Raw genomic sequence first — 53,204 nt, forward strand, 5'->3', positions numbered from 1 at the left:
AAGAACACAGCGGGGTAGCATGACGGCATGCCTGACCGGGACGAAACCGAAGAGCCGCTTCAATCGCTGCCTCCTGGGATGGCTCGGAGATACTGCCGAGTACAAGCCTGCCTCTGATACGCCCTCGCCTGCACCAACCAATGTTGGTGGCTATGACGGGCTCCTCAACTACTGCCAGGGGAAAGCGATGGCCCTTCCCCGCTCGCGCGAGGGCCTTGTCGTAATTGATGCCCTGATTGAGGGCCCGGAGGCCAAGAGCGACCTAACAGGACTCGCCAGGGCCATTGGCATGTTCTACGGAGACGTGCTTACTCACATCATCCCGGGAGCCCACTGGGAAGTTGTCGAAGAGGGCTTCCCAGCGGTCCGGATAAGCAGGAACACAAGCGTTTCGGTTATCTATGTGGCTCAACGACGGCTTGATATAGGAATGCCGACCCTGGCAATGAATTACGACCACGCAATCGACCTAATTGACGAAGACAGGCTCCAAGGCAGCTGAGGACTGAGGCGCTTTGATGTCTGGGAACACCCGCTGGGCAGCGCGGGCGCACGGCCAGTGGGGCCGGCTATGCGCGTGCGGTGAAGGATCCGCTTGCGGTCTCAGCCCGCCACGGCGTTCTCTTGGTGTGGTCAGGAGTGAGGCGCCGGACCCTAGGTAGACTCAGCTTGAATGACATCGGTTTGGGGGACAAATGATTTTCGGCAAGAAGCGGAATTGCGGGATGTGTGGGGAACCTTTGGCGGCGCATGACCGGGATGTCCGATTCCGTCTCCCGGACCCTGTACTGAACAGCCCTGAGCAGCATCGTGCTGAAGGCAGCTGGTTGAGCGACCCGGATCCGACCACGGCGACGCTCATGCAAATCCCGAACATCAGCCCGTTCGTCCGCGCCCTGCTGCCGGTCAAACTGCAGGGCGGGCACGAGTTCCGGTTCGGGGTTTGGATCGCCATCCATCCGGAGGACCTGCAGCATGCCTGCAGGGTTTGGAACGCGCCTGAATATGGCGAGCTGAAACTCACAGGCTACTTGGCTAACAAAATCCAGCCCTGGGGTTTCTTTGCCTTTCCGGTGAACCTGGCCGTTCTGAACACGGAGCAAACACCTTACTGCGTGTCCAGCCCGAATGAGGAACTGAACAACGTGCTAACCAGGGAGTGGCCGCACGACATCCTGGCTTCTCTGCCATCATGACCTCGAGGCCGGCTACCGGCATGGGGACGTTCGGCGCGGTGCGCCTCATGGCCCTCGCCTGGACATGCGCTCCAGGCGCCGCCCGTTAGCCGGTGGGACAACAGGACACCTTGATGCGCCTTACGTCTCCTTTGATGAACCCTCTGCGGCACGGTCCGCTAGGCTCCGGACTATGCCTTCCTCCTGGACCGTTCTAATCTCACTTCACGCAATCGCCGCCAGCTACGCGTTGACTTTCGGAGCAGTGAACCTGCTGCGCCGGTCCAAAGGCGGCAGCGTTCATCGGATCGTGGGTCGAATCTGGGCTGTTTCTATGTATGTCGTGGTGCTGACCTCGTTTGGAATCAGAACCATCGACGGCGGGTTCAATTGGCTCCACGCACTCTCAGTGCTGACGTTCTGCACACTGACAGCGGGACTGTGGGCCATCTGGAAGAGGAACATCAGGGCCCACCGCAGTTTCATGACCGGTAGCTACTTCGGTCTGATCGGCGCTTTTGTGGGCGTTCTGGCAGTGCCCTCGCGCCGCATTCCGCAGCTCGCCATCCACGAGCTCCCGCTGCTGGGGCTATTGATCCTGGTCCTGCTGGGCACAGCCGCACTCACTGTGATCGGCATCGCCCAGCTCCGCAAAACACAGACGGTCCCCATTACCTAGTCCCGGCCATATATCCGCGGCATGGGTACCAAGAGGAGCAACCAGAGGAACAGGGCATTGCCGTAATCGCGAGGCTGTCAAAGGGTCCCTGGCATTTCGAAGTTCCGTAAGCCGATCCTCGATCGGACACTAAAGAGCCTAGGATCAAATCCATGCCATTGATCAGAAATCTTGCCGTTGGCCTGCTTGTCCGCGATGGATATGTCCTCGTATCGGGTGCAACAGATTCCGTAAAAGGCGAAGCGTTTTATAGGGCAATTGGAGGTGGCATCGAGTTCGGAGAGACCGCCGACGGAGCAGTGCGGCGTGAGTTTGAAGAAGAGCTAGGAGTGGCCCTGCAAAAGACGCAGTTACTCGGAGTTCTGGAAAACATCTTCGAATACGAAGCAGTCGCCGGCCATGAAATTGTGCATGTCTTCGCCGTGACAGCCAAAGAACTCGACGTCATCCCGATCGATGCCGAGCTACACATTCTCGACGAGGGCAGCCCCGTTTACTGGAAACGCATCAACGATATCGACCGCCCGCTCTACCCAGACGGGGCGCTGCAGATGGTTCTGAGCCAGGCTCGACCCACCCGCGACGAGAGCAGTGATCTTCCGTTCAGAAAAAGCCAGTGAGAACCCCTTGAAGCTGCCCTGGACGCATCAACTGCGCAGTTGAAGAGCCACTCTGGAAGTGCCCGGTTAAATATCCCCTACCGCACGCATTCTTTCCCCATTTGAGTGCCAAGAGACAGAGTATTCGGAGTGTTTTGGCCGCGAGGCTCGCACCCCTAAAAAGCCTTCAGCCGGATAGCCGGCTGATTATTCGGGATCCGCACCTTGACTGCGTCGAAGATCTACATCGGCTTCGACGTTGGACGTTGTGTCGGTTGGCCCGCTGGAGTGCTCAACTATTGAGCTTCCAGGGGTAAAGCCGAACATTCTTGATTGGACGGACACCGAACCGATAACCGGAGCGGCAATCTTCGAACGCCATGATCGGATACCGGTTAGTACGCGAATCAGGATCAGCAGCCCGAGGGCCGCGGCGAGCGGACTGATCCACCGGCCCAGGTCCATCTCAGTCGCTTGGTCCAGTATCAAGATCAATAGGAGTGCCCCCAGCAGAAAGACTGTGGTGGCAGTCAAAACACGCGAGAGTCGTGTTGTCATCGACCCACCTTACTCAGAAGCTGCTACTTTTCCACCCGTCAACGTCCATACGGTGAGGGTCCGTGGCGTGTCGCTCTTGCGGCCAGAGATAGCCACTCGGGGATTTGCGGCGAATGCCTGGTAACCGATGAAGGATCCGTTACCGTGCAGCTCTGCAGTAGTTTGGACTCAAATTGTGTCGATACCCCTTTGCTGCCATCCTCCCCATTCTGACGAAGTCTGGGACTGCCCCGGCTGCTGAGGATAGAGTCGTATTGTGGCCACGTCTTCACAAGATCCTCGACCCGAGATCCTTATCGACGTCGATTACGGGTACACCTGGCCGATGTCCACTATATTCTGGGCGCTAGAAGATGTGCCTGATTGGAAGAGTGAACTTCCAGAGGCTCTGTATGAGGATCTTGTGGCCTGGGCGAAATTCTTTAACGAACATGCGAATGAAGAGACAGGGATGTTTGGGAGTGAGGAACGCCGTAAGCACTTTGACCTGGAAGGGGTTCGCCTCCGAGATGAACTCGAAAACGTTCTGGGAGATAGATTTCGATTCCGTCTCCGGCTGTGGTTCTAGATAACAGCCAAACGATGCGACATTTTTTGCACACTCCGCTTGTACAAGGACCAGGAGTGGCCGGGACTGCAGAGGACAACGCAGAAGTGGGCGCCGACTAGCTTGCCCCCTCTTTTCGTGCGTTCTATCGGCCTCTGGACGGAGTGGGAGGCCTTCGCGCAGCGGACGCTAAGCTCACCTGCCCGGCGGGTTCAATCGGTTCCGATCCGTTGTTGCGCACCGAGTTGTTGACCCGATCGCTGACGATCCACGGAGTCAGTGCGCTTTCCCGCTGCGCCCGGTAAGGGATCCCTTACGGGAGGCACCGAACACCGGCGCTAATCTGATGAATAGACGGTTCAGTTTGCCGTACAAGCTTTCGGGCGCAAAGGAGATGCCGAGGTGGTCGAACGCCAGATGCTAAATGTTCCCGATCTGGTTGGGCAGCCTGTACATATCGCACAGGAGACTGCGGCGAACCTTGGGTTCGGTCTCGCAGCCGGGGACCCTGATGGTCCAGGCCTTCGCTCGCGCACGTGGCCAGGGCTATTCTGGGTGACCTCCCAAGATCCTCCGGCAGGGTCGGTCCTTGAGCGGGGAAGCCAAATTCAGATCACCTTCGTTCAGGACGGTCAAGCCCGAAGCGACGTGCCGGAGCAGACGGGCGGGCCGACCCCCTCATTGCAAACTCATGCGGAGGGCGACACGGAGTCGTGAGTTGTCCGGTGCGGGATCCCCAAACGGAATGGGGGTGTCGTGAATAGCGCTGGATGCTTGTTGGCGGCAGGTCAGGTCTTATTCGTGAAGGACCACTTGGTAAAGGTTGTGGTCTTGCCATTCGCCGGCAATTTCCAAGTACTGTGGAGCCATCCCGATCTGCCGGAAGCCGGCCTTTAACAGCACCCGTTGCGAACCAGCATTGTGCAGGAGAGTGCTCGCCTCTATGCGGTGCAGCCCAAGTACGTCACGTGCCGTTTCGATGATCGTCTGGACGGCAGCGGATGCCAAACCACGGCCCGCGTAAGCGCCATCCACCCAGTAACCCAGCCCTGCACTTTGGAACGGTCCACGCACGATGCCGGCCAAGTTGAATCTGCCGACAAGGGCGTCGCCAGCAAACAATCCCAAGGGGAACCCTTCCCCGGCATCAGCCGCAACAAGGCGCCTCGCAATATCCGCGGCCTGCCACCCTTCGGTGTAGTACTCCTCGGGACGCACCGGCTCCCAGGAAGAAAGGTACTCACGGTTGCGCACGTACGCGGCGGAAAGCGCTGACGCATCACTCGAACGCAATGTGCGCATACTGACATTTTCACTGAGCTGACGCGGTTCAAACACCAGTCAACAGTACTCGCGGCCTACCCTCCAATGATGCCCGGTTAGCGTTCCCCAAACGGAGCGGTGAACCACTGAGTAAGGAGTCCTTTATGGCGAGACTCCCGATAGATGACGGGTTAGGCTCACGCTATGAAGCTTCGAGGTGTTCTTCTGCTTGGGGCAGGCGTTGTTGTGACCGTGTTGGCATTTGCTGTCCTGCTCGGCCGCATGCCCTGGGTAAGCCGGGCATGTCCAGCAGTCGGTTACGCCTACGTGGGTGATGTGGAGCTGGCCTTTTCCACCCCGGTTTCAGTAGCGGCTTGTTTTGGGGAGGTATGCACTCCCGAGCCGGTGGCGAGAAACCCTGAGGGAAAATGGCTGGTGCCGCAGTCCCCGCCATACCTGAATCCGCCTGTTAGTGTCACTTCGATTCTTGTGGAAGCCGTGGCCACTTCTGGTGGCCGCATGGCCCGTGATTTGCCCATAGAAACGGAATCCACCGGGGAGCACCCCTTCGGACCCGGATGCGGCGGGCCTTTCAGGTTCAAGCCCGTGCAAGTGGCCTTTAGCTGAAGCATCGACCCGCCATCCTCCGGTAAAGGGTTCCTCAGCGGGACCGGCTTGCAGCCATGGCTTTTTCGACGTCCGCGACAGCAACCCGCGCCAAGCAAGCTCGAATCAGGGCTGCGGTATCAGGAAGTGCGCGACGACTGTCAGTACCAGGATTACAGGCACGGCCAAGACGACACTTCGGAACATTCCGCCCAGCCAGGCGTTTGCCCGGGACCGCCGAAGCAGTAGCCCGACGATGACAGTTGCTAGCAGTACGCCGAGGATGCCTGCGCTGATCAGCGATGCACGAACCGGCAGCAAATGCGGAGGGCACATCGCCGGAAAACTGGCCGCGCATCCCCAACCAGGCAGGACCGGCTGCGCTATCCACAGGACGAGCAAGCCCAGAAGGATGACGCAAGCCGCGACGGCAGGAGAGCGTGTGGCGCTGCGTGTCTGGAAGGTCATGTTGCCAGAGTATCGATCAGCACTCCCGTTGCACGACGACCACGCAAGGGCGACGAGGTGTACCCCTGAACCCCTAGAGGGTTACGCAGGGAGCAGACGAGCACCAGCTCCAGCCTTTTCATCCAGAGCGAGTGAATGGTGATCATATTGAAACCAGAGGTTCCGCCTGAATCATGAACCCCTGTTTTTGTGATCCGTGTATGGGGACAATCACGGAATGGGACGTTCGAGAAGGATCCGCGGGTTTACTGCTGCATGCGTCCTCAGCTTCTCCATCGCTGCCTGCGGAAGTGCTGGCGATAGTGGGCAGGGAGAAGATCGACAGGAGCCGCCACTGCCATCCGCAGGGCCTTCCCCGAAGCTAGTGAGGGTGCAAACGTAGCCGACGGAAGCGAATGTCGGGAGATAGTCCAGCTCTCAACGAATTCACCAGAATCAATTGCCAGTTCCTCTGATTCTGCGACTGCATCAAGCTGCGGCACAAGATCCGTCCCGCTCACCGAAGAGCAGATGCCCAACGCCACACCTGCGCCGATGCCCCTTCAACCGCGTGCCCTCCCAGAAGGGAGCTCAACAGATTCTCAGGGCACTACGCCCAAAGAGGGAGAGCAGCGCGAGTGGACCCCTGAACAAATGCGAAGTGCCTCTCCAGAACCAATGCCCAGGGTTCCATAGCGTCTTAAGACACGTTCGGAGCTGAGAATGTTCCGTAGAAGGTTCGGCTATCGGGCCACGGAGTATCGCGTCGTGAGAGGCCTGCCTAGTATTGCCCTATGAAGGAATGGGTCCGACATCACCCATATCTGGCTCTGGCTTTGGCCTACATACTTTTCTTTGTCTTCACCACAGTGGTTTGGTTTGCCGTTGGACAGCACGACCTAGGGGATGCCCTCATCACCGCCTTTGTGTGGACCTTGGGCTACTGGCTCCTTGCAATCTTCGAAACACGGCGAAGAAGCAAAACTAAAGTCCGCCTCGAAGAAAACGACCAAATCATGGCCTATATCCGCTACCCGGACTCTCCGACCGGTTCACTCAGGAGCATCTGGAACCAAGGGATCGCGACGCCCAGCATTGGGTCAATCCACTTCCAGCCCGCGGTTTACGACACTCTAGAGCCCTCCGGGCGGCCGACGACGATCAAGGTCCAGGATCTGCTCCCAGAGCGCAGAAAAGTTAGCGGCAAAGACCGTAAATTCATTCAGGTCTATGGCATCAAGGCCATGACCCTGTTGACAGACGACGGCAAGATAGAGATCGCCGCCCGCCCGGAGTCACTTGACAAGCTGAGTGAGGTCGTAGGGCCTTCGTGACCGGCGTCAACCGCGTTCTGCCACATTCATTTTGGAATCTCCAAGCGGCCTGGTAGACGTGGCTTTCCTGTGGGCGACCCCATCTCTGGCAACATTTGGCCCCGCGTTTCAGATCACACTTTTCCGACCGGTCAACGTTCCGCTTACGGAAACACAATCCCAGGGCAGACGACTTCTGACATTCAGTGCAGACGACTTCTGAAACTGACAAAGATTGCGGCCGTTCCAAACTTCTTGCCTTCCCGTAAGACCCGCCCGCAAAATGCCCGGTCATGGGGCCCTAAACGCTACACACGAAAGCGTCTTCAAGACGTCCTCGTTGACCCCACAGCGGGCCTGCTCCAACAGCTCCCTGAATCACTTCAGGAGACGGGGCTCCGTCAAGGACAGGTGTCTTACCGCTCGAACGTATGCCCTATAAGGAAAGGCGCGTCGAGAGCTAATGGGAATATATGTTCGGTTCATTCAGTGTAGCGCCAGCGGTAGACGAAACATCGAGTCCGCGACCTTGATGCGGTTCCGTAGGGGGTTGTCATCATCAGCTATTTGTTCTATAACTGCTATAGCAGAGGTGGAGGTAGGGGTCATGATCCTCAACGTAGACCTATCCGGTGAGGTGCCGATCTACCAGCAGCTTCGGGACCAGATCGTGGAAGCGATCGCCGACGGTGTGTTGACGGAGGGCAGTTCCTTGCCCGCCACGAGGACGCTTGCAGCCGATTTCGGGATCAATTTCCATACCGTGAACAAGGCCTATGACCTCCTGCGTCAGCAAGGTCTAATCCGTCTCAACCGCAAAACCGGTGCGGTCGTGACCACTACGGTCGCGGAGCCGCCGTTCCCCTCCGACTGGACTGCGAGGGCCCGGACTCTTCTGGCCGAGGCCGTTGCCAGGGGAATCCCTGCTGACGAGGTTCTCCGGACCTGCCAGTCCGTGCTCGATTCGTTTGGTTCCAAGCAGCGGGAGGATACGCCATGATTGTTGCCACAGTTCTGGGCTTTGTTTTGTTAGGGCTTGTGCTCCTGCTCGGTCTGGTTCTGCCCTCAGTCACCAGCCCGACGGTGCCATTCGGGGTCCGGGTACCGGCTCAGCGTGCCGAGGACCCCACCGTGGTCAGGCAGGTCCGCACCTACCGGTGGAGGGTGCTCATCTGCGGGCTCGTCGTCGCCGCAGTGGGCGTGGGGTCTTTCGCGGCGACGGGGGAGCCGTTGCTGCTGCCGGTGTCGGTGCTGGTGTTGGTTGGCCTCTGGTACGGGTGCTTCTTCCTGGCCCATCAGGAGATTCGGGCCGCGAAGGCCGCCGGGGCCTGGTTTGAAGGCCTGCACCAGGGCATCTCGGTGGACACCGGACTGCGGACGGAGCCGCCGCGGTTTCCTTGGCGTTGGTTGGCGCCGGCGGTAATCATCACGGCAGCAACGGCCGTGATTGGCGTGGTCCTCTACCCGGCCATGCCCCAGATCCTCGCGGTGCACTATGGCGCCAACGGTCTCCCGAACAGGGAGGTAGGCAAGTCCGTCGGTGCGGCCTTCTCGCTAGTGTTCGTGCAGGTGGGCTTGACGGCGCTGCTCGGAGGCATGGCGGCGGCCATCATCCGCAGCAGGCCGGACCTGGATCCGGCGCACCCGGTGGGCTCCGCACGCTGGTCCCGGCACTACATCACGCTGGGTGCCAAGGCGCTGCTGGGGCTGGTGGCCATGATCGATTTGGGAATGCTGGGATCGTCGCTTTTGATGTGGACAGGAACCGTCACGCCGTGGGCGCCACTAGTCATCGTGATCCCGGTCCTGGCTGCCGTCGTCGTCACCGTTGTAGTCCTGGCCAGGAACAACCGGGAACGGGGCCAGGACGGCGAGGATACCGGGCTGACCCACCGGGACGACGACAGGTACTGGCGCGGTGGCCTGTTCTACATCAACCGGGAAGACCACGCCCTGCTTGTCCCGCGCCGGTTCGGCATTGGATGGACCCTGAACTTCGGCAATCCCAGGGCGGCGATGCTCCTGGCCGCCGTGGTTGCCCTGATCGGACTCGTAGTCATCTTCCGTTTGGGCGGCTGACACGGCAGACTACCCGGCGCGTCCCTAAGATGACAGCTGTCTGAAAGGGATAATCGATCTATGAATGTACCTAACACGGGCAGCCCGGATTCGGGTTTCAACACGCTGGTCCATCGTTCACGCCTCCGGTTCCTCGTGATGGTCGTGGTGGGCTTGGGCACGGCCCTGGCCGTGGGGGCGCTGAAGTCCTGGGCATACGCGCCGGCGATGGGTTGGGCGGCGGCGTCTCTGACCTATCTCATCTGGGTGTGGGCCGTCGTCGGTCGGCTGCAGGCGGAAGCCACTGCGGCCCACGCGCGGCGTGAAGATCCGGGACGGGGCGTCTCCGATGCGCTGGTCTTAGTGGCCACCGTGGCCAGCTTCGCCGGGGTGGCCCTGATTCTGCTGGACGCCTCCAACGCCGAAGGGGGCACAAAGGCGGCCATCATCTCGATGGCCCTGGGCAGCGTGGCGTTGTCCTGGTTCCTGGTCCATACGCTCTTCACCCTTCGCTATGCCTCCATCTATTACCGGGACAAAGCCGGTGTGGACTTCAACGAGGACAAACTTCCGCGCTATCTGGACTTCGCTTACCTGGCCTTCACTGTCGGCATGACCTTCCAGGTCTCGGACACGGACCTTAAGACAGAGGAGATACGCGCCACCGTGCTGCGCCAGGCGCTGCTGTCCTATCTGCTGGGAACTATTGTTCTGGCCACCACCATCAACCTTGTCGCCGGCCTGATTCACTGACAAGCGTCTTTGAGGCTGATGACCTGCCTTTGACTACCAGCGCATTCAACCTCCCCAGGCACCTCACGCCCAAGGCAGACCCGGCGCTGATCGCAGGTGACGAGCTGCACTTCGCGGCGATTGCGGAGGCCCTCGAGAAGTCGATTTCCGACCTGTCCCACAGTCTCGACGCCGCGCGCAGGCTACGGGGCCGCCTGGGCCAGGAGGTGCTGGAGCGGGACGCGGAGATCCGGCGGCTAAGTGCACGCCTGCGAGCCCTGCGTCGCTTCGGTTTGGACCTGTGCCTCGGACGCATGGTCAAGGCGGACAGCCCCGAGCCCGTCTACATCGGACGTCTTGGCCTGACGGACAGCGAGGGTCAGCGGCTGCTCATCGACTGGCGCTCTCCGGCGGCTGAGCCGTTCTTCGGTGCAACCCACGCCAACCCGATGGGCCTGCTGAGCCGCCGCAGATACCGTTGGACCCGCGGGCAAATCAGCGACTACTGGGACGAAGTGTTCGCTTCGGACGGGTTCGAAGGGAACGCCGCTCTTGAGGACCTCTCGGCCTTTATCGCCAGCCTGGGAAGCAGCCGGTCCGCCCGGATGCAGGACGTTCTCGGCACCATACAGGCGGACCAGGACGCGATCATCCGCGCGTCATCCCGCGGGGCTCTCGTGGTCGACGGCGGTCCCGGTACCGGCAAAACGGTCGTGGCGCTCCACCGTTCCGCCTACCTCCTCTACTCCGACCCGCGCCTCGGTCACCGCCGGGGCGGCGTTCTCTTCATTGGTCCGCACCGGCCATATCTGGCCTATGTCGCCGACGTCCTCCCGAGCCTGGGGGAAGAAGGCGTGCAGACGTGCACCCTGCGGGATCTCGTCCCCGAGGGCGTCTCCGCAGCGATTGAGACTGACCCGGACGTGGCATTTCTAAAGTCGTCCGCGGACATGGTGAGGGCGATCGAACGTGCCGTCAGGTTCTACGAGCAGCCGCCCACAGCCGGGATGGAGGTGGAGACCCCATACGCCGACATCTGGCTCAGCGCCGGGGAGTGGGCGCAGGCGTTCGAGTCGCCCGGGCCGGGCACCCCGCACAACGAGGCCCGCGACGAGGTCTGGGAGGAACTGCTCACCATTGCTGCGGGCAAGTTCGACGACGGCGATGTCCCGGAGGCCGTAATCCGCCGGACATTGGCGCAGAACGCCGCGTTGGTGGACGCGTTCAGCCGAGCGTGGCCGCTGCTCCACTACGCCGACATTGTCGGCGACCTGTGGACTGTGCCCGCCTACCTGCGGCTGTGCGCGCCCTGGCTGGGCAGTGACGAGGCAAAGAGGCTGCAGCGCGCAGATCCGACTGCCTGGACCACGTCCGATCTGCCGCTCCTGGATGCGGCGCGGCAGCGTCTCGGCGACCCGAAGGCGTCACTACGCAGGCGGCGGCAGGACGCCACCCTTGCAGCTGAGCGGGAGCTCATGGACCGGGTGGTTGAGGACCTGGTGGCGGCAGATGACTCCGAAATGCTGGTGATGTCCATGCTGCGGGGACAGGACCTGCAGGAGAAGCTGGTGGATGAGGACGCGCTGCCGACTGCCGACCCGGACACGCTGGCCGGTCCGTTCGCCCATGTCGTCGTGGACGAGGCGCAGGAGCTAACCGACGCCGAGTGGCAGATGCTGCTGCTGCGCTGCCCGTCCCGCAGCTTCACCGTCGTCGGGGACCGCGCCCAAGCCAGGCGCGGGTTCACGGAGTCGTGGCAGGAGCGGCTCGAGCGGGTCGGACTGGCCCACGCGAACCTGGTGACCCTCAGCATCAACTACCGGACACCGGAGGAGGTCATGGCCGAAGCCGAGCCGGTCATCAAAGCCGTTCTCCCGGACGCCAACGTGCCGGCCTCCATCCGCAGCGGCGGACCGCCAGTCATCCACGGCTCTACGGCGGAGCTGGGCCCCGTTCTCGACGGGTGGCTCGCCGCGCACGCCGACGGTATCGCTTGCATCATCGGCGGGAATGACATCAAGCCCGGCGTGGTCGCGGCCGCGCCGCGCGTGCGGTCGCTCACGCCGGAGCTGGCGAAGGGACTCGAATTTGACCTGGTGGTCCTCATCGACCCGGACTCGTTCGGCCCCGGCATTCAAGGAGCGGTGGACCGTTATGTCGCGATGACCCGGGCAACCCAACAACTCGTCATCCTCACCTCGCCTTAGCTGGAAAGTTGAGCGCGGATCCGGACTGATGGTGCTTGCTTCAGGAGCACGGGTTAGCATGGTTAATTCACGGATTGCGTTAGTATTCCTGACTGCCGGGATCTTGGAGGAGTGGATGAAGGGCTCGTCACCGCGCGTCCTCGCCGTGATAAAGGCATCCGGTGCTGTGATGCTCCTCCTTGTCACCAGTGCGTGCACTCCGTCCAGCGCTCAGGGGCAGGCGCGGCCCGCGCAGCCGATCTCGGCAGCCTCTGCACCGGCAACGATCGGTACCAGTGGACCGGTTTCAGGCCTTGATGACACCATGGTCAAAGTTGTCGTGATCGGGGACTCGCTGAGCACGGGGCTGGGAACCTCGCCGGACCAGGCATGGCCGGAGCTCCTTCAGTCGGCGCACCTGTCCGACACGCGGCCGGTGCAGGTCAACAATGCGGCAGAGAACGGCAGCGGTTACCTGGCCGCGGGTGACGACGGGGGCACGTTCACCACGGAAGTCCAGGCCGCCGTCAGCCCCGACGCGGACGTGGTCGTTTTCTTCGGGTCCGACAACGATGCGGGGGCGCAGCCAGGCGAACTCGGGGACGCTGCGGCACTGACGTTCGCCGCAGCTTCCTCCCTTGCCCCCCACGCGGTTCTCGTGGCGGTCGGCCCGCTGTCCGGGAGCGACGAGGCAGACCCACTGTTGACCGACGTACGCGACGTTGAGGCCGCCGCGGCGCAGAACATGGGTGTGACATTCATTGATCCCATAGCTGAGCAGTGGCTCGGTGACCGGGCCGACGTCCTGTTGGGACCGGATGGTGAGCACCCGAGCGCCGAGGGGCAGGAGTTCCTGCGGGATGAGATGCAGCGGATTCTTTCCGCTGCCGTCCAGGACTGAACCGCCAGCACGACGGCAAACTCTTCAGGCAGCGTCGGCGTTTCCGGCGCGGGGTGCAGGCAGGCCCGCGAGGCGTTCGACGACGGCAAGCCCGGCCGGAGTTCCCGGCCAGTGACGCCGCAACGAGTCAGGGCCCGCGGAGCGAATCACCGAGCGAAGCACCAGTGCCATGATGATCACGTCATCGGCGTACCCGATCAGCGGCAGGAAGTCGGGAACCAGGTCAATGGGAAAGGCCAAATATCCCAGCAGGAGGACCAACTTTATTCGCACCCCGCGCGATACGGATTTGTCGGCGGCCAGTCGTCGGAGCACGCGCAGCACGTCCGGCAGAAGTCGCAAGGCGTCCCTCATCCCCACCGTTTCCGGGTGACGCCGGGCGTAGGCCCACAAGGCCAGCAGCAGGATGGCGTAGACGGCCGCCAGCCCGGCAACGGCTCCGAGGGCAATTTCCCACCACTGCGCACTCACGTAAGTCGTTCTCCTGTGAAGCCGGCTAGGTAATCCAAGAGCGTTTCCTGCAGGTGCTGGTCGCGGACAGCAGGATGCGTCTTCTCCCGGTGCTGATGGTGCCAGTAGCCGCCGCTCGTGAGGGCCTCGGGGTCATCGCTGGTAGCGAGCCATTCCTGGGTAAGGTGCCCGAGCCGAAGATCGTCGGGAGCACCGGGGCCGCCCATCTTGGTGGGCACCCAGCCGGGATCCACGGCGTTGCTCAGAACATCGGGCCATAACCGGGCGACTGCAGCCGCGAGAGCGGTGACATACAGCTTGCTGTCCGAATAGGACACCCGGGGCGCACCGCCGGACCCCTCTCCGTCACCCAGGCCACCAAGACGGCCCCCGCGGTGCATGCCGCTGCTGAGGTAGATCAGGCGGTGCGGGCGGTGGATGAGGGCGGTCAGAAGGTAGGGCGCCGCGACGTTGACCTGAAAGGTGTGGGGACCGCTCAGCACGCCCGCATTGTGGATGACGGCGTCCACGGGGCCGCTCCGGTTCACCTGGCCGGCGAGGTCACGGGTTTGGGCAATGTCCGAGAGGTCACCGACCACGCCCACCGCGCCGCGGTCAACCAGATCCGCTAGCGCGCTCAGACGCCCTTCGCTGCGTGCGTGCACGATGACATCGTGGCCGTCGTCCAGCAGGGACTGCGCCGTAGCCCGCCCGAGGCCGTCGGTGGAGCCGGTGACAAAAATGCGGGCCATCAGTTGTCCGTTCTGTGCCGGGCGGCCCGCGTTGGCATGGTCATTGCGTGCCGCATTCGATCCAGTAGCGGCGTCTGCCGTTGCGGGTGTCCTCGTAGAGGCCGCCGTTCCTCTCGATCGTAGCCCGGGAGCCCGTGTTCGTTTCATCGCAGGTGAGGAGCGCCCTGGTGATACCCAGTCCCCGGGCTATCGGCAGGGCTGCAGCCAATGCCGCAGCTGCGTAGCCACGGCGCCTGGCGGAGGGCCTGATGCTGTAGCCGATGTGGCCGCCTTCGTTGAGGAGGAAGTCGTTCAGCTCGTGTCTGATGGCCAACGAACCCAGGAACGTCCCACCCTCCACGACCCACAGGTACGTGCATGGAACGTGCCCCGGCTTGCGGGGGGCCTCCGGCAACGCATCGTTGCGGAGCGCCTCCACGAAGCGGCGAAACGACCTGGCATCCGCGAGGCCCCCCAGCGGCCAGTCCTCGGCACCTCCGCCGTCCCGGCGGGCATCCCCGAATTCTGCCGATCCCTCCAGCCAGGAGGCGTGGTAACTGACGTCCGGAGCGATAAGGAGGGGCATCAGAAGATAGTAGTCGAGGGGTGGAGCCGGGCCGCCACCGCCGGCGGGAGTGTCGCCGTCGTCGTCGGCTCCCTTCCCAGCGTTCTCAGCGGTTGACCCGGCTGCGATGCCGTCGGCCACGAAGTTGAACGTCGTGCCGCCCGGCACCTCCAAGGGCTGGTTATGGATTGGTTCGGACCGGCGAGGAGGCTCTCGCCGTGTCATGCGATTCACGCCGCCACAGTTCACCTATTGTCGATGGGTGGGTACGAAACAGACGGCCGAGCTGGAGGGGCAGACCTCCATCAACGAGCTGCTCGAGGAGCCGATCGGCGCTACCCACATCCAGCTGGTCCTGCCCATCCATGTCCAGCTCCCAACAGGAGAATTCCGCCGCGTCTCCTGACCCCCTTTGCGCGGCGGTGCGTGGCAGCACCCAGAAGTGCGCCGCCGTCGTGAAGTACGACGGCGGCGACTGGCTTGGGAACGTAGCTCTCTTGGGGCGCGTAACGCTTAGCGGATGGTGAGCTTGCGGCCTTTGATCAGGAGCCAGAAGATGCAGCTGGTTTCGCCGATGATGGCGAACAGGCCGTACATGGGGGTGAATCCGTTCACCAGTGCGACCCCCAGGGCATCGATGATGTACCCGGTGCCGGAGATGACCAGGAGGACGCCGAGGACTTTGGGGACGAAGGCGGAGCGGAGTTCCAGGTACCCGATGAGGATGAGGTAAAGGCCGAAGAGCCCCAGACTGATGAGCCAGATGGTGCGGAATGATTCGATGGCGTGCAGGGCCTGTCCGGGTTCGTTCAGCAGGGTGTAGGCGTAAACGAGCTGACCCGTGGCAACCGCGAAGAGTCCGGCGAACGTGATCCGCAGCCAGGCCGCGGCCGCAGACAGCCGCCGGTTAACGCTTTTGAACAGTGCGTACCAGGCAGCGGCGACGAGCACGTCGAGCAGGATAACCACGAAGATGCAGGCGACGCCGGCAAGATAGACCGGCGCTGACTGCAAGATAGCCTGGGCTGTCTTCGCTGAGTCACCGGGGGTGATCAGCGGCACCACGGCACCGAAGTAGCCCGCCGTCATGAGGAGCACCATGGCCAGCAGGGCAAGGCCGGAAACCAGGCTCGCGGTGGCCGGGGACCAGGTTCGTAAAGCCAGCTTTGAGGGGCGTTGGGGCGCGGGGCTTTGCGACACTGTGCTCGGTGGGGCTGCAATGGTGCTCACGATGTATTCCTTACGTTGTAAGCTTATGATGTAAGTAACCTACGCCTACGGTGTAAGGTAAGTCAATGGGGCCAGAAGAAGGAGGGGGATGTGCCTGCGAAAAAGATGCAGCGGACTGAAGGCCGGGCGCGTTTGAGCCGTGGCCGGGTACTCGGCACTGCCATCAGGCTGGCGGACGAGGGCGGCATCGAGAAGCTCTCGATGCGACGCCTGGGGGAGGAGTTGGGTGTGGAGGCAATGTCGCTCTACCACCATGTCTCGAACAAAGAGGACCTGCTCAACGGCATGATCGATGCCCTCTATGGCGAGATCGAGTTGCCGTCCCATGACGATCACTGGAAGACGGCCCTGCGCAAGCGGTCCGAGTCCGTGCGGGCAGTCCTGCTGCGCCACCCGTGGGCCAACGGCCTGATGGACTCGGCAACCCAGGCCGGCCCCGGCACGCTGAGGCATCATGACCGGGTGCTCGGTACATTCCGGAACGCCGGATTTTCCCTGGCCATGACGGCGCACGCTTTCTCCGCGCTGGACAGTTACGTGTACGGCTACGCGAAGCAGGAAAAGGCCCTGCCGTTCGACTCGGGCGAGGAGGCGGCAGCCATGGCCAACGTCATGCTCGCCCAGTTGCCGCCCAGTGAGTACCCCTACCTCCATGAACTCATGGCGAAGCATGTCCTCAAGCCCGGGTACAGCTACGCCGACGAATTTACCTTCGGGCTGGACCTGGTGCTCGACGGTTTGGAACGGGCCAAGGGATCAGCGGGCTGAGAGCCAAGATACTCGGGCTCGACGGTGCGTTTGGCAGTGTTCCGATCAAGATCGGCTCAAGACTCCATCAACGTTGTCCGAGGTTCGCCGCAATTTCGGTTTTCCTGCCCCGAAGACAAATATGCTCAGCATTTACGTGAAGTTTCAAGAGAAAAAGGTCGGGCTCAACGTCGAGCCCTGCCTATTGGGGAATAAGAATTGTCGAACTACCAGACCCTTTTCGGGTCAGCACCGTCTGCTCCCGAGCCCGGACCGAACCCGCCACGCAGGCCGCACACTTCCACGCTGATCGTCGGGAGCATAACAGCGCTCTTTGTGCTTATTGGTGCCGTCGTCGGAGGGTTCGGTGGTGCACTGGTTTTCCTGGGCATCTCGGCGGGGCTAACCAGCCTTTATGTCATGGTCACGGGACGCCGCTCCTGGGCGTGGCTTCCGGCGAAGCGGAAGGCTGGCGCCATCGCCCTGGCCGTTTCCTTTGCGCTGTTTTTCACGGGCGCCCTGGCGTTGCCGCGGACCAGCGCGGCTGACCTTCAGGCAGCCTCTTCGGACTGGAATGCCTCGCCGGCCACCGCCACAGCGAGCCCCTCGGCCAAAAGTTCGCCGTCGCCGTCGTCCGCTCCCACCGCCCAGGCCACGGACGCTCCGCTCGATCCTGAGACCCCGAACGCCTTGGCGGGCGGCGCCACCGCGGCGGCTCCGAACGCGCAGCCGGCCTTTGCCACCAGGGCGATCGACCTGTTGGCTACCTTGCCCATCAAGGGCCGGGCACCGAAGACCGGCTATGACCGGGCGCTGTTTGGGCAGGCGTGGCTGGACGTGGACCGCAATGGCTGCGATACCCGGAATGACATGCTCAAGCGCGACCTGACCGGCATCACGTTCACCAACAGTGTGCCGTGCAAGGTCCAGTCCGGCACGCTGGCGGACCCCTACACGGGCAGCACCATCACCTTCCTGCGGGGGAGTGCCACCAGCACCGCCGTGCAGATTGACCATGTTGTTGCCCTGAGTGACGCCTGGCAGAAGGGCGCGCAGCAGTTGACCATGGAGCAGCGGACGGCCTTCGCCAACGACCCGCTGAACCTCCAGTCGACGGACGGCCCCACCAACATGAAAAAGGGCGACGGCGATGCCGCCACCTGGTTGCCGCCGAACAAGGGCTTCCGGTGCGAATACGTTGCCAGGCAGATCTCGGTGAAGGCAACGTACAGCCTGTGGGTCACCCAGGCAGAGCACGACGCGATGGCCAGGATCCTGGGCGACTGCGCCGGCCAGTTGGCACCCACCAACGAGCAGTCACCTGTTGCCGCGGCGCCCGCACCCGCCCCCGCCCCTGCGCCGGGACCCCCGGTTGCGGCTGCCCCGGTGGCTCCCGCGCAGGCTCCGGCGCCGGTTGCCCCAGCACCCGTCGTGCCGGCACCCGCACCCGCAGCACCTGCAGGCGTCTACTACGCCAACTGCGCGGCCGCCAAGGCCGCTGGCGCCGCGCCGATCCGTGCAGGGCAGGCCGGCTACCGGTCGGCGCTGGACCGCGATAACGACGGCGTGGCCTGCGAAAGCTAGCTCTGTTCCATCACTCGTTCCAAACTTTCCTAGGGGGAAAAATGAAAAAGACACTGGCACTGGTTGTACTTGCCGGCCTCATGCTGACAGGCTGCGGGGGCACGAAGGAGGCAGCGAAACCGACAGCCGCTGCTGCGGTGGTTGAGGCTATCGCGGTTCCCAGCGTGCTGGGCCTGACTTTGGACAAGGCCACTGCTCAACTGGAAGATCTTGGGTTCAAGGTCGAGGCTAAGGACACAGTCGACGGCAAGTCGATCATGTCAAAGAAGAACTGGCAGGTAACCTCCCAAGACCCCACGGAGGGCGCATCCGCGGCAAAGGGTTCCACCGTGAACCTCGGCGTCAAGTCCCTTGAGAAGATTGCAGCTGAAAAGGCTGCTGCCGACAAAGCTGCCGCCGACAAGGCTGCAGCAGAGGCAGCTGCTGCAGCCAAGGTTGCGGCGGACAAGGCGGCGGCAGATAAGGCCGCAGCAGATCAGGCCGCTGCGAAGGTGGCCGCCGAACAGGCAGCGCAACAAGCGGCAAAGAAGGCACCAGCTCCCGCACCCGTAGCTCCGGCACCGGCACCCGCGCCGGCAGTCAAGGTTCCGGCTGCCGTCTCCTACGCGAACTGCGCAGCTGTCAAAGCTGCTGGTGCCGCGCCGCTGTATGCAGGGCAGCCTGGCTACAGCACCAGCCTTGACCGCGATCGCGATGGCGTGGCCTGCGAGAAATAGGTTTCAGGGGCTGTGAAAGCCGTGGATACCTCTTCGGAGGTATCCACGGCTTCTGCTGTGAAAAGTACTTCAGCACATCCGGGTTAGGGGCTGACCACCCGCCCGTTCTGGATCAATACCTCCAGGTGGTCGGCGATGTCGGCCAGCACGGCGATATCGGCAAGCGGGTCAGCGGACAGCACCAGCATGTCGGCGTCGGCGCCGGGCGCCACGACGCCGATCTGGCCTTCGCGCCCCAGCAGTTGTGCCGCCGTCGTGGTTGCCGCGCGGATGGCCGCGATGGCCGGCTGGACTTTGCCGAGGAGGCGGAACTGTTCGTTCTGGTGGCGGTGCATGCCCCCGAGGAGGTCAGTTCCGAAAGCCATTTTGACCCCGGCTTCGTGTGCGCGGGCGATGGCTTCGAGGCCACTGGTGAGCACTGAATCCACCTTCGCCCACATCTCCTCCGAGAGGCCGAAGCTCCTGCCTTCCTCCTTGAGCGCCCAATAGGTCACGAGAGTGGGGACGAGGAAGGCGTCCTTTTCGGTGAACAGGCGGAGGCTCTCGTCGTCAAGCAGGTTGCCGTGCTCGATTGAACGGACGCCTGCCTCAAGGGCACGGTTGATGGCACGCGCAGTGTAGGCGTGGGCCGCGACGTAGCGGTTCGCGGCCTCGGCCTCCTCCACGGCTGCACGCATCTCCTCCATCGAGTACTGAGTGGAGTCGATGCGGTCCGTGGGCGATGACACTCCGCCGGAGGCCATGATCTTGATGTGGTGGGCGCCTTTGCGCAGTTCATCCCGCGCGGCGGCCCGGACGGCGTCCACGCCGTCAGCCACGCGGCCGATTCCACAGCATCCACGGCCGTTGGGCTCATGGTCTTCGCCAGGGAGGCGCATGTCGCCGTGGCCGCCGGTCTGGCTGAGCGCGTGCCCGCAGAAGTGTATTTTGGGCCCGTCCAGCAGGCCTTCCTGCTGGGCCATCGCCAGGCCAAAGTCGGCCCCGGAGAGATCCCGGACCGTGGTGAAGCCCCGGCGCAGCATCTTGCCCATAATCCGTGCGGTCTGCGCGTAGACGTACGACGCCGGAGTCCATGTCAGCGACCGGAAGTCGGCACTGGAGGCGACCACGTGGACGTGGCAGTCGATGAGCCCCGGAATGACGAACTTGCCAGTGCCGTCAATCACACGGGCTCCGGACGGTGCTTGGGCGTCCGGACCGATGTCGCTTATTTTCCCGTCAATACTGACGACGTCGGCAACGGAGTAGGTGCCCGACTCGACGTCCAGGACGCTGGCGTTGCGGATCACCAGCGGAGCGCTGCCGGCCACCTCGTCAGTGGGGGCAAGGGTGTTAGGGGTGGTGCTCATTATGCTGTGTCCTTCCCGGGGACTTCCGTGGGGTGGGCGGCAAATGCTTCGGTGAGGGCCGCCAGGTTCCGGTTGACGACGCCGACGGCGGTTTCCACACTGTGGTGCGTATAGCGGCCTTCGGTGTCCAGCATGGCAAGGACACCCACCACGTTGAGGCCGTCGTCGAGGACGGGAACGTTGATGACCGCACCGCACCCGAGCCGCTGGATGAGTTCGGAATCGGCGAAGACATCACGCAGTGCGTTCAGGTCGGCGGCCAGGAACGGCTTCTTGTCTTCGATGACCGTTCCGAGCCAGCCCGGGGAGATCTCCACAGTTTTCTCGCCACCCACCGGGTAATCTGCAGGGTGACTGGTGAAGAGCCGCCGAAGGCTGGACCGTTCCGGGATCCATTGGAGGGCGGTGAAGAGGACGACGCCGGGATCCCGCCGCATGTCCTGGAAGGTCTGTTGAAACACTGCCTCCGCTTTCAACGAGTCCGTTGTTCCGCTCATTTTTGTCCCGATCCCGCAGGTGCCGGATCATGCTCGGCCCTGGCATTGATGTCCTCCAGGGATTTGCCCGCGGTGGATGCGCCGAAGATGACGACACCCAGGACGCCGATGGTCAGCACCACCGTTGTCATGACGAACACTCCGCCGAAGCCAAGGGCTACTGAGAAGATGCCGATGATGGACGGTGCCAGGATGCTGCCGATGCGGCCCACGGCACTGGCCAGGCCGACGCCCGTGGCGCGCATCCAAGTGGGGAAGAGTTCCGGTGTGTAGGCGTAGACGCCGGCGTAGGTCCCGTTGAGGAAGAAGGACAACGTTGCCGCTGCCACAAGGATCATCCCGGAGTCGTTGGACTGGCTCAGCCAAAACGCGCTCAGCGCCGATCCGGCCAGATACAGGGCGATGGTGTTCTTCCGGTCGATCCGGTCGTTGAGCCAGGCAGCGGAGAAGTACCCGGGGATCTGGGCCAGGTAAATGATGATCGAGTACTCGAAGCTCTTGGTTACCGTGATGCCACGGCCCACCAGCAGCGTGGGGATCCAGGAGAAGAAGCCGTAGTAGGAGAAGGTGATGACGAACCAGATCAGCCAGATGACAGCGGTCCGGCGGCGCATGGCCCTGGACCACATGAATTTGAGGGCATTCCAGATGTTGATCTTTTGGTCGTGCTTGGTGATCTCCTCCTCGTTCCCGGGCATCAGCGGAGCGAGTTGCTTGCCGGTAGCCGCCACCACGCTCTGCTCGAAACGCTCCACTACTTCGGTGGCTTCAGACATGCGGCCGCGGCTGATGAGGAAGCGCGGGGATTCGGGCAGGCTTCGGCGCCACCACAGCAGGAGCAGGATCGGGATGGCCGTGACCACCTGGGCCCAACGCCAGCCGTCCTCACCCATCGGAACAATAAAGCGGCCAACCAGTGCCGCGCCAACAAAGCCAAATGAGAAGAAGCCGGCCAGGGTTCCAATGAACCAGCCACGGCGCTTTGGGGGAATGAACTCGGACAGGAACGGCGCGATGATGACGCTTTCGGCGCCGGCACCCAGGCCTGCAAAGATCCGGGCAATAAGGAAGATTTCGAAGTTGGGGGCCATGGCCGCCACCACGGACATCAGGCAGTAGAAGGCAAGCGCCCAGAGCATCACCTTCTTGCGGCCGAATCGGTCACCCAACCAGCCGGAGAGGATGGCGCCGAAGAAGAAGCCGAACGGGGCGGCGGAGCCCACCAGGCCCAGGCTTGCGTTGCTGAGGCCCCATAATTCCTGGATGCGAGGGAGCAGGAATGCGACCACTGCCCCGTCCATGCCGTCGAACGAGTAGCCGAGGCCTCCGATGAGGAGAAGCTTGTAGTGTGGACGACTGAGAGCCAGGCGGTCCAAGCGTGCTGTGAGAGACATGGGAATCCTGCCAAAGTGGGCCAAGTTGTACATTTTGAGGAATATGCACAAGTCTGTGCAGAAGCGATGTATTGAAGTTACGGCCAGAGTGTGAGGTAGGTCAATAGGTGAAACAGGAAATTAACTCCTCCTCGGTGACCGAGTGGCTGGACAGCCGTGTGCAGGGACGGAAACTGGCCGCCAGGCAGATGCAGGTCATCGGCGTCCTCCGATCACAGCCCCGCCTCGCCTCCTACGGCTCAGTCAGCGACATCGCGGCAGCCGCGTCATCGAACGCTTCCACTGTGACCAGGACCGCACAGGCACTGGAATTCAAGGGCTGGGCGGACTTCCAGTTCGAGCTCCGTTCACGGTTCCTCGCCTCGCTGAGCGCCCTCGAAATCGCGGCCGAGCATAACGGCCACGTCAGCAGCCCTGCCCAGGCCGCCGTCTCCACGGACAGGGCCAACCTGGCTCATCTTGAGCGCACCCTGGATCCAGCTACCGTCCGTGCCATCGCCGAAGCAATCGCCAGGGCACGGCAGACCCTGATTATTGCCGCGGGAAGCTACGCGATCCCGGGCAAGGCGTTGGAGCATAACGCGGTCATCGCCGGCTACAACGTCCGGCTGCTCGACGCTGATGTGGCCGCCCTGACGAACACCCTGGCGAGGGTGACTTCCGAAGACCTGGTGATCGCGATCAGCCTCTGGAGGGTTTACGACAGCACCATGCGCGCCGTGGAGATCGCCCACAACGTGGGGGCCACGATCGCGTCCATCACGGACAGCGCCGGCTCTCCCGTGGCGGCACACGCCGAGCAGCGGATAGTCGTCCCCACCGAAAGCGCGGGCTTTTTCCCGTCGCTGACGGGGGCCGTCGCGGCAGTCCAGGCGATCGCCGTTGAGCTCGCTTCCTTGGACCGTGAGCGGTCAAACACGAATATCGCCGCGTCCGAACGCACGTGGGACCAGATGCGGATCATGCATCCTCGTTCCAGCTCCTGACTGCAGGGGTGCGCTGTTCATGGAGGACTTGTGCCACTTTGCAGAACTGGTTGTCACCGCCCGGAGGCGGGCCTAGGCTATGGCCACGGCCCCACGCAGGGACCGACCAGGACCCTCCCTCACTGGGGGTCAGGCACGCGCTGGGATGCTGCGTCCTGGATATCTCGGGACAGGAAGACCATGACCAAGTATCTGTTTGAAGCGAATTATGTGGGCGAGGGCATCACAGGACTCATGCGTGAAGGCGGTACCAAACGGCGGGAGGCGCTGGAGGAGGCGCTCGGTTCCGTAGGGGGATCACTGGAGTGTTTTTACTACGCCTTCGGAGATATCGACGTCCTTGGCGTTCTTGATGTGCCGGACCAGGCGAGCGCGGCAGCCCTTTCGCTGATGATCAATTCCACCGGCAGCGTGGACGTGCGCCTGAAGCCGCTTATGACACCGGAAGACATCGACGAGGCGGCCAAGAAGACGCCGTCATACCGGGGGCCGGGGCAGTAGGCGCAGCAGGCACGTGGTCAGCGCCGCCGTCGGACATTACGACGGCGGCGCTTCCGTTGCATGCCTTCCGGCGGCTCCCGACGTTAGCCCTGAACTCTGTCAGCCGAGATCGCGGCGAGGTCCTGACGGAACGTTTCGGGTTCTTTTGCACGGGCGCGGTCCCGCACGAGCGCGCGGACGGCGCAACCTCGGCGCAGTGCCTCGGCCACGGCGTGGCGGCCGATGCTCCCGGTGGCACCGATGACCAGGACAGTGGAGGGACGGCGATTCATTTGCTCTCCTTGACGGGGATTTCGCCGGCGCGCTGCGTGGCGGCCCAGCTCGCCAGGACTTTCAGTGCATCCTCCGAGGGTGTCCCGGGGTCTGCCGTGTACACGTTGATCCGCAGCCCCGGGTCGCCGGCGAGCTCCAGGGCCTCGAAGCTCAGGTCCAGGTCACCCACTATCGGGTGGTGGAGCCGCTTGCGGCCGGTGCGGTGGTACTTCACATCGTGCCTGGCCCACCTGGTGCGGAACTCCTCGCTGCGGGTTGAGAGTTCACCGATGAGGTCTGTGAGGTCTTTGTCGTAAGGGTTTTTCCCGGCCGCGGAACGCAGGACAGCGACGATGTCGTCCGCGCTGCGTTGCCAGTCGGCGAAGAAGTCCTGCGCTTTGGGGTTCAGGAAGGTGAACCGTGCGCTGTTCGGCGGGGTGACGTGCTCCGCCATCATGTCCAGGTAGAGTGCCCGGCCCAGCTCGTTGGAGGCCAGGACATCCCCACGGTCGTTACGGACCCAGGCCGGGGCGGTGGTGATCGCGTCAATAACGCGCTGCACGCTTGGCCGCACCGTCTGCGGGCTCCGCTTGCGCCGCACACGCGGGGAGGCGGTGGCGGCGCGCGCGAGGTCAAAGAGGTGGGCCGTTTCGGCGTCGTCAAGCCTCAGTGCCCGGGCGAGTGCCTCGATGACGCTGTCCGAGGCGCCGGAGAGGTTGCCGCGCTCTATGCGGACGTAGTAGTCCACGCTCATCCCGGCGAGCATCGCGACTTCCTCGCGGCGTAGCCCGGTCACCCGGCGGTTGCCGCCATAGAGGGGCAGCCCTGCCTCCTCGGGCGTGATCCTGGCACGGCGGGAGGTCAGGAACTTCCGCACGTCATCGCTGTGTGTCATGGCATCCACGCTACGCGCGGTCGACGGGACGAGGGAGGGACTGGCATTACCCTGTACAGCAGTGACTCCCGCCGCGCAAGGAATCACGGTTGCATTGAATGCATGAAGCCTGCACCCACAACAGCCGTCCGTCCGGCAGCGATCCTGGCGATCATCCTTGCCAGCTATTTCATGATTCTCCTGGACAACTCGGTCATCTTCACTGCGCTGCCCAGCCTGCAGGCAGACCTGCGGCTGAGCACCGGTGAGCTCTCGTGGGTCCAGGACGCATACACGCTGGTCTTCGGCGGCCTGCTTCTCCTCGGTGCCCGGGCGGGTGACCTGCTGGGCCGGCGGCGTGTCTTCGTCTTCGGCCTGGTGGTCTTTTCGCTCGCGTCGCTGCTGATCGGACTGGCCCCGGCAGGGTGGTGGGCGATCGCCGGCCGCGCCGTCCAAGGTATCGGAGCAGCGATCGTGGCACCCGCGTCTCTGTCCTTGCTGACGGCGAGCTTCCCGGAGGGCCGCGAGCGCACCCGGGCGGTGGCCCTGTATGGCGCAACCGCCGGGATCGGCGCCAGCCTTGGCCTGGTCATCGGCGGGGCGCTGGCCCATTGGATCTCCTGGCGGGCCGGGTTCTTCGTCAACGTGCCCATCGGCGCCGCGATGATCGCCCTCGCGCCCCGGTTCCTTCCGGAAACCGGACGGGCCAGCGGACGCTTCGACGTGTTCGGTGCGCTCAGCGCAACCCTTGGTGTGGGCGCGCTCGTGTACGGGATCATCCACGTAGCCGAAGGGGGCTGGAACTCGCCGGTCACGCTCACAGCCGTCAGCGCCGGCGTCGTGCTCCTGGTCAACTTCGTGCTGATCGAACGCAAGGCCGCCCAGCCCATCATGCCGCCGCGGCTCTTTGCGAGCCGCCGGCGCACCGGCGCCTACGTTGCCCGCTTCCTGTACCTGGGCGCGATGATCGCGTTCTTTTTCTTCACCACCCAGTTCCTGCAGGAAGTCCTGGGCTTCGACCCGCTGCAGGCCGGTCTCGGGTTTCTGCCCATGACCGCAGTCAACTTTGCCGTGGCGATGGCCGTCCCGCGGCTCGCCGGCCGGCTGCCGGCCTCGATCCCGCTGCTGGCAGGGATCCTGCTGACGCTGGCGGGGATGTTCTGGCTGAGCCTCGCCGGCGTCGGCTCCTCCTACCTGACGGGCGTGGCACTGCCGATGATCCTCATCGGCGCCGGCCAGGGTTTGGCGTTCGCGCCGTTGGCATCGTTCGGCATCATTGGTGCGCCCGCTTCCGACGCCGGCGCCGCGTCAGGCCTGGTGAACACCTTCCACCAGGTGGGCATGTGCCTGGGGCTCGGCGTCGCCGTCGCGGCCGCAGCGACCGTTCCGGCCACGGGCACCGCCGCGGTGCACCTGGCCGCGCAGGTCAGCGCCGCCCTCACCACGGGCAGCATCCTGCTGCTCCTGGCTCTGGCCGTGGCAGCAGGGCTCATCCTGCCCGCGGACCTGGCGTCCCGCCGCACCCCGAAACCGACGGCGGCACCCACATCGCGGCAGCCTGCCGTCGTGCGGTGATCCCGACCGTTTGAAAGGGGTACTAACCTGCCCTCCCACGAGGTCCGGGACCGGTGTTGACTGGAAACCGGCCCACCACTTAGTAAGGAACCAAGATGCGAGCAACAGTGATGTACGGCGCCGGAGACGTGCGCGTGGAGACTGTCCCCAACCCCACCATTCAGGAGCCCACCGACGCGATTGTGCGCATTGTCGCTGGCTGCATCTGCGGCAGCGACCTGTGGCCCTACGCTTCCAAACCCGAGTCCGCGGAAGACGCCCGCATGGGTCACGAGTTCGTCGGCGTCGTCGAGGAACTCGGCTCCGAGGTGACAGGCTTGGCAGTCGGTGACTTCGTCATCGCGCCGTTCGTCGCCTCCGACGGCACCTGCGACTTCTGCCAGGAAGGCCTGCAGACCTCCTGCCGCCACGGCGCCCAATGGGGCCGCCATAACGACGGCGGGCAGGGCGAATTCGCCCGGGTCCCGCAGGCGTCGGGAACCCTTGTTGTGGTCCTCGCCGGGTTCGACGAGACACTGATCCCGTCACTGCTGAGCCTCTCCGACGTCATGTCCACCGGCTACCACGCGGCCAAGAAGGCCGGCATCAAACCCGGCCAGAGCGTCACCGTGATCGGTGACGGCGCAGTGGGCCTCTCCGCAGTCATCTCGGCCAAGCTCATGGGCGCCTCACGCATCATCCTCATGGGCCGCCACAAGGCCCGCACCGACCTCGGCCGCGAATTCGGTGCCACCGACGTCGTAGCCGAACGCGGCGAGGAAGGCATCGCCAAGGTCAGGGAACTCACCAACGGCGACGGAACGCACGTGGTGCTCGAAGCCGTGGGCCTCAAACCGGCGATCCAGATGGCGATTGGCGTGGTGCGCGACGGCGGCGTCATCAGCCGTGTGGGTGCGCCCCAGTTCTCCGACGTTCCGCTCGGATTCCCCGAGTTCCTGCGCAACATCACCCTCACCGGCGGCGTCGCACCCGCCCGCGCGTACATCGAGGAGCTGCTGCCCCTGGTGCTCGACGGCACCATCGATCCGGGCAAGGTCTTCGACCGCACCATTGGCCTGGACGACGTTCCTGCCGGCTACCAGGCCATGGCCGACCGCGAAGCACTCAAAGTACTCGTCCGTCCGTAACCACAGAATCAGGACAAAAACATGCATCTCACACTCAACAACGGCGTCACTATGCCCGCTATCGGCCTGGGCGTCTTCCAAAGCCCGCCGGAGCAGACCACTGCGGCCGTCGAGGCCGCTCTTGCCACCGGCTACCGCCACATCGATACCGCTGCCGCCTACGGCAACGAGCGGGAGGTCGGCGACGGCATCCGCCGCTCAGGCCTCGATCGTTCGGACGTGTTCATCGAGACCAAGGTCTGGGTCAGCGACTACGGCTACGACGAGACGCTGCACACCTGGGAGAAAGCAACCGGCAAACTCCGTGTCGATCAGCTCGACCTGCTCATCCTGCACCAGCCCGCCCCCGACCGGTTCGAAAAGACCATCGCTGCATACAAGGCACTGGAGGCCCTGCTGGCCGACGGGCGGGTGCGGGCGATCGGCGTCAGCAACTTCATGCCGCACCACCTGAAGCACCTGCTGGACTCGACCGACGTCGTCCCGGCGGTGAACCAGATCGAACTGCACCCCTACTTCACCCAGCCGGACGTCCAGGCGGCCGACGCCGAGCACGGGATCCTCACCCAGGCCTGGTCTCCCATCGGCGGGATCACCTTCTACCCCGGCTGGGGCGAGGACCGGAAGAACGTCATGGAAGACCCGGTCATAGCCGCCATCGCGGGGACCTACGGAAAGAGCCCGGCACAGGTCATGCTGCGCTGGCACCTGCAGCAGGGCCGCTCCGCCATCCCGAAATCGACCAACCCGGCCCGCATCGCCGAAAACTTCGACATCTTCGATTTCGAGCTCACGGCCGAGGAACTGGCATCCATCAACGCGCTCGATACCGGCGTGCGGAACGGACCCGACCCCGACGAGGCCCGCGAAGAGCGCTTCGCGTTCGTCATCCCCGAAGCCTGAGACAGAGAGCAGGAACCAGCATGGAATACCGCCCCCTCGGCCGCACCGGCGTGCAGGTCAGCCCCCTATGCCTCGGCGCGATGAGACACGGCTGTGACCGCCGGGGCGATTGAACCGGCCCACGCATTAGCAGCCTCATCACCGTTGCCGTGCTCACCGCCGGAGGAAACACGGAGCAGTTGGGTCACCACCTGGGCCGCGCCGTCGAAAACGGTGTGACCCGGGAAGAGCTCATCGAAGCCATCACCCACGTCACCCTCTACGCCGGCTGGCCCCGGGGCATGTCCGCGATGGGCGTCGCCACGCAACTCTTCACAGACAACAAGTAAGGACAACCATGAACATCGAACCCACCGCGCCGACCACCAAGAACCCGGCCGCACAGTTCGCCGGGGACGTCTGGCTCGACCCGATCGCGCTGCCCCACGAGAGCGACCAGACGATGGTCGTCGCCACCGTCCGTTTCGCCCCGGGGGCACGGACAGCCTGGCACTCCCACGAGCACGGCCAGTATTTGCGCGTCACCCAGGGCGTAGGGCGTTTCGGGACGCGGGACGGAAAAATCATCGAAGTCCATCCCGGCCAGACCCTCTACACCCCGCCCGGTGAGGAGCACTGGCACGCGGCCGCCCCCGGCTGCTTCATGGAACACATCGCCATGCTCCAAAACGGCGAAGACCCGTCCAAGACCACCACATGGGCCGAACACATCACCGACGACGAATACAACGGCCGCTAAACCAGCCGGCGGCAGGACCCGGCGGCTTACTCAGGCGTGTGGGGGCAGACTAATGGCGGAAGCACTCAGGCATCATCATCGGCCAGGGGCGGGACACGGTCCGCCACGCGGTCTGTCGAAACCAGTAAGCTGCCGGACGTCACTTACTGAACGGGTGCGTCCGCGGCCTTGCGGAGTTTCGCGAGGGATTCGCTCCAGCCGTCGCGGTGCAGGGCCAGCCGTTCCTCGGTCAGGAACGGACCCTGCGAGAGGGCTAGCCTGGTGCCCGTGCCGTCGCTGACGAGGGCGAGGTCGACGACGGTCTCCCGGTCGTCCGGCGTCGGTTCCTCCCAGTTAAAGGTGTAGACGAGGTGCCAGGGCGGATCGATTTCGAGGAACTCGCCGGAGAGGTGGAAGGGCTCGCCCTCCGGCGGTGCCATGCGGAAGCGGTAGCGGCCGCCCGCCACCAGGTTGAGTTCGGCCGAGGGGAGGGTGAAGCCGTTCGGACCCCACCATTTCACCAGCTCGGAGGCTTCCGTCAGCATCCTGAATACCCTCTCAGGCGGAGCCTCCAGCCTGCATTCCAGGTTCAGGACATGACTGCCGGGCTGCTCATCCATGGTCCCACTCTGCCATCCGACGGGCAGCGCGGAAAGATGCGGGCGTGGCTTAGTTGATGGCCTCGATGCCTTGCGCCTTGAGTTCGGCAAGGTGGTTCCGCATGTGCTCAAGCACCTCGGGGGAGTGCGGCTGCCAGTCCAGGATCTCGTCGATCACCCTCAACGGGTCACGGGTGCGGTAGGACCTGGTCGGATTGCCCGGGAACTTCTTGTCCGTCAGGTTCGGGTCGTCCTCAAACGGGCCGGTGGGTTCCACCCGGTAGATCCTGCCCGGTCCCTCACCGACCCCGAGTTCGGCTCCCCACGTGGCCGCATCCAGCGTGGCGGTCAGGTAGATGAAGTTTGCCGTCTTCCGCTCGCCGTAGTTCGAGCTGTAGCCGGGTCTCAGCAGATCGCCCGGCAACAGATCGGCCTTGGTGCCGTGGTAGAACGGCCCGGGATCGTTAGGGCCGGACGGCGTCGCCACGTTTTCCATGCACACCTCCTGGAAGTTTGGGGTTCCACTGTAGCCTGCAGGCACAGGCAAAACCTTGGCAGGTGGTGGGTTCTTTGAAATTCTGGATCGTAGTTGTCGATCTGGGCTTCCGGCGTGCGTCGTATGAGTAGGAGCCTGAACGGAGGGCTCCGGGGACGGCGAGGTATTCGGCGTCGATGCAGTGAAAAGCTCACAAGAGTTACGGACGAAGGGAGCACAAAATGTCAAAGTATTTGGTCCTGATCTTCCAGGATGAGGCGGCGAAACAATCCGAAGGCGAGGCCATGAGCGCGCCCTACCAGGAGTTCCAGCAGCGCCGTGGCGCGTCACTGCTCGGCGGGGCCGCGCTGCAGCCGCCGTCGACGGCGACGTCCATCCGGCGCGACGGTGCGGGCGGGTTCTCGGTAACGGACGGTCCGTTCGCAGAGTCGAAGGAAACCCTGGGCGGCTACTACCTGATCGAGGCGGCTGACCTGGATGAGGCGCTGGAGATCGCCAAGGAGGTTCCGGCTGGCGTCGGGGTAGAGGTCCGGCCCGTGCGAATGGTCAGCTGATGCCGCAGGCCGCCAGCTCGGAGGTTGCTGCCGCGGTTGCCGATGCGCACCGCAGGGAGTGGGCCTTCGTGCTGGCGGCCACCGTGCGTGTTGCCGGCGATATCGACACGGCCGAGGAAGCCGTTCAGGACGCGTACGCCAGCGCATTGTCCACGTGGGGTCCGCGCGGCATCCCGAAGAACCCTGGCGCGTGGCTCACCGTGGCCGCGCGCCGGCGGGCCCTGGACATGCATCGCCGCGCCGCGACGGCGCAGCGGACGCTACCCAAGCTTCTGACCCCGGAGGAGTCCCTAGACGACGAGCCGGGCCGGGACTCTGAAGACATTAGCGATGACCGGCTCCGGCTGATCTTCACCTGCTGCCACCCCGCCCTGGCGTTGGATGCGCAGGTTGCACTGACGCTGCGGCTCCTCTGTGGCCTGTCCACCGGTGAAGTGGCGCGGGCGTTCCTGCTGCCCGAGGCCACAATGGCCGCGCGGATCACCAGGGCGAAGAAGAAGATCGCTGCCGCGCACATCCCTTACCGTGTGCCGAAGGCGTCGGAGCTCCGGGAGAGGCTCGACGGCGTGCTGGCCGTCGTCTACCTGGTGTACACCACCGGGCACACCGCCCCGTCAGGAGCTGACCTGATGCGCCGTGACCTCGCCGAACGCGGCCTTGAGCTAGCAAGAATGCTCCGGGTCCTGCTTCCCGCCGACCGCGACGTCGCCGGCCTTCTGGCTCTCTTAATGCTCACCGACGCACGCAGGGAAGCCCGGCTCGATGAGCACCGTGACCTCGTGCTGATGGAGAACCAGGACCGGTCCAAATGGGACCGGCAGGCCATCGACGAGGGGGTGGCGCTCCTGCGCGAAGCGTTGGCGGCGCGGCCGCCGGGCCGCTTCGCAGTCATGGCGGCTATCGCGGCCGTCCATGACGAGAGCGAGTCGTGGTCGGACACGGACTGGCAGGAGATCCTGGGGCTCTACGACGTGCTGATGGAGACGTGGCCCTCTCCCGTTATCCAACTCAACAGGGCCATTGCAGTCGGCTTCGCGGTGGGCCCCGCGGAAGGCCTGGCGGAGCTGGATGCGCTCGGAGCCGAGCCCCAGCTGGCCCGCTACCCATATCTTGCCGCCGCACGCGCCGACTTCCTGACCCGGCTGGGCCGTCTCGGCGAGGCCCGGGTCGCCTTCGAGGAGGCGCTGATCCTGACTGACAATGACGCCGAACGGCGCTACCTCCGGACCCGACTGAACGAACTGGCGGGCTGAATACGAACGTTCGGCTCCCAAGGTCTGCGGCCGCCGTCGGGAATGACGACGGCGGTACACCCGTGAGAGGGCCCGCGCCGTCCTAAGTGCTTGGACAGGGGGCTTGGGGTGCGGGTGGGGCGGTGGGAGGATGAATCTGTGGAGCATTTCTTTGACTTCGTTGGCCACTTCTGGTGGCTCGTCTTCCCTCTGAGCGGACTGGCCGGAGGGTGGGCGAGGTCGTGGTCCAGGGCGAGCGAACGCCGGCACCGTCGCCGGGTGGAGCTGTACAAACTCAAGAACCAGGCGGTGCAGGCGGAACAAACCAGCCAGGCCGAGGTTGCCGCCCTGATGGCCGGGCACGATGCCGTCAACCGGCGGTGGCTGGACTACGAGCTCGACGTCGGGAAACTTATCGATTTCCCGGTCATGACCGATGTGCGGGAGCCCCTTACAGTCGCATTCATCCGCGCGAAGAAAGCGGCGGACGGTTTGCGCCCGGCCGCCGCTGGCGACATTACGGCGCCGGCGCGGCTGGCTGAGTACCGGTCGGCGGTCAACGCCTTTGAACTGGCCTTCGACATCGCGGAGCGCGAAGCCAAGCGGATCAAGGACCACAACTTCAGCGTGCTGGAACGCCAGCGCTTGTCGACGGCCAGGAAACTGCTCAACATCGCCTCCGACAACGCCGCGACACCAGCCGAACGGCAAACCGCGTACAAGCGCGCCCGGCGGGAACTGGACGGTCTCATCGTCCTGCCCGAGGCCACGGTCGCGGCACTGGAAGCGAAGATTGCAGGCGAACTGAACGCACCGCGCGCCTCGGAGTGACCGGCAGGGGAGTACGACGGCGGCACCCGGGATGTCTGGCCGGTGACCGTCCGTGACGATGAGGTGATGATCGCCGTGAGCCGTCAGCCTTCGCTACTCTGCTGGATTGCTTCGGCGATTGCCCTGATGCGATGCAGTCTGGCGTCCCAGGTGGCCCCGACCGATGACAGCTGCGCGACAGCTCGGGCGAGCTGGGCCTGACTCACCTCGTAGATGCGCTCCCGTCCCGAACTCTTGGCGTGGACTATTCCGACGCGGTGGAGTACGGCAAGGTGTTTGGCGACCGCCTGCCGGGTGACCGGCAGCTGCCTACTCAGCGTGGTAGCGGTGCCGCCGCCGTCGTTCAATAGCAGGTCAAGCATCCGTCGCCGGGTCGAATCTCCCACCGCCGACCAGAGATCGTCGTCGACGGCCATGCTCATGGCGCCGTTACCAGCCCGCCGACGTAGGAAACGAGTCGGGGCAGGAAGTAGTCCCAGCCGCGGACGTGATCCCGGTACTGCTCCTCGAGCACGGCCGCCTCCCAACCCCTCTCCCTGAAGCCCGTCTCGGTAAAGCGCAGCCGCGTGCCCGTACCAGACGGGATCAGGTCAAAGCTCACCAGGAGCGAGTTGGAAGGCGTCGGGGTCTCACCGTTGTCGTAGACCCACCGGAAGGAGAACCGGCGAGACGGGCTGGCTTCCACCACCAGGAGAGTAACCATCTTTGCCTCCGGCGCAGACCTATCGCCAAACGAGATGACCCCCGTGGCCCCGGGCACCGGTTCGAGCTCGGCCTCATCCGGCCACCACTCCCGCAGGTGCTCAGGCCTGGTGATGACCTCATACACCACCTCGGGCGTGGCTTCAATGTGGATCTCCCGCTCGATGCTGCCGTGTTCCATCCCGCGCTCCTCACTATTAGCAACCTTTTGTTGCACAAACTATAAAGCACCACTCAGGCATGCGCAACGATTGGTTGCTCTTTTCCGGAACCAGTACTTTCCTTGACGGTTAATTAGCTGAGCGGTAAAATATATGGGTGAAGAGATTTCGGATGATGTCATGACGGCGGCAGGGAGTCAGCAGCTCGACGCGATGTTCAGTGCGCTCTCCGATCCAACGCGGCGGGCGATCGTGGCCCGGCTCGCCATCGGCGACGCAACGGTCAATGAATTGGCGGAACCGTTCAAGCTGAGCCTGCCAGGCATATCCAAACACCTCAAGGTGCTTGAGCGATCAGGGCTGATCAGCCGGGGCCGGCACGCCCAGTTCCGCCCCTGCCACCTGGAGGTCCAGGCCCTCGATACCGCTGCCGGCTGGATCGAAGAGAGCCGGCGTCTTTGGTCGGAGCGATTCGACAAGCTCGACCAGCACCTCCGCACCCTGCAAGAACCCCCGAATGGAGATCCCAGTGAATGAGAACACCCTGAGTTTCACCCGCACCTTCGAGGCGCCACGGCAGCTGGTTTTCAACTGCATGATCGACCCCGAGCATCTGACTCATTTCTGGGGTCCCAGCGGGGTCACCACACCCTTGGACACCATCACCGTGGACGCGCGCGTTGGCGGGGTCTTCACGACCGTCATGGTCAACGACGCCGACGGCAGCACCTACCCGACCAGCGCAACATACCTTGAGGTCAGCCCACCGGAGCGGTTGTCGTGGACTGAGGACCGGTCCGGGATGACCGTGACCATCACCTTCACCGAACTCGGGAACCACCGAACCCGAGTCGATATAGAACAGACCAAGGTGCCGTCTCCGATGATGAATGCCGATGCGCAGGCCGGATTCCTCACGTCCCTGGACCGGTTCGAGGCCTATCTCTCTGAGCTGACCGGAGCCGATCGATGAGCGCGGGCGACGACCTGATGGCCAGTATCGCCGCCGAGCGGCGGGCCTTCAGCAATATCCTGGAAGCCCTGCCCCAGCAGGACTGGAACACCCCGTCGCTATGCACGGGCTGGCGGATACGCGAGGTTGTCGCGCACATGACCATGCCCCTGCGCTTTTCGACCCCGCGGTTCATAGGCGAGATGCTCCGTTCCCGTGGCAACTTCGCCCAGATGGCCGATCGAGTCGCCCGCCACGACGCCCAGGAACCCGTCAGCACACTGCTCCACCGCTGGCGGACGAACGAGGATACCCGTTGGAAGCCACCGGGTGGCGGCCTCAAAGGGGCCCTCACCCATGACATCGTTCACGGCCTGGACATCACAATCCCGCTGGGCATTAGACACTCAGTTAGTGAGGCCAGCTTGCTCACGGTCCTGGACCAGGCAACCAGCCCGCTCAGCCTGAAACATTTCCGGCTTGACCTGACCGGCATCCGCCTTGAGGCCGACGATCTCGACTGGGCCTTCGGAGCTGGCGAGCCGCTCCGCGGTGCCGCCCACCACCTCCTGATGGTCCTCATGGACCGCAAGCTGCCCACCGGCGTCCTCACCGGCCAGGCAAGCGACCGGTTCACCACTGCCTGATCCAACCCCGAGGCGTGCCGCCGTCTCAGTTAGGTGTACATGAGGGAGCCGGGGGTGGTCAGCTTCTCGCCGGTTTCCAGCCACGTCTTCAGGCCTGAGAGGATCATGGGCCAGCCGCCGTAGAGCTGTTCGTTGGCGCCTTCGCGGAGTTGGTCGTGGGTGACGGTGAGGTGGCAGGAATCGCCCACGGGTTCGATTTCCCAGGTGATCCGTGAGGTGCCTTCGGCTTTGACGTCGTCGCCCCAGAGCGCGGTCATGGTCTGGACGAGTTTCCGCGGCGGGTCAACTTCGAGGTTCTCGCCTTCGCCCAGCAGTTCGCCGGCTTTGGGATTGCCCATCGCGAACCGTCCGCCCGGCTTCCAGTCGGATTCGAGGGTGTTTCCGAACTGGTATTTACTGCGGATTTCACTGTCCGTGATGGCTTCCCAGAGCCGTTCGGGGGTGGTCTTGATATAGATTTCGAAGATCTTTTCCATGGGACTTTCCAATCTGGTTTTGAGGTCGCTGAGGCCAGCGGCCTATGGTTCGGCGTATTTGCTCACCCAGCGGTCGTGGACCAGCCGGATGGGCACCGGATTCAGGAAGTGGAGCTTCTCGCGGCCCCGACGGCGGGTGACCACCAGGTCGGCGTCCTCCAGCAGCTTGAGGTGCTTCATCACCCCGTAGCGGGTCATCTTGAAGCGGGCCTCGAGCGCATGAAGGGTTTGCCCGTCCTCCCGGAAGAGTTCATCGAGCAGGTCCCGGCGGGTGGGGTCGGCGAGGGCCTTGAATACGGCGTCCACACCTCCAGAATAGGTGACTATATGGTCACATGTCTAGAGCTTTCCCGATGCTAAGTGTTGCGCTCTCTGGCCGCCCGCGGCGGACCGGCGTAGGGTCTGGAGGACCATGACCGAACAGCAGCCCTACGAACTGGTCCACCACTACCCGCACTTCGAGCTGCGGCGTTATCCCGCGCATGTTCTCGCCGAGGTGCACGTCCGGACGGCCTTTGACCGGGCCGGCAATGCCGCCTTCCGGCACCTGTTCAACTACATCAGCGGCAGCAACACAGCGCGGCAGAAGCTGGCGATGACGGCCCCCGTCATCCAGGAAAGTGGCGCGTCGCAGAAGTTGGCGATGACCGCCCCGGTGCTGCAGAGCGGTCCGCTGCCGGGCACCGATGCGCCGGCTGACTTTGCCGTTGCCTTTGTGCTCCCGGCCGGCACGACGGCGGAAACAGCACCGGTTCCGATCAACCCGGACGTAGGGATCCGGACCGTTCCGGGTTCGCTGGCCGCCGTCGTCCGCTTCTCGGGCAGCGGCAACGGTGCGGCCTTCGCGCGCCGAAACGCCGGGCTGCAGGCCGCGCTGACCCTTGCCGGATTGACAGCCGTGGGGGCGCCACGGTTTGCCCGCTTTGATCCGCCGTTCAAGCCGTGGTTCCTGCGGCACAACGAGGTCATCCAGGACGTGGAGGAACCGCCAGTCACGTCCTGAGGGCCCGGCCGCAGGGAGGGAGAATAGCCGCTCAGCGACGGCTGGATACCGTTCGGCGCATTTATAGTACGTTTGCTGATGATCTGCCCCATGATTGCCGGAGGACATTGACCTGGGGGAGGGGCCTTGGCCTTTGATCGAACGGACATTGGCGTCTTCGACATGCCAGGAGGAGCAAACATGGGCTGGCTGGACCGTAAACACAGTATTGCCCCGCCGGGATTCAACCGGTGGCTGGTACCCCCCGCCGCGCTCGCGGTCCATCTCTGCATCGGCCAGGCCTACGCGACCAGCGTCTACAAAACGGCCCTGGTCAAGCACTTCGGTGTCAGCCTGACGGAGATCGGCGTCATCTTCTCCATCGCCATCGTGATGCTGGGCCTCTCGGCGGCGGTCATGGGCACCTGGGTGGACAGGAACGGCCCGCGGATGGCGATGTTCACCTCCGCCATGTTCTGGGCCGGCGGCTTCCTGATCGGGTCGCTGGGAATCTTCACGCACCAGCTGTGGCTCGTCTACGTGGGTTACGGCGTCGTCGGCGGAATCGGCCTGGGCATCGGCTACATTTCGCCCGTGTCCACCCTGATCAAGTGGTTCCCGGACCGGCCCGGCCTCGCCACCGGCATGGCCATCATGGGCTTCGGCGGGGGCGCGCTGATCGCCAGCCCGGTCTCCACCGCGCTGCTCAAGCTCTACGACCCCAACTCCGGCGACAAGGGCTGGGTGGCCAGCGGGGATGCCGTGGGCAAACTCTTCCTGACCCTCGCCGTCGTCTATCTTGCGTACATGCTCTTCGGCGCGTTCACCATCAGGGTCCCGCAAGAGGGCTGGCGGCCTGCAGGGTTCGATCCCACCAAGGTCAAGGCCGCCACCTTGGTCACCACGGAAAACGTCTCCGCCAAGAACGCCATCAAAACCAGGCAGTTCTGGTTGCTCTGGATTGCGCTGTTCTGCAACGTCAGTGCCGGAATCGGAATCCTGGAGCAGGCGGCTCCCATGATTCAGGACTTCTTCCGGAAGTCCGACGGCGCTTCCGTGGTCAGTGCCGCCGTCGCCGCCGGCTTTGTCGGTCTGCTTTCCATCGGCAACATGGCCGGTCGCTTTGCCTGGTCGGCCACCTCCGATGTCGCCGGCCGCAAGCGAATTTACATGATGTACCTCGGCGTCGGCGCAGTGCTCTATACGGTGCTGGCGCTGGCCGGTTCCACCACCACCATCCTGTACGTCGCCCTCGCGGTCGTCATCATTTCCTTTTACGGCGGCGGCTTTTCGACCGCCCCGGCCTATTTGCGGGACCTTTTCGGGACCTTCCAGGTGGGGGCCATCCACGGCCGGCTGCTGACCGCCTGGTCCGCCGCCGGGGTGGCCGGCCCGCTGATCGTCAACGGCATCCTGGACGCGCAGGGGAAGCCCGGCCAGCTGAACGCCGCGTCCTACCAGCCCGCGCTGCTGACCATGGTGGTGCTGCTGGTGATCGGCTTCGTGGCCAACCTCCTCATCAAGCCCGTCGACGCCCGCTTCCACGAACCCGGCCCGGAACACCGGCTGCCGAACAAATCCGCCATGGAGGCCTGATATGAGCACTGCACACACCCCCGGCGCGCACGCGCCCGTGAAACGTTCCGGCGGCCGGCTGGCCGTGGCCTGGGCCCTCGTCGGGGTGCCGCTGGCCTATGGGGTATTTCAAACCTTGACCCAGGTGGCGGCGCTGTTCGGGTGACCGTTGCGGGCTGATCGAACACTGCTCCTTGAGCGTAGAGTGTGGGCAGCGCGTCGAATTAGGCGCCAGGCACACCCGTATAAGGAGAAGCCATGGCTCACGCCGAGCACCAGACCACCATCAGCCGCTCACCGGAAGACGTCTACGCATTCCTGGCGGACGGCCTCAACAATCCCGCGTGGCGATCAGGAGTTCAGGCCATCTCCCTGAAAAGCGGCGAGCCCGGGGTAGTTGGCGCCGTCTACAGCCAGACCCTTTCGGGTCCGGGCGGGCGGCCCATTGACGGCGATTATGAGATCACCACGGCGCAGCCGGGCAGGCTCCTTGCCTTTCAGGTAGTGGCTGGGCCCGCTCGGCCCGCAGGGGAATACCAACTTAGCCAAGAACCGGGCGGCACGAGGGTCCGGTTCACCCTGGACCTGAAGCCGAGAGGGCTCATGAAGGTCCTCGGGCCCATGATCGAGCGGACCATGCAGAAGGAAGTCTCGCAACTGGCCGGTCTGAAGACCGTTCTCGAAGCCGGCTAGCTGAAGAATGTGATCACAACAGCCACGGTTCTCGCGTCTACACGTAAAGATGTGAGGCGGAACGAGCGGCCGGCGGTCCACCGGCCTAGGACCACCGCAAAGCTAGGCTGAACGGATGAAATATCAGCTTCGTCAGGCCACTCCCGAGGACGCCATGGCCGTGGTGCTCTTTCATACACTCGCCCATGAGGAGAGCTACGGGCACCTGCTCTCCCCGGAGTTCTTCCGCGGCCGCCGGGCCAGCATCCCCGAACGGGTGGAAAGTCGCCGTCCCCACCTCGCGGTTGCTGACCCGCGGATCATTGCGGTGGACGGCACCAACCGCATCGTGGGATTGGCGGACGCCGGCCCGGGCCGGGATGATCCGGGGCCTGAGGAGCTGGAACTGTATTCGATCTTCACGCTCCGGGACACCTACGGAACAGGACTGGGCGCGGCACTGTTGAGTGCCGCCGTCGGCGATTCACCCGCCTATCTGTGGGTGCTCCGGGACAATTCACGAGCCCAGGCGTTTTACCGCAAGCATGGCTTCCGCCCCGATGGGGCGACGGGCCTGCTGCCGCCGGAGTGGGAGGAGCTGCCAGAGCTCAGGATGGTGCGGACGGCGAAGAGCCTGCGCTAGGCCGGGCCGCCGTTGATGGTCAGAACGGTTCCGTTGGTGTAGCCGGACCGGGGGGATGCCAGGAACGCGACGGCGCTGGCGATTTCCCCCGGGGTGGCAGCCCGCCCGTAGGGGAGCGCCGCGGTGAGTTCCGCCCAGCGGTTCTCGTCGCCCAGTTCCGTCTTGGCCCTGTTCCGCAGCATCACTTCATTCCGGGGCGTGGACACCGGCCCGGGATTGATGCCTGCAGCCTTCTTCCGCCAGCACCAGCGCCGTTTCCCGGCCGATGCCCTGTGAGGCACCGGTGATCAGGACAGTCTTTCCCCGCAGGTGCAGATCCATGGTGAGGGGTCAGCGCCAGCCGAGCTCGGGCGCCACATACTTCAGGATCGACTCGATGACGTGGGCGTTGTAGTCGACGCCGAGCTGGTTCGGGACCGTGAGCAGCAGGGTGTCTGCGGCGGCGATCGCCTCGTCCTCGGCCAGCTTCGCGGCCAGCTCGTCCGGGGCACCCGCGTAGGACCGGCCGAAAACCGCGCGTGTTTTTGCGTCAATGTTGCCGACCTGGTCGGAGCTGTGCCGGTCACGGCCGAAGTACTGCCAGTCGCGCTCGTCCGTCAGTGCGAAGATGCTGCGGCTGACCGAGACTCGCGGCTCCCGCTCGTGCCCCGCCTCCTTCCAGGCCTGCCGGTAGAGGTCGATCTGCTCAGCCTGCTGGACGTGGAACGGCTTACCGCTCTCGTCATCCTTGAGCGTGGAGCTCTGCAGGTTCATGCCGAGCTTCGCCGCCCAGACGGCCGTGGCATTGGAGCCGGAACCCCACCAGATGCGCTCGCGCAAGCCCTCAGAGTACGGCTCCACGCGCAGCAGGCCCGGAGGGTTCGGGAACATCGGGCGGGGGCTCGGCGCCGCGAAGCCCTCGCCAGTGAGCACCTCCAGCAGACGCTCGGTGTGCCTCCGGCCCATATCGGCGTCGGACTCGCCCTCGGCGGGGACGTAACCGAAGTGGCGCCACCCGTCGATGACCTGCTCGGGTGAACCCCTGCTGATGCCCAGCTGCAGCCGGCCGCCCGAGATCAGATCGGCCGAGCCCGCGTCCTCCGCCATGTAGAGCGGGTTCTCGTAGCGCATGTCGATCACACCGGTACCGATTTCAATGCGGCTTGTTCGTGCACCGATCGCAGCGAGCAGCGGGAACGGGGACGCGTATTGCTGCGCGAAGTGGTGAACGCGGAAATAGGCGCCGTCCGCCCCCAGCTCTTCCGCCGCGACTGCGAGGTCGATCGCCTGCAACAGCGCGTCCGACGCGGTCCGCGTGCCGGACTCCGGGTGGTCGGTCCAATGGCCGAAGGACAGAAATCCGATGTTCTTCACACCGGAAACTGTAGTACTAGTCGCATTCAGGCTGAAGCGAGGCAATGATCTTCCGGCTCACCGACGCCCGGGCATCCTGTTCGGCGCGCGTGAGCCGATCGAAGAAGTGGGCGCGGACGAACTCCACATGACCCGGTGCCGCGTGCTGGATGGCATTCCGGCCGTCCACTGTAATCTCCACGTCCAGGCCGCGGCCATCGGAGGAGAGCCGCGCCCGCTGGTGGCATCATGGTCCCATGAGTGAAAACAACGATCCCACGCTGCGTTCCGTCGAACTGACCCGGAGTGCCACGGCCCGGTACGTGGCGCGAAATGCTGCGGGCGCAGAACTTGAATTCGGCCACGGCGAAGGGCTGCTGAGCCCGGTGGAGCTGCTGCTGGCGGCGATAGCCGGATGTTCGGCCATCGACGTGGACACGGTGACGGCACGCAGCGCCGAGCCCACGGCCTTCCAGGTCTCGGCAACCGGCCACAAAGTGGTGGAGGACGGCGCCAACCGGGTTGACGGGCTGCACCTGTCCTTCAACCTGGCCTTTCCCGACACGGCCGAGGGGCAGAAGGCCGCCGGCATGGTGGAGCGCCTGGTGGACCTCTCCCATGAGAAGTACTGCACGGTGTCACGGACAGTGGAGCGCGGAACTGCCGTCACCAACGAGGTCCACGTCGCGGTCGGTGACACCGAGGGCTGACGGGCCGCCGGAGGAAACCCGGCATCGGATCCCTACCCTGTATCCTGAAATGTAGGTTGAAGGGTCCCAGCGGCCGTCAACCAAGCTCAGTTCGTGGCCGTTTGACGGTCCGGAATCTTGGGCCGTGGCCTTGGACGTCGTGGAATCGCCGTGGTAATCGTCATTCTCCGATCGGCCCCGGACTCCTGGAACGGATCTTTTATCAGTACTCACACACCAGCTCCCGTGGGAAACTCGGCCCTCAACCACCCGCGCGCGGTGGATGGGCCCGGCGTCGTGACCTGGGTCGACGCCGGTGCCAGCAGGACCGCGCGCTGGCGTTCGGCGAACGGCAGACCGGCGCCGGCGCGCGTCGAAGTGGTCGACGACTCCCTCACGGCCGACGAGGCGTACCGGAAGGCGTCACAGGGGATCGCGATGCTCTGGCACGGCGACTTCCACAACGCACGGCAGATCCTCAACGCCATGGACCGGCGGGTGGGGGCCGGAAAGAAGATCGCAGGAACTCCGGCCGAGAAGTTCTATCGGCACCGCCAGTCCCGCTCGCATCGTGCACGCATTCTGGGCTTGCTGCTGATTCCTCTTGATCCGGGCCCGGTGGTGCCGCTGCGCCGTGCACCGGATATCCGGGAGGCCGCCGCTGAAGCGTACGGTGAGATCGGCGAACCTTCCGTGGTGTCCCTGCATGAGCTTGTGGGGGCGATTGGCGCCCACGAGTGGCGGCGGAATGGCGTCTACGTCGATGCCCTGCAGGCCCGCATCCACCCGCACTATGGCACGTTCTTTCCCACCCGGAGTGAGTATGTGGATCTCGTGGCCGCCGCTGCGCTGCCCTCTGAGACGCTGGCGTTCGACGTCGGAACCGGCACCGGGGTGCTCGCTGCTGTCCTCGCGCGCCGTGGCGTCCACCGCGTGGTGGCGACGGACAATGAACCGCGTGCCATCGCCTGCGCGGCCGAGAATTTCCGGAACCTCGGTGTCCAGGACCGTGCCGAGGCCGTCCTGACCGACATGTTCCCGCCCGGACGGGCACCGCTCATCGTGTGCAACCCGCCCTGGATTCCGGCCACGCCGCATTCCAGCCTGGACAGCGCCGTCTATGACCCCGGCAGCAGGATGCTGTTCCGCTTCCTGAACGGACTCACCGACCATCTGGAACCGGGCGGTGAGGGCTGGCTTGTCCTCTCCGACCTGGCAGAGCACCTTGGCCTGCGGTCGCGTGGGGATCTGCTGGGCGCCATCGAGGCAGCCGGGCTGACGGTGACCGAACGGCTCGACACCAAGCCAACGCATGCGAAGGCATCGGACCGCGGCGATCCTCTGTTCGAGGCGCGAGCCGCTGAGGTCACATCCCTGTGGCGGCTTGTTCGCCGGTAGTCACAAGCTTCGATAGTCGGGAACGACGACGGCGGCACCCGCGTTGGGTGCCGCCGTCGTCTGGCGCGTCTATGAGGGTGCCGGGGAGTTAGCCCTTGACCTCGTAGGCCTTGGGCAGCTTCAGGCCGCGCTCGTCCATCAGGGTGCGCAGGCGGGTGGGGTAGTCGGTGATGATGCCGTCCACGCCCAGGTCCATCAGGCGCGCCATGTCCGCGGTGGTGTTGACCGTCCACGGGATGACGGGCAGGCCCAGGGCGTGGGCTTCGGCGATCATCTCCGGGGTGACGGAACGGAACGTGGGGGAGACGGCGTTGTACCCCTGGGCGGCTGCGGCCTTGGGAAGGGAACCGTTGTAATCGTCGATGTCGATGCCGCCGAGGTTGCGGCTGGCACCCGGCTGGCCCACGCCCATCCAGGCGTCACCGCTGGAGAGGGCAACCAGCGGCAGTTCCGGGGTGATCTTCTTGGTGAGGTTCAGTGAGAACCAGTCGAAGGACTGCACTGTGGTGCGGTCCGCCATGCCGGAGGCCTGGATCTCGGCCACCACCGCGCGGGTGAGGGACTCCATGCCGGCGCCGCCGATTTCGCTGTCATTGACCTTGGTTTCCACGTTGAAGCGGACCTTCGCGGCGTTCGTGTCGCGGGCCAGCTGGTAGACGTCCTTGAGCTCGGCGATCCGGTTGCCCTCGATGACGTCCTGCTCCGGGTAGCCGGGCAGCTGCGTGAAGCCGCAGTTGAGGGTCTTGATCTGCGCCAGCGTCAGGTCCGCCACGCGGTCTCCCACGTAAGGGAACTCGGGGTCGCCGGCCGTGGCGGGTGCGGTGTCGATGCATTTGTTCGCCTGGATGGTGTCGTCGTGCCAGACGACCACCTTGCCGTCCTCGGTCAGGTGGGTGTCCAGCTCGAGCGTGGTCACGCCGAGTTTGAGGGAGTTGGCGAAGGCTGCCAGGGACTCTTCGGTCCATTCGCCGCGGCCGCCGCGGTGGCTCTGCAGGTCGAAGGAACCGTTGCGTTCGTTGACCTTGAGATCGGAGGTGGCGGCACCGGCAGCGTTCGACGACGGCGTGCCGGCACCGTTTTCCGGGGCGGCGACGGCGGGGCTCGCCATGGAGGCGATCAGGGCGGCGGCTGCCGCGGCTGTCAGGCCCCCCCCGGGTGCGGAAGCCCCACGAATGATTTGCCACGATCTCCATAGTGAAGCGGCGTTTGCGTCTTAGGCTGAGCGATAACGCATGCACGCAACCGGAGGGACCCCCTTTGAAAGTCAGCGACGCCAGGCAGCTCATTCAGGTCAAAGCCCCCATATTGTCCAGGCGGCGCCGGGTGCTAGCCAACGCCTTCAATGTGGAGGAGTACCGGAAAGCAGCCCGGAGGGTCCTCCCGGCAGGCATCTTTGACTACCTCGACGGCGGTTCCGAGGACGAAGTGACGCTCCGCCGCAACCGTGCCGTCTTTGATTCCTGGGCGCTGATGCCCAGCTGGGGCCCGGTCTCCGGACCCGATACCAGCACCACGCTGCTCGGGAAACCCAGCGCCCTGCCCCTGACGTTGACGCCCACCGGCGCAACCCGCCTGTTCCATCCAGAGGGTGAGTCCGCCGTCGCGGCCGCCGCCGAAAACGCCCGCATCCCCTACGGCCTCGCGGGGCTCAGCACCGTGCCCATGGAAACCATTGCCAAGGACCACCCTGCACTGGACCGCTGGTTCAACTTCGGTCTCACCTCCGACGCCCAGGCCATGAAGGACAAACTGCAGCGCTGTGAAGCCGCCGGATTCACCACACTGATCATCGGCGTCGATACCCGCGCACTGGGCTCACGGGAGCGGGACCTTCACAACGGCTTCACCGCACCCCCGGCGCTGACGCTGTCCACCGTTGCGGACATCGCCCGGCGGCCTGCCTGGTGGATCAACTTCCTGAAGTCGGTCGGAATCAGTTTTCCGAACCTGGATCCCCGCAGCGCGGCGGCAACTTCGGTCATCACACCTTCAATGTGGCAGGACATCCTGGGCCACTCGGATGCAACCAGCGGGTGGCGGGAACTGGAAGCGCTGCGCCAGGCGTGGCACGGCAAAATCGTGCTCAAGGGCTGCGTCAACCCGGCCGACGTCGAACAGGCCGCCCGGATCGGCCTGGACGCCGTCCAGCTCAGCAACCACGGGGGCCGCCAGCTGGACCACATGCTCAGTCCCATGGATGTGCTCCAGGAATCCCGCCAGCGGGTGGGCGACTCGCTGGAGATCTACGTGGATTCGGGAATCCGGCGCGGCAGCGACATCCTCAAGGCGCTGGCGCTGGGAGCCGACGCCTGCTCGATCGGCAGGGCCTACCTGTACGGATTGGTGGCGGCAGGTTCACCGGGTGTCGGGCGCATCATTGCCATCTTGGCGGAGGAGCTCAGGCGTACCATGACGTTGGTAGGCGTTTCCAGCATTCCCGAGCTGAAAGCTCGGGGCGGCGAGATTCTCCGGGACATCCGTCATTGCGGTCACATCCTTGAACAACAGCATCAGGCAAGAATCTAGAGAATCTCTGAAAGCTAAGGAAACCATGCGCACCCGATACCTTCTTCCCGTCCTCACCATCACCACGGCCCTCGCCCTCTCCGGCTGCGTGGACAACAGCCAACCTGCTGCCACCGGCTCGGCGTCGGGAAGCGCCGGCGCTGCCGTCGATGTGAAAAAGAACGACGACGTCGCCGCGATGCTGCCGGCGAAAATCAAGAGCGCCGGCGTGCTGAACGTCGGCATGGCCAACAACTACCCGCCCAACGAGTTCAAGGACGACAACGGGGCGCCGGCGGGCTGGTCGGTGGACCTCACCAACGCCCTAGGCAAGGTGATGGGCCTGAAGGTCAACTTCGACATCGGCACCTTCGACAACATCCTTCCTGCCGTGCGCGGGGGCAAGGATGACATGGGAATGTCCTCGTTCACGGACACCGTGGAACGTGAAAAGCAGGTGGACTTCGTCAACTACTACTCGGCCGGCATCCAGTGGGCCACCGCCAAGGGCAAGACCGTTGACCCCAACAACGCCTGCGGGCTCAAGGTGGCCGTGCAGGCCACCACGTACGAGGACACCGATGAGGTGCCCAAGAAGTCGAAGGCCTGCACCGACGCCGGCAAGGCCGCCATCCAGATCTTCAGGTTTGACGCGCAGGACCAGGCAACAAACGCCCTGGCGGTGGGACAGGTGGACGCCATGAGCGCCGACTCGCCGGTCACCCTGTATGCGATCTCCAAGACCAAGGACAAGCTGCAGACCGCCGGTGACGCCTTCGAAGTGGCACCGTACGGTATCCCTGTTGCCAAGGGCAGCGACTTCACGCCCGCCCTGCAGAAGGCGCTGCAGACACTGATCGATGACGGTTCCTACACCAAGATTCTGTCCAAGTGGGGAGTGGAGTCCGGCGGAGTCAAGACGGCCGCCCTCAACGTGGCAGCCAAGGGGTAACAGATCATGAGCACGCCGGAATCCGACAGGGTGGTTGAGGCGGACCCCGGCAGAAGGCCGCGGACCGGTAGCGGGCGCGCCGGGGACGACGCACCGCCCGAGAAGATCGTCGCGATTCCGCTGCGCCACCCCTGGCGGATCCTGGTCGCCGTGGTCCTGTTGATCGGGTTGGCGGTGTTTGTGCTGGACGCCGCCCAGCGCCCGGACTACGGCTGGGCGGACGTGGGCAAGTTCATCTTCGACCGCCGGATCAGCCAGGCGGCGTGGGTGACCCTGTCCCTGACCGTCTACGCGATGGTTGGCGCGATCGTCATCGGCTTGGTGCTGGCCATCATGCGCCTCTCGCCCAACCCGGTGCTGAAGAACATTGCGTGGCTGTACATCTGGATCTTCCGCGGGACCCCGGTCTATGTACAGCTGGTTTTCTGGGGCCTGGTGTCCCTGATTTATCCGGTGTTCACCCTGGGTATTCCGTTCATGGAGCCGTGGGTCACCATCCCGAACGGGATCTTCACCAACCTCTTCATCACCGCCGTGATCGGGCTGGCACTGAACGAGGCCGCCTACATGTCCGAGATCGTGCGCGCCGGACTGCTGTCCGTGGACCAGGGCCAGGAGGAAGCCGCGACGGCGCTGGCACTGTCCTGGGGGCAGACCATGCGGTTTGTGGTGGTCCCGCAGGCCATGAAGATCATCATTCCGCCCACGGGCAACGAGGTGATCTCGATGCTGAAGACCACCTCGCTGGTGGCCGCCATCCCCTTGAGCATCGACCTCTACGGCGTCTCCCGCGGTATTTCCGCGGTGACGTTCACTCCGGTTCCGCTGCTGATTGTGGCATCGCTGTGGTACCTCCTTTTCACGTCCGTCCTGATGGTGGGCCAGCACTTCATTGAAAAGCGCTTCTCCCGGGGGACCGGCCGGGTGGATTCAGGCAAGGGAAGTACGACGCCGGTGCCTCCGGCGGCGGGTGCGGCACCGGCGGTGCCTGGTGAGCCCGGCATGCCCGGCGCTCCGCTCGGCAACGACTTTGGAGGAAAAGGATGACGGGCGTGCCGATGGTGCTGGCCGAGAAGGTCTCCAAGAATTTCGGCACGAACAAGGTGCTGCGCGGGATCAGCCTGGAGGTGGGCCGCGGCGAGGTGCTGTGCATGGTGGGGCCGAGCGGTTCGGGCAAGTCCACGTTCCTGCGGTGCATCAACCACCTGGAACGGGTGGACGGCGGCCGGCTTTCGATAGACGGCCAGCTGGTTGGGTACCGGCAAAAGGGAGGAAAGCTTTACGAACTGAAGCTCTCCGAAGCGGCCTTCCAACGCCGGGAGATCGGGATGGTGTTCCAGCGGTTCAACCTGTTTCCGCATCTGACCGCGGTGGAAAACATCATCCTGGCGCCCATGCGGGTGAAGGGCATTTCCAAGGCGAAAGCCACTGCGCGTGCCAATGAACTGCTGGCGCGCGTGGGGCTGGAGGATAAGGGGGATGCCTACCCGGCACACCTTTCCGGCGGGCAGCAGCAGCGCGTGGCCATCGCCCGCGCCCTGGCCATGGACCCGAAACTCATGCTCTTCGACGAGCCCACCAGCGCCCTGGACCCGGAACTGGTGGGCGAGGTACTGGACGTCATGAAGGAACTGGCCAAGACCGGCATGACCATGATCGTGGTGACCCATGAAATGGGCTTCGCCCGCGAAGTGGCGGACACCCTGGTGTTCATGGACGAGGGTGTTGCGGTGGAGGCCGGACCGCCGCGGCAGGTCCTGAGCGACCCGCAGCACGAGCGGACCAAGGCGTTCCTGTCGAAGGTCCTCTGACTCGGTCGGAACGGCAGGGCAGGGGAGCGCTACTTGGGTGCGATCCCGTACTCGGTCAGGCCGTTCCTGATCGCGAACAGCGTGGCACCCACCCGGTTGGTCGCACCGATCTTGGTGTAAATGTGCTCCACGTGGTTGCGGACGGTCTTCCGGGCAAGAAACAGACTGGCGGCGATCTGTGCCGGAGTCATTCCGCGGCACAGCATGCCGAGGATTTCCACTTCCCGCGGGGTGAGTCCACCCGCGGTGGGATGCGGACGGCGGGGCTGTTGGCCGGCGGCCACGAGCACGGCCTCCACAGCTTCGGTGCCGAGCCTCCCGGCTGACACTTCCTGCCGGAGCCTGGCAGCCGCATCAGCCGGCGTGAGCGCGGGCCGGTGCGGGCGTGGCTCGAGGGAGGCGTGGTAGGAGTCCGCAGCCGCCAGGATCCGCTGCTTGATCCCCAGCTCCGTTCCGCCAATCCCTCGGGGATAGCCGGACCCGTCGAGCCGCTCATGGTGTGAGCCGGTGAGGGCAGCCTCGCCCTTCAGTCCGGGAACGCGGTTGAGGATCCGCTCTCCCAGATACGGATGCATCCGGATCCGTTCCAGGTCCAGCCCGGAGAGGGGCTCCTTCTTATCCCACACCTGGTTGGACACCCCCAGCCGGCCAAGGTCGTGGACCCATCCTGCACGGCGGAGCTCCCTGACGTCGTCGGCGGGCAGCCCGTGCTCCTCGCCTGCGGCGGCCGCGAGAGCCGCCACTGCGCGGGAGTGTCCGGCCGTGTAGGGGGACTTGAGGTCTGCGAAGTCGCCAATCGCGCGCAGCACCGCGTCCAGTTGGCTGCCCGAGAGGGGAGCGTCTGTGGGAGCCATCTCAAGGGCCGCCTGCCAGCAGTCGACGTCGAGGAGCCCTTCGGTGAGTGACGCGGCCTGGTCGATGAACAGCCCGGCCAGTGCCGGATCGAACTGGCTGCCGCGGCGCGCCCGAACCATGGCCACCGCCCCGGCCAGGCCCTCCCGGCGCAGGAAGACCTCGGCCGTGTCCGCGAGATGCATGATCCGCATCTCCAGCGGGATGTCCAACCCTGATACGCCCTCCGGCAGGCCCTTGCCGTCCCACCGCTCGAAGGTGTGGGTGAGCAGGCCTGCCACGGCGTCGTCGAGCCCCACACTGCTGGCCAACACCCCCGCGGAGACGCAGTGCGAGGCAATCATGTTCCGCACCGCGCCGCTGCCCGTGGCCGCGAAACGCGTCCAGGAGGCAACGCGGGAGAGCGGCGGGAGGCCCGCGCCGGCATGGCTGAACATGCCCGCATACATGGGCAGGCCGTGCTGGTCGCGGTTGTAGTAGTCGGCGCGGAAGGCGATATCGTCCGAGAACAGCGCGGCCAGTTCAAAGGAATCCGCGTGGCAGCCGATCCATGCCAGCTGGTTGGCGTAGTAGATCCTGCCCCGGCCACCGGCGTCAACGCCCGCTGCGCCGGCGATCCGCAACGCCAGCAGGGACGCACGCAGCATGTGCTCCATCGGTTGCCCCAGCCCCAGGTCAATGGCGAGCGACAGCGCGGCCAAAACTTCGCTGCGGCGGGGGTCAGCCGGTGACTGCATCACACCTGCCATTCTAGGAAGCCATCAGCCAAGGCAGTAGGGATCGCGCGCGGCCGTTATGCCGCCTGGTTCTTCCCGGTCCGTACCCGGGCAGGGCCTGGTCCGGCGGCGTGCGCGGTGGACGGGAACCGGACGCCCACCCGCGCTCCGAACAGTCCGCGTTGCGGAAGCCAGAAGTCCGCGAGGTGGTCCTGGACGGGGAGTGCCCCGGGAGCTCCCGCGTCTTCACCCTGGATGGTGGCCTGGGAATCGGTCACGAGCCACAACTGCCGCGGCTGGGCCTGGAACGTCTGGCCGTTGGGCACCACGCCGGAAACCTTCATCCTGCCGGCGTTCAGCAGCGGGCCGGCAAATGCTCCCATGGCGCGGAGCACCAGCTCGTTTCGCCAGAGGCGTTCCGGCATCCGCACGGCCATGGCCGTCAGCGCGGTGGTGGCTGCGGACGTGCCAAGCTGCAGGCGCCAGTCAACGGCGCCTGGAACCGTGATCCGGGCGGTGAACGGCCCGCTCCACTGGATGTCGACGTCGGTCTCCACCGTGTGGTGGATGGCCGTCCCGAAGTAGCGGGCGCAGCTGAACTCGGGCGCGGCGTTGGCGTAGATGGTCCACTCGCCGCCGGGCGTGCGGTGCCAGACGGAGCGGTAGCCGGGGCCAATGGAGCTCACCGGGAAATCCCGGAAGGCCAGGTAGTGGCCGCTGCTAAAAGGTAGCCCCAGGACGGCGTAGCCGGCGAAATGCTCGGCGGCGTCTTCCGGAAGTTCGGCAACTTTCGGTGTTGCCTCTGCTGATGTCTGCGGCTGGTAGCTGGTCATGGCCGCCTCCTTTTCTCTATGACCCGAGCCTATGACCGGGCCGCAGCAGGGGCATGGGGCAACTGCCCCATTTTGTCCCGCCTTGCACGCGGGTGCCGGATGCACGCTATTCTGGGCGCCGATCCCCGCGCCGCACGTGGCGGTGGTGCAGTTCGTAGCTGTCGAACACATCGGCGGATGTGGTGCCCGTGTGGCCGAATTTGCCGCGCAGGACCTCCGCGAGTCCATCGAGAGCCGCGTGGAGCATCCGTCCGGCGAACTGGAGTTCAGCGTTCTCGCTGTGTTGCGCCTGGGATGCCAACTGCTGGGCGTAGGCCACCGTGGCCGGCAGGGAACCGCGCTGCTCGATTTCACGGAAGTAGTAGGTTTCGTGGAACGCAAGGAGGTCTATGCTCACCGAAGCCACGTTTCCGGCAATTGACTCCAACAGTCCGGCCGCGTGACCCGGGTCCAGAGCCAGGAGACCGGCCGGACCTGCAGCTTCCCTGAACAGGTTCAGCTGGTGGGCAACGGCCCGGCGACGGTTGAGGGCCGGGAACGTCTGCAGGATCCAGGTGACCGTTGCTGTCAGCAACCCGAATCCGGTGACGGCCTGGAGGGCAACAACCAGTCTGAGCACAGGGTGCGCTGCCACGATATCGCCGAACCCCACCGTGGAAAGCGTGACCATGGAGATGTAGAGGGCTTCGGCGAAGTCGGCCCGCAGCGGAACCCCGGCGCCGTAAACAAAACCGTCCGTCAAATGGGGCAGGTAGAGCAGGGCCCAGCCGATGGCCGCCAAGCTTGCCCAGGCGCCGATGACAGCGGCCATCGCCAAGGGCGCTGCGATGAAGGTGCCCCGGCCCCGCAGTTTCCGCGACGCCAGCCAGAATCCGCGCATGATCGCCCGGCCCAGGGGACCGGAACCGTGCGGGTAAAGGAGCGTACGAAAAACGTCCACGAGCATCAGCAGCACCAACCCGGCGCCCAAGACCGTCCAGAGCGTGTCCTCGAAGTCCATGCCTCATCTTAGAAGCGGTACGACATGGAACGTCCACGGGATAGAGACTCCGCCGAACCGATCACCGGAAGTTTCCACCCGGCGTCGTACGTGGCGTCCACCAGCTGCACGCGGTCCCGCCCAGGGCCGCACGAAGAAGCCAGTGAGCGCTGTTTGCCGCCGTCAGCCGGTTACTGTGTCCGCATGCCGGTGCGCGACCTTCCATGCACCGTCCTCGCGTCGATACATTTGCGTCGCCCGGAGCACGTAGCTGCGAGGATGGCCGTCCACTGAGGCTGAGGTGTGTTCCAGCCCCGCTGTGAATGCCATATCCCCCACGACGTCGTAGGTGAGCAACTCGAACCTGTACGAGGTGCAGTCGGAGAACTGTTTGGCAAGGCCGGTGAACAGGTCGTCCAGTTCCTGCTGTCCGATGGCATTGCGCCATGCGCCCAGGACACTGACGGGTTCATTGCGGGACCAGAGTGCCCTGCGCGGGGCCGCATCACCGTTGTGGAGAGCCAGTTCCGCATTGTGCAGGTCTGTCCTCACCCAGGCCAGGAAATCGGTACGATCGCTCATGCCACCAGTATGAGCCAAGTACCGCTGCCACAGCGAGGTCGCGGGCCTTCCTGCTCCTAGCCGTTGTCCGCGCGGCCTCCGGTGTCCTCCCAGATGACATCCAGCTTGCGGAAGATCACCGGTCCATCGCATAGTTCCGCCATCTTGGCGGCGGCCTAGGTTCCACCGCTCCGCGGGGGGATTGAACCACCGTGCGGGCATTAAAGGAGGCCGACGGCGACACTTGGGTGTCGCCGTCGGCCTCCTTTTGCGTGCCTTCCGCAGCGAAACAAGGGGAACAAGTCCTGTTGCCGAGCAGTCGCCTGGAAGCACATACTGCCGGTAACCACTTCTCGAGGATCGGTAGATAGGCCGGCCATGGATGCTGACGTCTTGAAGGCAATTGAGGCGTCCCACCTTCACCAGGTGGCGCTCGATAGTCTGCACAAGCTGCTCGCAGGCGCCCAGCGCGTCGACGTGCCTGCCCGAACAGTCACACACCAGGAGGGCGACCCGAAACCCCACCTCGAACTGATCATTTCCGGTGTTGTCAAGGTCTTTGTCAGGTCACAGGACGGACGCACCATGACCATCCGCTACTGCCGGTCAGGGTCGCTCCTCGGGGCAGTGTCACTGTATGCCGCCGATTTCTCCCTCCCAGCTTCCCTCCAGACACTGACATCAACGACGTTGCTGCGCCTGTCGCCCGAACGAGTACGACGAATGGTTGATGAGGATCCGAAAGTTGCCTTGGCGGTGCTTGAGGAACTCAGCGAACGGGTCCTCACATT

The 53,204-nt window shown here is 64.5% G+C and carries 66 protein-coding genes and 1 pseudogene (1 of these 67 running past the window's edge); 41 read left to right on the plus strand and 26 right to left on the minus strand.

What is annotated here, in order from left to right:
• The first annotated feature begins 19 nt into the window (after positions 1–19).
• From AB4Y73_RS14995 to AB4Y73_RS15020, 6 genes are all read left to right on the plus strand, one after another.
• Complete coding sequence (locus AB4Y73_RS14995) at positions 20–502, plus strand: DUF6278 family protein (protein ID WP_441872680.1); 483 nt, start codon at positions 20–22, stop codon at positions 500–502.
• Positions 503–695: 193 nt separating this feature from the next.
• Complete coding sequence (locus AB4Y73_RS15000; RefSeq protein ID WP_441872681.1) at positions 696–1,196, plus strand: DUF2199 domain-containing protein; 501 nt, start codon at positions 696–698, stop codon at positions 1,194–1,196.
• 172 nt (positions 1,197–1,368) lie between these two features.
• Positions 1,369–1,854, plus strand: a complete 486-nt coding sequence (locus AB4Y73_RS15005; RefSeq protein WP_441872682.1) for a DUF2306 domain-containing protein — start codon at positions 1,369–1,371, stop codon at positions 1,852–1,854.
• Positions 1,855–2,006: 152 nt separating this feature from the next.
• Complete coding sequence (locus tag AB4Y73_RS15010) at positions 2,007–2,474, plus strand: NUDIX domain-containing protein (RefSeq protein ID WP_441872683.1); 468 nt, start codon at positions 2,007–2,009, stop codon at positions 2,472–2,474.
• Between the two features lie 793 nt (positions 2,475–3,267).
• Positions 3,268–3,579 carry a hypothetical protein gene (locus AB4Y73_RS15015; protein ID WP_441872684.1) on the plus strand — a complete coding sequence of 104 codons (312 nt, stop codon included), beginning with the start codon at positions 3,268–3,270 and terminating at the stop codon, positions 3,577–3,579.
• Between the two features lie 396 nt (positions 3,580–3,975).
• Positions 3,976–4,275 carry a PASTA domain-containing protein gene (locus AB4Y73_RS15020; RefSeq protein WP_441872769.1) on the plus strand — a complete coding sequence of 100 codons (300 nt, stop codon included), beginning with the start codon at positions 3,976–3,978 and terminating at the stop codon, positions 4,273–4,275.
• Positions 4,276–4,353: 78 nt separating this feature from the next.
• Here the strand turns inward: AB4Y73_RS15020 and AB4Y73_RS15025 are convergent, their stop codons facing one another.
• The 3 genes from AB4Y73_RS15025 to AB4Y73_RS15035 all read right to left on the minus strand — a co-directional run bounded on the left by AB4Y73_RS15025 (position 4,354) and on the right by AB4Y73_RS15035 (position 6,636).
• Positions 4,354–4,896, minus strand: a complete 543-nt coding sequence (locus AB4Y73_RS15025; RefSeq protein ID WP_441872685.1) for a GNAT family N-acetyltransferase — start codon at positions 4,894–4,896, stop codon at positions 4,354–4,356.
• Positions 4,897–5,553: 657 nt separating this feature from the next.
• Positions 5,554–5,895, minus strand: a complete 342-nt coding sequence (locus AB4Y73_RS15030; RefSeq protein WP_441872686.1) for a hypothetical protein — start codon at positions 5,893–5,895, stop codon at positions 5,554–5,556.
• Between the two features lie 570 nt (positions 5,896–6,465).
• Positions 6,466–6,636, minus strand: a complete 171-nt coding sequence (locus AB4Y73_RS15035; RefSeq protein ID WP_441872770.1) for a hypothetical protein — start codon at positions 6,634–6,636, stop codon at positions 6,466–6,468.
• Between the two features lie 32 nt (positions 6,637–6,668).
• On the opposite strand from AB4Y73_RS15035, the gene AB4Y73_RS15040 reads away from it, so the two are divergent.
• The 6 genes from AB4Y73_RS15040 (at position 6,669) to AB4Y73_RS15065 (ending at position 13,064) form a co-directional block, all read left to right on the plus strand.
• Complete coding sequence (locus AB4Y73_RS15040; protein WP_441872687.1) at positions 6,669–7,208, plus strand: hypothetical protein; 540 nt, start codon at positions 6,669–6,671, stop codon at positions 7,206–7,208.
• A gap of 586 nt (positions 7,209–7,794) precedes the next feature.
• On the plus strand, positions 7,795–8,187 hold the full coding sequence (locus tag AB4Y73_RS15045) for a GntR family transcriptional regulator (RefSeq protein ID WP_441872688.1): 393 nt from the start codon (positions 7,795–7,797) through the stop codon (positions 8,185–8,187).
• On the plus strand, positions 8,184–9,266 hold the full coding sequence (locus tag AB4Y73_RS15050; protein ID WP_441872689.1) for a DUF1648 domain-containing protein: 1,083 nt from the start codon (positions 8,184–8,186) through the stop codon (positions 9,264–9,266). Before AB4Y73_RS15045 ends, AB4Y73_RS15050 begins: the two co-directional genes overlap by 4 nt.
• A 60-nt stretch (positions 9,267–9,326) precedes the next feature.
• Entirely contained in the window at positions 9,327–9,998 is a 672-nt protein-coding gene (locus AB4Y73_RS15055; protein ID WP_441872691.1) for a DUF1345 domain-containing protein, read from the plus strand.
• A gap of 23 nt (positions 9,999–10,021) precedes the next feature.
• Positions 10,022–12,184 carry an RNA polymerase recycling motor ATPase HelR gene (gene helR, locus AB4Y73_RS15060; RefSeq protein ID WP_441872771.1) on the plus strand — a complete coding sequence of 721 codons (2,163 nt, stop codon included), beginning with the start codon at positions 10,022–10,024 and terminating at the stop codon, positions 12,182–12,184.
• A 58-nt stretch (positions 12,185–12,242) separates the two neighbouring features.
• A complete protein-coding gene (locus AB4Y73_RS15065; RefSeq protein ID WP_441872692.1) occupies positions 12,243–13,064 on the plus strand; it encodes an SGNH/GDSL hydrolase family protein in 822 nt (273 codons plus the stop codon).
• A 24-nt stretch (positions 13,065–13,088) separates the two neighbouring features.
• On the opposite strand, the gene AB4Y73_RS15070 is transcribed toward AB4Y73_RS15065, so the two are convergent.
• From AB4Y73_RS15070 to AB4Y73_RS15080, 3 genes are read right to left on the minus strand one after another with little or no spacing between them, the layout of a single operon-like run.
• A complete protein-coding gene (locus tag AB4Y73_RS15070; RefSeq protein ID WP_441872693.1) occupies positions 13,089–13,535 on the minus strand; it encodes a YkvA family protein in 447 nt (148 codons plus the stop codon).
• Positions 13,532–14,266 carry an SDR family NAD(P)-dependent oxidoreductase gene (locus AB4Y73_RS15075; RefSeq protein ID WP_441872694.1) on the minus strand — a complete coding sequence of 245 codons (735 nt, stop codon included), beginning with the start codon at positions 14,264–14,266 and terminating at the stop codon, positions 13,532–13,534. Before AB4Y73_RS15075 ends, AB4Y73_RS15070 begins: the two co-directional genes overlap by 4 nt.
• 40 nt (positions 14,267–14,306) lie before the next feature.
• Positions 14,307–15,035, minus strand: coding sequence for a GNAT family N-acetyltransferase (locus AB4Y73_RS15080; RefSeq protein WP_441872772.1), 729 nt, complete (start codon positions 15,033–15,035; stop codon positions 14,307–14,309).
• Positions 15,036–15,072: 37 nt separating this feature from the next.
• Between AB4Y73_RS15080 and AB4Y73_RS15085 the strand changes: the two genes are divergently transcribed.
• Complete coding sequence (locus AB4Y73_RS15085; RefSeq protein WP_441872695.1) at positions 15,073–15,216, plus strand: hypothetical protein; 144 nt, start codon at positions 15,073–15,075, stop codon at positions 15,214–15,216.
• 107 nt (positions 15,217–15,323) lie between these two features.
• On the opposite strand, the gene AB4Y73_RS15090 is transcribed toward AB4Y73_RS15085, so the two are convergent.
• Positions 15,324–16,040 carry a DUF4386 domain-containing protein gene (locus tag AB4Y73_RS15090; protein WP_441872696.1) on the minus strand — a complete coding sequence of 239 codons (717 nt, stop codon included), beginning with the start codon at positions 16,038–16,040 and terminating at the stop codon, positions 15,324–15,326.
• Between the two features lie 90 nt (positions 16,041–16,130).
• On the opposite strand from AB4Y73_RS15090, the gene AB4Y73_RS15095 reads away from it, so the two are divergent.
• From AB4Y73_RS15095 to AB4Y73_RS15105, 3 genes are all read left to right on the plus strand, one after another.
• Positions 16,131–16,808 (plus strand): TetR/AcrR family transcriptional regulator, encoded by a 678-nt coding sequence (locus AB4Y73_RS15095; RefSeq protein WP_441872697.1) that lies wholly within the window; start codon positions 16,131–16,133, stop codon positions 16,806–16,808.
• Positions 16,809–17,006: 198 nt separating this feature from the next.
• Entirely contained in the window at positions 17,007–18,371 is a 1,365-nt protein-coding gene (locus tag AB4Y73_RS15100; protein WP_441872698.1) for a GmrSD restriction endonuclease domain-containing protein, read from the plus strand.
• A gap of 41 nt (positions 18,372–18,412) precedes the next feature.
• A complete protein-coding gene (locus tag AB4Y73_RS15105) occupies positions 18,413–19,087 on the plus strand; it encodes an excalibur calcium-binding domain-containing protein (protein ID WP_441872699.1) in 675 nt (224 codons plus the stop codon).
• Between the two features lie 83 nt (positions 19,088–19,170).
• Here AB4Y73_RS15105 and AB4Y73_RS15110 read toward each other — a convergent pair whose 3' ends face one another.
• Genes AB4Y73_RS15110 through AB4Y73_RS15120 form a run of 3 tightly spaced genes read right to left on the minus strand, consistent with a single transcriptional unit; the run spans position 19,171 to position 22,327 of the window.
• Positions 19,171–20,436, minus strand: a complete 1,266-nt coding sequence (locus AB4Y73_RS15110) for an amidohydrolase family protein (protein WP_441872700.1) — start codon at positions 20,434–20,436, stop codon at positions 19,171–19,173.
• Entirely contained in the window at positions 20,436–20,933 is a 498-nt protein-coding gene (locus tag AB4Y73_RS15115) for a GAF domain-containing protein (RefSeq protein ID WP_441872701.1), read from the minus strand. The genes AB4Y73_RS15110 and AB4Y73_RS15115 overlap by 1 nt, the downstream gene beginning before the upstream one ends.
• A complete protein-coding gene (locus tag AB4Y73_RS15120) occupies positions 20,930–22,327 on the minus strand; it encodes an MFS transporter (protein ID WP_441872702.1) in 1,398 nt (465 codons plus the stop codon). The genes AB4Y73_RS15115 and AB4Y73_RS15120 overlap by 4 nt, the downstream gene beginning before the upstream one ends.
• Positions 22,328–22,434: 107 nt before the next feature.
• On the opposite strand from AB4Y73_RS15120, the gene AB4Y73_RS15125 reads away from it, so the two are divergent.
• A complete protein-coding gene (locus AB4Y73_RS15125; protein ID WP_441872703.1) occupies positions 22,435–23,313 on the plus strand; it encodes a MurR/RpiR family transcriptional regulator in 879 nt (292 codons plus the stop codon).
• A gap of 180 nt (positions 23,314–23,493) precedes the next feature.
• Positions 23,494–23,814 carry a GYD domain-containing protein gene (locus tag AB4Y73_RS15130; protein ID WP_441872704.1) on the plus strand — a complete coding sequence of 107 codons (321 nt, stop codon included), beginning with the start codon at positions 23,494–23,496 and terminating at the stop codon, positions 23,812–23,814.
• 83 nt (positions 23,815–23,897) lie between these two features.
• Here AB4Y73_RS15130 and AB4Y73_RS15135 read toward each other — a convergent pair whose 3' ends face one another.
• Positions 23,898–24,086: an NmrA family NAD(P)-binding protein gene (locus AB4Y73_RS15135; protein ID WP_441872705.1), complete on the minus strand. Its 189-nt coding sequence runs from the start codon at positions 24,084–24,086 to the stop codon at positions 23,898–23,900.
• The gene (locus AB4Y73_RS15140; RefSeq protein ID WP_441872706.1) at positions 24,083–24,961 is read right to left on the minus strand and encodes a helix-turn-helix transcriptional regulator; all 879 of its coding nucleotides are present in this window, start codon (positions 24,959–24,961) and stop codon (positions 24,083–24,085) included. The genes AB4Y73_RS15135 and AB4Y73_RS15140 overlap by 4 nt, the downstream gene beginning before the upstream one ends.
• Before the next feature lie 102 nt (positions 24,962–25,063).
• Here AB4Y73_RS15140 and AB4Y73_RS15145 point away from each other — a divergent pair, with 102 nt between their 5' ends.
• The 5 genes from AB4Y73_RS15145 (at position 25,064) to AB4Y73_RS15165 (ending at position 29,284) form a co-directional block, all read left to right on the plus strand.
• The gene (locus tag AB4Y73_RS15145) at positions 25,064–26,515 is read left to right on the plus strand and encodes an MFS transporter (RefSeq protein ID WP_441872707.1); all 1,452 of its coding nucleotides are present in this window, start codon (positions 25,064–25,066) and stop codon (positions 26,513–26,515) included.
• Positions 26,516–26,610: 95 nt separating this feature from the next.
• A complete protein-coding gene (locus AB4Y73_RS15150; protein ID WP_441872708.1) occupies positions 26,611–27,642 on the plus strand; it encodes a zinc-dependent alcohol dehydrogenase family protein in 1,032 nt (343 codons plus the stop codon).
• A gap of 21 nt (positions 27,643–27,663) precedes the next feature.
• A complete protein-coding gene (locus AB4Y73_RS15155) occupies positions 27,664–28,545 on the plus strand; it encodes an aldo/keto reductase (RefSeq protein WP_441872709.1) in 882 nt (293 codons plus the stop codon).
• A gap of 137 nt (positions 28,546–28,682) precedes the next feature.
• The gene (locus tag AB4Y73_RS15160) at positions 28,683–28,874 is read left to right on the plus strand and encodes a carboxymuconolactone decarboxylase family protein (RefSeq protein WP_441872773.1); all 192 of its coding nucleotides are present in this window, start codon (positions 28,683–28,685) and stop codon (positions 28,872–28,874) included.
• An 8-nt stretch (positions 28,875–28,882) separates the two neighbouring features.
• Positions 28,883–29,284: a (R)-mandelonitrile lyase gene (locus AB4Y73_RS15165; RefSeq protein ID WP_441872710.1), complete on the plus strand. Its 402-nt coding sequence runs from the start codon at positions 28,883–28,885 to the stop codon at positions 29,282–29,284.
• Between the two features lie 143 nt (positions 29,285–29,427).
• Here the strand turns inward: AB4Y73_RS15165 and AB4Y73_RS15170 are convergent, their stop codons facing one another.
• A complete protein-coding gene (locus tag AB4Y73_RS15170; RefSeq protein ID WP_441872711.1) occupies positions 29,428–29,883 on the minus strand; it encodes an SRPBCC family protein in 456 nt (151 codons plus the stop codon).
• Positions 29,884–29,932: 49 nt separating this feature from the next.
• A complete protein-coding gene (gene arr / locus AB4Y73_RS15175) occupies positions 29,933–30,358 on the minus strand; it encodes an NAD(+)--rifampin ADP-ribosyltransferase (protein WP_441872712.1) in 426 nt (141 codons plus the stop codon).
• A 221-nt stretch (positions 30,359–30,579) separates the two neighbouring features.
• On the opposite strand from arr, the gene AB4Y73_RS15180 reads away from it, so the two are divergent.
• The 3 genes from AB4Y73_RS15180 (at position 30,580) to AB4Y73_RS15190 (ending at position 32,975) form a co-directional block, all read left to right on the plus strand.
• The gene (locus tag AB4Y73_RS15180) at positions 30,580–30,912 is read left to right on the plus strand and encodes a YciI family protein (RefSeq protein WP_441872713.1); all 333 of its coding nucleotides are present in this window, start codon (positions 30,580–30,582) and stop codon (positions 30,910–30,912) included.
• Positions 30,912–32,165, plus strand: a complete 1,254-nt coding sequence (locus AB4Y73_RS15185) for an RNA polymerase sigma factor (RefSeq protein ID WP_441872714.1) — start codon at positions 30,912–30,914, stop codon at positions 32,163–32,165. Before AB4Y73_RS15180 ends, AB4Y73_RS15185 begins: the two co-directional genes overlap by 1 nt.
• A 138-nt stretch (positions 32,166–32,303) precedes the next feature.
• Positions 32,304–32,975, plus strand: coding sequence for a hypothetical protein (locus AB4Y73_RS15190; protein WP_441872715.1), 672 nt, complete (start codon positions 32,304–32,306; stop codon positions 32,973–32,975).
• Between the two features lie 83 nt (positions 32,976–33,058).
• Here the strand turns inward: AB4Y73_RS15190 and AB4Y73_RS15195 are convergent, their stop codons facing one another.
• Together AB4Y73_RS15195 and AB4Y73_RS15200 are read right to left on the minus strand one after the other, a co-directional pair.
• Positions 33,059–33,391, minus strand: a complete 333-nt coding sequence (locus AB4Y73_RS15195; RefSeq protein ID WP_441872716.1) for an ArsR/SmtB family transcription factor — start codon at positions 33,389–33,391, stop codon at positions 33,059–33,061.
• A gap of 2 nt (positions 33,392–33,393) precedes the next feature.
• Complete coding sequence (locus tag AB4Y73_RS15200) at positions 33,394–33,858, minus strand: SRPBCC family protein (RefSeq protein ID WP_441872717.1); 465 nt, start codon at positions 33,856–33,858, stop codon at positions 33,394–33,396.
• Positions 33,859–33,991: 133 nt separating this feature from the next.
• Here AB4Y73_RS15200 and AB4Y73_RS15205 point away from each other — a divergent pair, with 133 nt between their 5' ends.
• The 3 genes from AB4Y73_RS15205 to AB4Y73_RS15215 are packed head-to-tail and all read left to right on the plus strand — an operon-like array spanning position 33,992 to position 35,437.
• Positions 33,992–34,375 carry an ArsR/SmtB family transcription factor gene (locus AB4Y73_RS15205; protein WP_441872718.1) on the plus strand — a complete coding sequence of 128 codons (384 nt, stop codon included), beginning with the start codon at positions 33,992–33,994 and terminating at the stop codon, positions 34,373–34,375.
• Entirely contained in the window at positions 34,368–34,811 is a 444-nt protein-coding gene (locus AB4Y73_RS15210; protein WP_441872719.1) for an SRPBCC family protein, read from the plus strand. Before AB4Y73_RS15205 ends, AB4Y73_RS15210 begins: the two co-directional genes overlap by 8 nt.
• Positions 34,808–35,437: a maleylpyruvate isomerase family mycothiol-dependent enzyme gene (locus tag AB4Y73_RS15215; RefSeq protein ID WP_441872720.1), complete on the plus strand. Its 630-nt coding sequence runs from the start codon at positions 34,808–34,810 to the stop codon at positions 35,435–35,437. Before AB4Y73_RS15210 ends, AB4Y73_RS15215 begins: the two co-directional genes overlap by 4 nt.
• 29 nt (positions 35,438–35,466) lie before the next feature.
• Here AB4Y73_RS15215 and AB4Y73_RS15220 read toward each other — a convergent pair.
• Positions 35,467–36,219: pseudogene (locus tag AB4Y73_RS15220) on the minus strand (ArsR/SmtB family transcription factor).
• 106 nt (positions 36,220–36,325) lie between these two features.
• On the opposite strand from AB4Y73_RS15220, the gene AB4Y73_RS15225 reads away from it, so the two are divergent.
• The 5 genes from AB4Y73_RS15225 (at position 36,326) to AB4Y73_RS15245 (ending at position 39,785) form a co-directional block, all read left to right on the plus strand.
• Positions 36,326–36,916 carry an SOUL family heme-binding protein gene (locus AB4Y73_RS15225; RefSeq protein ID WP_441872721.1) on the plus strand — a complete coding sequence of 197 codons (591 nt, stop codon included), beginning with the start codon at positions 36,326–36,328 and terminating at the stop codon, positions 36,914–36,916.
• 180 nt (positions 36,917–37,096) lie between these two features.
• The gene (locus AB4Y73_RS15230) at positions 37,097–38,491 is read left to right on the plus strand and encodes an OFA family MFS transporter (RefSeq protein WP_441872774.1); all 1,395 of its coding nucleotides are present in this window, start codon (positions 37,097–37,099) and stop codon (positions 38,489–38,491) included.
• Position 38,492: 1 nt separating this feature from the next.
• Positions 38,493–38,636: an MFS transporter small subunit gene (locus tag AB4Y73_RS15235; protein WP_441872722.1), complete on the plus strand. Its 144-nt coding sequence runs from the start codon at positions 38,493–38,495 to the stop codon at positions 38,634–38,636.
• 92 nt (positions 38,637–38,728) lie between these two features.
• Positions 38,729–39,163, plus strand: coding sequence for an SRPBCC family protein (locus AB4Y73_RS15240; RefSeq protein WP_441872723.1), 435 nt, complete (start codon positions 38,729–38,731; stop codon positions 39,161–39,163).
• A gap of 115 nt (positions 39,164–39,278) precedes the next feature.
• Positions 39,279–39,785 (plus strand): GNAT family N-acetyltransferase, encoded by a 507-nt coding sequence (locus AB4Y73_RS15245; protein WP_441872724.1) that lies wholly within the window; start codon positions 39,279–39,281, stop codon positions 39,783–39,785.
• Here the strand turns inward: AB4Y73_RS15245 and AB4Y73_RS15250 are convergent.
• Genes AB4Y73_RS15250 through AB4Y73_RS15265 form a run of 4 tightly spaced genes read right to left on the minus strand, consistent with a single transcriptional unit; the run spans position 39,782 to position 41,319 of the window.
• Positions 39,782–40,006 (minus strand): SDR family oxidoreductase, encoded by a 225-nt coding sequence (locus tag AB4Y73_RS15250; protein WP_441872775.1) that lies wholly within the window; start codon positions 40,004–40,006, stop codon positions 39,782–39,784. The genes AB4Y73_RS15245 and AB4Y73_RS15250 overlap by 4 nt on opposite strands.
• Positions 39,972–40,106, minus strand: coding sequence for an SDR family NAD(P)-dependent oxidoreductase (locus AB4Y73_RS15255; RefSeq protein ID WP_441872725.1), 135 nt, complete (start codon positions 40,104–40,106; stop codon positions 39,972–39,974). The genes AB4Y73_RS15250 and AB4Y73_RS15255 overlap by 35 nt, the downstream gene beginning before the upstream one ends.
• A gap of 9 nt (positions 40,107–40,115) precedes the next feature.
• Positions 40,116–41,138, minus strand: a complete 1,023-nt coding sequence (locus tag AB4Y73_RS15260; RefSeq protein WP_441872726.1) for an LLM class flavin-dependent oxidoreductase — start codon at positions 41,136–41,138, stop codon at positions 40,116–40,118.
• A gap of 16 nt (positions 41,139–41,154) precedes the next feature.
• Positions 41,155–41,319: a hypothetical protein gene (locus AB4Y73_RS15265; protein WP_441872727.1), complete on the minus strand. Its 165-nt coding sequence runs from the start codon at positions 41,317–41,319 to the stop codon at positions 41,155–41,157.
• Positions 41,320–41,374: 55 nt separating this feature from the next.
• Here AB4Y73_RS15265 and AB4Y73_RS15270 point away from each other — a divergent pair, with 55 nt between their 5' ends.
• On the plus strand, positions 41,375–41,827 hold the full coding sequence (locus AB4Y73_RS15270; RefSeq protein ID WP_441872728.1) for an OsmC family protein: 453 nt from the start codon (positions 41,375–41,377) through the stop codon (positions 41,825–41,827).
• A gap of 276 nt (positions 41,828–42,103) precedes the next feature.
• Positions 42,104–43,204 carry a methyltransferase gene (locus AB4Y73_RS15275; protein ID WP_441872776.1) on the plus strand — a complete coding sequence of 367 codons (1,101 nt, stop codon included), beginning with the start codon at positions 42,104–42,106 and terminating at the stop codon, positions 43,202–43,204.
• A gap of 88 nt (positions 43,205–43,292) precedes the next feature.
• Here the strand turns inward: AB4Y73_RS15275 and AB4Y73_RS15280 are convergent, their stop codons facing one another.
• A complete protein-coding gene (locus AB4Y73_RS15280) occupies positions 43,293–44,312 on the minus strand; it encodes a glycerophosphodiester phosphodiesterase family protein (RefSeq protein ID WP_441872729.1) in 1,020 nt (339 codons plus the stop codon).
• Positions 44,313–44,461: 149 nt separating this feature from the next.
• On the opposite strand from AB4Y73_RS15280, the gene AB4Y73_RS15285 reads away from it, so the two are divergent.
• From AB4Y73_RS15285 to AB4Y73_RS15300, 4 genes are read left to right on the plus strand one after another with little or no spacing between them, the layout of a single operon-like run.
• The gene (locus AB4Y73_RS15285) at positions 44,462–45,730 is read left to right on the plus strand and encodes an alpha-hydroxy acid oxidase (protein ID WP_441872730.1); all 1,269 of its coding nucleotides are present in this window, start codon (positions 44,462–44,464) and stop codon (positions 45,728–45,730) included.
• A 25-nt stretch (positions 45,731–45,755) separates the two neighbouring features.
• Complete coding sequence (locus tag AB4Y73_RS15290) at positions 45,756–46,661, plus strand: ABC transporter substrate-binding protein (RefSeq protein WP_441872731.1); 906 nt, start codon at positions 45,756–45,758, stop codon at positions 46,659–46,661.
• 6 nt (positions 46,662–46,667) lie between these two features.
• The gene (locus AB4Y73_RS15295; RefSeq protein WP_441872732.1) at positions 46,668–47,708 is read left to right on the plus strand and encodes an amino acid ABC transporter permease; all 1,041 of its coding nucleotides are present in this window, start codon (positions 46,668–46,670) and stop codon (positions 47,706–47,708) included.
• Positions 47,705–48,472 (plus strand): amino acid ABC transporter ATP-binding protein, encoded by a 768-nt coding sequence (locus AB4Y73_RS15300; RefSeq protein WP_441872733.1) that lies wholly within the window; start codon positions 47,705–47,707, stop codon positions 48,470–48,472. Before AB4Y73_RS15295 ends, AB4Y73_RS15300 begins: the two co-directional genes overlap by 4 nt.
• A gap of 29 nt (positions 48,473–48,501) precedes the next feature.
• Here AB4Y73_RS15300 and AB4Y73_RS15305 read toward each other — a convergent pair whose 3' ends face one another.
• From AB4Y73_RS15305 to AB4Y73_RS15320, 4 genes are all read right to left on the minus strand, one after another.
• Positions 48,502–50,061: an HD domain-containing phosphohydrolase gene (locus AB4Y73_RS15305; protein WP_441872777.1), complete on the minus strand. Its 1,560-nt coding sequence runs from the start codon at positions 50,059–50,061 to the stop codon at positions 48,502–48,504.
• A gap of 56 nt (positions 50,062–50,117) precedes the next feature.
• Positions 50,118–50,873 (minus strand): hypothetical protein, encoded by a 756-nt coding sequence (locus AB4Y73_RS15310; protein ID WP_441872735.1) that lies wholly within the window; start codon positions 50,871–50,873, stop codon positions 50,118–50,120.
• A gap of 106 nt (positions 50,874–50,979) precedes the next feature.
• Positions 50,980–51,873 carry a potassium channel family protein gene (locus AB4Y73_RS15315; RefSeq protein WP_441872736.1) on the minus strand — a complete coding sequence of 298 codons (894 nt, stop codon included), beginning with the start codon at positions 51,871–51,873 and terminating at the stop codon, positions 50,980–50,982.
• Between the two features lie 162 nt (positions 51,874–52,035).
• Positions 52,036–52,434: a nuclear transport factor 2 family protein gene (locus tag AB4Y73_RS15320; RefSeq protein WP_441872737.1), complete on the minus strand. Its 399-nt coding sequence runs from the start codon at positions 52,432–52,434 to the stop codon at positions 52,036–52,038.
• A 357-nt stretch (positions 52,435–52,791) separates the two neighbouring features.
• Between AB4Y73_RS15320 and AB4Y73_RS15325 the strand changes: the two genes are divergently transcribed.
• Positions 52,792–53,204, plus strand: the 5' portion of a protein-coding gene (locus AB4Y73_RS15325) for a Crp/Fnr family transcriptional regulator (RefSeq protein WP_441872738.1). Its footprint extends 304 nt past the window's final position; 413 of the gene's 717 nt are visible here — the first part of the coding sequence; the start codon lies at positions 52,792–52,794; the stop codon falls past the right edge of the window.

Origin of the sequence: Pseudarthrobacter sp. TAF60_1 (assembly GCF_052113505.1) — a bacterium.
Classification (GTDB): Bacteria; Actinomycetota; Actinomycetes; order Actinomycetales; family Micrococcaceae; genus Arthrobacter.

Bases quoted from the DNA above. Each gene is read 5' to 3' on its own strand.
- AB4Y73_RS14995 (WP_441872680.1), top strand. From the start codon at position 20: ATGACGGCATGCCTGACCGGGACGAAACCGAAGAGCCGCTTCAATCGC.
- AB4Y73_RS15000 (WP_441872681.1), top strand. From the start codon at position 696: ATGATTTTCGGCAAGAAGCGGAATTGCGGGATGTGTGGGGAACCTTTG.
- AB4Y73_RS15005 (WP_441872682.1), top strand. From the start codon at position 1,369: ATGCCTTCCTCCTGGACCGTTCTAATCTCACTTCACGCAATCGCCGCC.
- AB4Y73_RS15010 (WP_441872683.1), top strand. From the start codon at position 2,007: ATGCCATTGATCAGAAATCTTGCCGTTGGCCTGCTTGTCCGCGATGGA.
- AB4Y73_RS15020 (WP_441872769.1), top strand. From the start codon at position 3,976: ATGCTAAATGTTCCCGATCTGGTTGGGCAGCCTGTACATATCGCACAG.
- AB4Y73_RS15030 (WP_441872686.1), bottom strand. From the start codon at position 5,895: ATGACCTTCCAGACACGCAGCGCCACACGCTCTCCTGCCGTCGCGGCT.
- AB4Y73_RS15040 (WP_441872687.1), top strand. From the start codon at position 6,669: ATGAAGGAATGGGTCCGACATCACCCATATCTGGCTCTGGCTTTGGCC.
- AB4Y73_RS15045 (WP_441872688.1), top strand. From the start codon at position 7,795: ATGATCCTCAACGTAGACCTATCCGGTGAGGTGCCGATCTACCAGCAG.
- AB4Y73_RS15050 (WP_441872689.1), top strand. From the start codon at position 8,184: ATGATTGTTGCCACAGTTCTGGGCTTTGTTTTGTTAGGGCTTGTGCTC.
- AB4Y73_RS15055 (WP_441872691.1), top strand. From the start codon at position 9,327: ATGAATGTACCTAACACGGGCAGCCCGGATTCGGGTTTCAACACGCTG.
- AB4Y73_RS15065 (WP_441872692.1), top strand. From the start codon at position 12,243: ATGGTTAATTCACGGATTGCGTTAGTATTCCTGACTGCCGGGATCTTG.
- AB4Y73_RS15075 (WP_441872694.1), bottom strand. From the start codon at position 14,266: ATGGCCCGCATTTTTGTCACCGGCTCCACCGACGGCCTCGGGCGGGCT.
- AB4Y73_RS15080 (WP_441872772.1), bottom strand. From the start codon at position 15,035: ATGACACGGCGAGAGCCTCCTCGCCGGTCCGAACCAATCCATAACCAG.
- AB4Y73_RS15105 (WP_441872699.1), top strand. From the start codon at position 18,413: ATGAAAAAGACACTGGCACTGGTTGTACTTGCCGGCCTCATGCTGACA.
- AB4Y73_RS15110 (WP_441872700.1), bottom strand. From the start codon at position 20,436: ATGAGCACCACCCCTAACACCCTTGCCCCCACTGACGAGGTGGCCGGC.
- AB4Y73_RS15115 (WP_441872701.1), bottom strand. From the start codon at position 20,933: ATGAGCGGAACAACGGACTCGTTGAAAGCGGAGGCAGTGTTTCAACAG.
- AB4Y73_RS15120 (WP_441872702.1), bottom strand. From the start codon at position 22,327: ATGTCTCTCACAGCACGCTTGGACCGCCTGGCTCTCAGTCGTCCACAC.
- AB4Y73_RS15130 (WP_441872704.1), top strand. From the start codon at position 23,494: ATGACCAAGTATCTGTTTGAAGCGAATTATGTGGGCGAGGGCATCACA.
- AB4Y73_RS15135 (WP_441872705.1), bottom strand. From the start codon at position 24,086: ATGAATCGCCGTCCCTCCACTGTCCTGGTCATCGGTGCCACCGGGAGC.
- AB4Y73_RS15140 (WP_441872706.1), bottom strand. From the start codon at position 24,961: ATGACACACAGCGATGACGTGCGGAAGTTCCTGACCTCCCGCCGTGCC.
- AB4Y73_RS15145 (WP_441872707.1), top strand. From the start codon at position 25,064: ATGAAGCCTGCACCCACAACAGCCGTCCGTCCGGCAGCGATCCTGGCG.
- AB4Y73_RS15150 (WP_441872708.1), top strand. From the start codon at position 26,611: ATGCGAGCAACAGTGATGTACGGCGCCGGAGACGTGCGCGTGGAGACT.
- AB4Y73_RS15155 (WP_441872709.1), top strand. From the start codon at position 27,664: ATGCATCTCACACTCAACAACGGCGTCACTATGCCCGCTATCGGCCTG.
- AB4Y73_RS15165 (WP_441872710.1), top strand. From the start codon at position 28,883: ATGAACATCGAACCCACCGCGCCGACCACCAAGAACCCGGCCGCACAG.
- AB4Y73_RS15170 (WP_441872711.1), bottom strand. From the start codon at position 29,883: ATGGATGAGCAGCCCGGCAGTCATGTCCTGAACCTGGAATGCAGGCTG.
- arr (WP_441872712.1), bottom strand. From the start codon at position 30,358: ATGGAAAACGTGGCGACGCCGTCCGGCCCTAACGATCCCGGGCCGTTC.
- AB4Y73_RS15180 (WP_441872713.1), top strand. From the start codon at position 30,580: ATGTCAAAGTATTTGGTCCTGATCTTCCAGGATGAGGCGGCGAAACAA.
- AB4Y73_RS15185 (WP_441872714.1), top strand. From the start codon at position 30,912: ATGCCGCAGGCCGCCAGCTCGGAGGTTGCTGCCGCGGTTGCCGATGCG.
- AB4Y73_RS15195 (WP_441872716.1), bottom strand. From the start codon at position 33,391: ATGGCCGTCGACGACGATCTCTGGTCGGCGGTGGGAGATTCGACCCGG.
- AB4Y73_RS15200 (WP_441872717.1), bottom strand. From the start codon at position 33,858: ATGGAACACGGCAGCATCGAGCGGGAGATCCACATTGAAGCCACGCCC.
- AB4Y73_RS15205 (WP_441872718.1), top strand. From the start codon at position 33,992: ATGGGTGAAGAGATTTCGGATGATGTCATGACGGCGGCAGGGAGTCAG.
- AB4Y73_RS15215 (WP_441872720.1), top strand. From the start codon at position 34,808: ATGAGCGCGGGCGACGACCTGATGGCCAGTATCGCCGCCGAGCGGCGG.
- AB4Y73_RS15225 (WP_441872721.1), top strand. From the start codon at position 36,326: ATGACCGAACAGCAGCCCTACGAACTGGTCCACCACTACCCGCACTTC.
- AB4Y73_RS15230 (WP_441872774.1), top strand. From the start codon at position 37,097: ATGGGCTGGCTGGACCGTAAACACAGTATTGCCCCGCCGGGATTCAAC.
- AB4Y73_RS15235 (WP_441872722.1), top strand. From the start codon at position 38,493: ATGAGCACTGCACACACCCCCGGCGCGCACGCGCCCGTGAAACGTTCC.
- AB4Y73_RS15240 (WP_441872723.1), top strand. From the start codon at position 38,729: ATGGCTCACGCCGAGCACCAGACCACCATCAGCCGCTCACCGGAAGAC.
- AB4Y73_RS15245 (WP_441872724.1), top strand. From the start codon at position 39,279: ATGAAATATCAGCTTCGTCAGGCCACTCCCGAGGACGCCATGGCCGTG.
- AB4Y73_RS15255 (WP_441872725.1), bottom strand. From the start codon at position 40,106: ATGGATCTGCACCTGCGGGGAAAGACTGTCCTGATCACCGGTGCCTCA.
- AB4Y73_RS15270 (WP_441872728.1), top strand. From the start codon at position 41,375: ATGAGTGAAAACAACGATCCCACGCTGCGTTCCGTCGAACTGACCCGG.
- AB4Y73_RS15280 (WP_441872729.1), bottom strand. From the start codon at position 44,312: ATGGCGAGCCCCGCCGTCGCCGCCCCGGAAAACGGTGCCGGCACGCCG.
- AB4Y73_RS15290 (WP_441872731.1), top strand. From the start codon at position 45,756: ATGCGCACCCGATACCTTCTTCCCGTCCTCACCATCACCACGGCCCTC.
- AB4Y73_RS15295 (WP_441872732.1), top strand. From the start codon at position 46,668: ATGAGCACGCCGGAATCCGACAGGGTGGTTGAGGCGGACCCCGGCAGA.
- AB4Y73_RS15300 (WP_441872733.1), top strand. From the start codon at position 47,705: ATGACGGGCGTGCCGATGGTGCTGGCCGAGAAGGTCTCCAAGAATTTC.
- AB4Y73_RS15305 (WP_441872777.1), bottom strand. From the start codon at position 50,061: ATGCAGTCACCGGCTGACCCCCGCCGCAGCGAAGTTTTGGCCGCGCTG.
- AB4Y73_RS15310 (WP_441872735.1), bottom strand. From the start codon at position 50,873: ATGACCAGCTACCAGCCGCAGACATCAGCAGAGGCAACACCGAAAGTT.
- AB4Y73_RS15315 (WP_441872736.1), bottom strand. From the start codon at position 51,873: ATGGACTTCGAGGACACGCTCTGGACGGTCTTGGGCGCCGGGTTGGTG.
- AB4Y73_RS15320 (WP_441872737.1), bottom strand. From the start codon at position 52,434: ATGAGCGATCGTACCGATTTCCTGGCCTGGGTGAGGACAGACCTGCAC.